Consider the following 57,671-nt stretch of genomic DNA (forward strand, 5'->3'; position numbering starts at 1 on the left):
CGGACGGGGAGGCCAAGGCAGGCATCACGGTGACCCTGACCTGGAACGGAGGAGGCCCACCGGACCCGGCGACCCCCGGGCCCGACCTGGACCCGTCGGCTCCCGGACCCGCCCCTGGCCCGTCGGCTCCCGGACCCGCCCCTGGCCCGTCGGCTCCCGGACCCGCCCCTGGCCCGTCGGCTCCCGGACCCGCCCCGGACCTGTCGGCTCGCCGACCCGTCCCGGACCCGGCGGCTCCGCGGCCCGTCCCGGACGCGGTGGCTCCCGGGCCTGCCCCCGACCTGTCGGCTCCGCGACCCGTCCCGGACGCGGTGGCCCCCGGGCCTGCCCCCGACCTGTCGGCTCGCCGACCCGTCCCCGACCTGGCGGCTCCGCGGCCCGCCCCGGACGCGGCGGCCTCCGGGCCTGCCCCCGACCTGTCGGCTCGCCGACCCGCCCCGGACCCGGCGGCTCCGCGACCCGCCCCGGACGCGGTGGCTCCCGGGCCTGCCCCCGACCTGTCGGCTCCGCGACCCGTCCCGGACGCGGTGGCTCCCGGGCCTGCCCCGGACCTGTCGACTCACCGACCCGTCCCGGACCCGGCGGCTCGCCGACCCGTCCCGGACCCGGCCGCCCGCGCAGGGGACGACCCGGGCGCCACCGCGCCCCCGGCCGCCCCCCGTGCGCCCCAAGACGGATCACCGCCCGGCGGCGGCGACACCCGCGCGGGCGTGTCCACCCGCGCGGGCGTGTCCGCCGGCGCCCAGGCGCACGGGGGTGCCCCGGACGCCCGCGGTGGGGGCGGGGCATGACGAACGGATACGACGGGGGCGCACCGGGCGGTTCCCATGCCGCCCACCATGCGCTGCGTGACCTCGTCATGGCGGCGACCGTGCGCATTCATCGCACGGGTGTCGGGTATGCCCTGGACGAACCCGGCAGCTTTCTCGGCAGTGGATTCTTCATCGCCCCGAACTGGGTTCTGACCTGCGCACACGTGGTGAACGCCGGGGAGGGGGGCGAAGTGGCGGTGGTCTACCAGACCGGCCCGGGCCAGGGCCCGTCCGCCGTCCCCGGTCAGGTGGCGGCCACCCTCCCGGAGCGCGTCGAACGTTCCGTGCCGGGCAGCTGGCCGGCTCCCGACCTGGCCCTCGTCCGGCTCCGCGAACCCGTCGACCACGACTGCGTGTACGTCTCCGAGCGGCCCGCCGCGCACTACGGCGAGGGCAGGGTGTTCTACGCGGGCTGGACGGTGATGGGAGGCCAGTTGCAGATCCTGGACGGGTTCCTCTCCGTGCAGGGGACCATCGGCGGCTGGTCGGCGGGGGCGCAGCTGCGACTGGGGCACAACGACCTGCCGCCGGGCGTCTCGGGCGGCCCCGTCGTCGACCCGGTGCGCGGCGAGGTCATCGGCCTGCTGAAATCGCGCGCCGACCACGGGACGGGGGGCACCTCCACCGGGATCGAGCGCCTGCGGACGTTACAGGTGCCGCCGGACGCCGTCAGGACCGAGCACGACGACGTCTACCAGGCGGTCTTCCACGCCCACGACCGCTACCACCGCGACCGGCAGCAGCCCTCGGACTCGCGGCGCCCCACCTGGGCCGACCTCCAGGCGGAGATCGGCGCCCGCCCGGGCCGGACACTCGGCCCCGACGAACGCGGCGAGCTGCTCGGCCGGCTCGCCGACCTGCCGCCGCCGGCCACCACCCGGGGCCTGCTCGACATCCTCGACTCGCTGCCGAACTTCCAGCTCCCCACGCTGGTACCGGCCCCCCGCGGCTGGCGGGACGGCCTGGGCGTGCTGTACGAGAACGCGCGGCAGGACGGGGCGCTGAAGCTCGTACTCGACTACGCGATGCAGGTGATGGCGGCCGAACGCCCGGCCACGCCCAGTCTGCTGGACGCCGAACAGGCGCTGTGGGAGTGGGTGAAGCAGGCGTCGACGGGCCTCGACAGCGGCTACCGCAACGGCCTGGCCCGGCGGCGCGCCCAGTGGCTGGGGCTGCGCCGCCGTTCCCCCGCCGTCCTCGTCGGCCCGCTGCCCGCCGCCCCGAGCACCCCGTCGCCGCTGGGGGAGCCGGTCCGGGAGCGGCTGGGTGGGCTGGGCGACGCCGGGCCGCGGTTGTCCGTGCTGCTCGAAGTGCTGCCGAGGGGCTGGGAGCCCGAGCGCTGCGACTGGTCGGTCTCCGTGGCCGCCCCGGAGGGCGACGTGATCCGGCTGCACGAGGCCGAGCGGACCTCGCTGGAGGAGCTGCCCGCCCGGGTGGCCGCCCCGCTCGCCGAGGCCTTCCGCCAGTGCGACGAGCCCGGACGGCCCGCGGTCCTGCACGCGGCCCTGCCGCACCTGCTGCTCGGCCTGGCCGTGGACGACTGGCGGCTGCGGCCCGACGGCCCCCCGCTGGGCGCCGAGCGGCCGGTCGTCGTGCGCTGTTCCGACCGCGACCAGCTGCCGGCCGACGGCGAGTACGGGACGCCCGGCGCCGAGTGGGGCGCCGGGGACGAGGACCCCGAACGGCGGGACCGCTGGCGCCGGCTGCACGCCCGCGACGCCCAGACCCAGGTGCTGGACTGCGACGACGGGGTGCGCGAGCCGGTGCCGACCGTCGCGGAGCTGCGCCGTCTGCCGCCCCGTACGGTCCCGGTGCTGTGCCGCTACGGTGACCAGCGCTACGAGGACGACGCCGCCGCGCTCGGCAGGATCCTCAACGCCGGCTTCGGCGTGGTCCTGTGGCGCCGCTGGCGGAGCCAACCGGACGCCGTGTGCGGGGAGTTCCACCGGGGAACCAAGCAGGTCGTCGACGACGGGGCGGGCGCCGTGTTCCTCCCCGACCTGGTGCACGGGCTGCGGGTGAAGCGGCACGCGGGTCTCACGGAGGCCTACTGGGCCGACGGAATCGCACTCTTGTACGACGATCCGCACCGACCCCTGCCCGGCGCCGGAGATCTCCTGGAGGCCCCCTGATGCGACGTGCCCCGAGCATCCCTCGGCCTCTTACCAGCTCTCCTGCGGATCGATACCGTGATGCACGTTCGACGGCTGCCCTGGCGGACGAGTGACGACGAGGACCGGACCATGACCGAATCCAGTGAGTGGCTCATCTACCGAGGCGCCGGAGAACCCCACGACGGAATGAGCCGGCTGCCCCCGCCGCCGCCCTGGCGGGACTTCACCGGCCGGGACACCGCGGGCGACGGCGACGGCTCCCGGGACCGCAGGCTGGGCGCGCACCGGCACCTGGCGGAACTCCACCGGCCCGGCGCGGAGGAACTGGAGATGATCAACGCGGCGCTCTATCTGCGCCGCCCCCTGCTCGTCACCGGCAGCCCCGGCGCGGGCAAGAGCACGCTGGCCCACTCGGTGGCGTACGAGCTGGGCCTGGGCGACGTACTGCGCTGGTCCATCGTCAGCCGCTCCACCCTCCAGGACGGCCTGTACCACTACGACGCCATCGCCCGGCTCCAGGACGTACAGATCGCCGCGCAAGGAGGCTACGGCACGGCGGCGGGCAGCCCCGGCGCCGTCGAGGCCATCGGCAGCTACATCCGCCTCGGCCCGCTCGGCACCGCCCTGCTGCCCTCCGACACACCGCGTGTGCTGCTCATCGACGAACTCGACAAGAGCGACATAGACCTGCCCAACGACCTGCTGAACGTCCTGGAGGAGGGCGAGTTCGAGATACCCGAGCTCCAGCGCATAGCCGACCGCCTGCCGGACGGCGAGGCCGAGGTGCTCACCGCCGACGGTACCAAGGTCCGCGTCCGCGACGGCCGGGTGCGCTGCCGGGCCTTCCCGTTCGTCGTCCTCACCAGCAACGGGGAACGGGACTTCCCCGCCCCGCTGATGCGCCGCTGCATCCACCTCGAACTCGGGCGCCCCGACCACAACCGGCTCGCCACCTTCGTACGCGCCCACCTCGGCGACGAGGCGGCCCGCGCGGGCGACGACCTGATCACCCGCTTCCTGGAGCGCTCCCGCAGCGAACTCCTCGCCACCGACCAGCTGCTGAACGCGATCTACCTCACCGACGCGGCCGCCCCGCCCAGCCGCGACCGACTCGCCGACCTGCTCATCCAGCGACTCGACCGTCCGAGGTGAGGCGCTGATGCCCGAGGCGCACCGCACCGGTGATCCGATCGCCGAACTCGTCGCAACGTTGCGGCAGATCGGGCTCGACCCGGATGCCGAGGCGCTGAGCGACGCCCTGTGGCTGGCCCGCTGGACGCGCCCGTCGGGGGTGCCGGACCCGGACGGGGAGCCGCCGGGCGGCGCGGACGGCCGGCCCGGTCGTCCGGGGAAGCCTTCCCCCACCCGTCCTCCGGCGCCGGAGGGCCAGGACACCCCGCGGCCCGAGCAGCCCGGGCCACCGGCGTACGGCGTCCGGGCCGACGGGAGCGTGCCCCTGTACCCGCCGACGCGCGGCGGGACCCGACGCGCGCGTGCGCCGGGCGTGGCGACGGCACTGCCGGTCGGGGTGCCCGTGGCCCCCGCCCTGCCCGCCCCGCTCGAACTCCAGCGCGCCTTACGGCCGTTGCAGGGCTACCGCAGCGCCGCACCGCCGCTGCGCAAGGAGCTGGACGAGACCGCCACGGCCGAACTGAGCGCCCGGGCAGGGGGCCTGGTGATGCCCGTGCACCGGGCCGTGACCCGCGGCGACACCCGGCTGCAACTGGTCCTCGACGCCTCCCCGTCGATGCGCGTGTGGGACCGCATGTTCGGCGAACTGGAGGAGGTCTTCGCCCAGTTGGGCGCCTTCGGGGACGTCCAGGTCAGCCATCTGCACGAGGGGCCGGACGGTGAGCCGGTGGTCAGCCGCAGCCCGGACGCGCACACGGCCCCGCTGCACGCGGCGGACCGGCTCAGCGACCCCACCGGCCGGCGGATCACGCTCCTGGTGAGCGACTGCGCGGGCCCCCTGTGGCGCAGCGGCCGGGCCCACCGCCTGCTGCACCAACTGGCCCGGCAGGCCCCGGCCGCGGTGCTCCAGCCGCTTCCGCAGCGCCTGTGGAGCCGCACCCGGCTGCCCGTGACGTACGGCGAACTCACCCGCGGCGCGATCCTGGGCGGCGCCACCGCGCTGCGGGTACGCACCCCGGCCGGCGCACCCGTGGAGCCTCGCGGCGGCCTGCCCGTCCCCGTGCTGCCCCCCGAACCGGTGGCCCTCGGCGCGTGGGCCCGGCTGCTGTCCGGGGCCGGCGCCGCACCGGTCGCCGGTGCCGTGGGCTGGGTGCGCCCCGACCAGCCGCCCGCCCCGGCCGCGGGCCCCGCCGGGCAGCGCTCCTGGGTGCAGCGCCTCGGCCGCTTCCGCTCCACCGCCTCCCCGGCCGCCGGACGGCTCGCCGTCTGCCTGGCCGCCGCCCCGCTCTGCCTGCCGGTGATGCAACTGGTCCAGCGGACCATGCTGCCCGACTCCGGCCCGTCCGAGCTGGCCGAGGTGCTGCTCAGCGGCCTCCTCACGCGCGCGGGCGACAGCCACGGCGACGACGGCGCCCAGTGGTACGAGATGGAGCCCGATGTGCAGGAGGCCCTGCTGTCGACGCTCAGCAGGGACGAGGCGGTGCTGGTCCTCAAGCACTGCTCGGAGTACATCGAGCAGCGTTACGGCAAGGGCGGCGCGAACTTCCCGGCGCTCGCCCTGGCCCAGCTCGGCAACGGCGGCGCGGGGCGGCCGTACGCGCCCGGCGGCTCCTACCCCGGTGACAACGGCGACGCGACGCTCGTGCCGCAGCCCTTCGCGGAGGTCGCCGTGCGCGTGCTGGAGAGGTTCATGCCGCTGCCCGAACAGTTCGCGGCCTACGGCGCCCGTACGGCGCCGGGTCCGGCCGGCTCCCGCTCGACGCACCAGGCGGTCACCCGGGCCCGTTCACTGGTCGCGCGGTTCGACGACGAGGGCATGGTGCAGGACCTCATCGACGCCGTACAGCTGCTGCGCGGCGCGACCGAGCACGAACGGCCCGCCGGCGCCGACCCGGAACTGTGGGCGGAGTGCGCGCAGGCCACGCTGCGGCTGTGGGAGGTGCAGGGCGGCGCCGACCTGCTGCGCGAGGCGGAGCGGGCCGCGGAGCGGGCCGTCGCGCATCCGCACGCCCTGCGCGAACGGGCCGTCCTCGCGCGCGTGCTGCACGCGGCCGCCGTCGACCGCAGGCGGCGCGGGGACCAGCACGGCGCGCTGGACCTGCTCAGCCGCGCCGACCGCGAGTACGCGGTGGCCTGCGCGGCGCCCGACCTGGGGCAGGCCGAGGCGCTGAAGCTCACCCTGGAGCGCGTCCGCGCCCTGGAGACACAGTGGCGCCTGGGCGGTGACGGCGCGCTGTTGCAGGGCGCCGTCGGCATGCTGGAGGCGTTCGCCGACGCCTGGCCGGACCGCCGCAGCCGCCCGCCCGAACTGCCGCTCGCCCACGGCCGGGTCCTGCTCCGGCTGGCCGACGCCACGACCGACCCCGAACAGGCCCGCGGCCACGCCGAGCAGGCCGCCCGGTCGCTGCGGGACGCGCTGGAGACCGCCGCCGAGGCCGGCACCGAACCGGCGCCACGGGAGCAGGTGCGCATCCGGCTCGACCTGGTCGACGCGCTGCTGACCTCGGGCGGCTCCCTGGACGAGGCACAGGACCGGGTCGACGAGGCCCTCCGGCTCACCCGCGAACGGGCGCTGCGGTCGGAACTGCTGGTGCGCTCGGGACGGATCGCCGTGGCACGGCACGGCGATTCCGGTGACCCGCGCGAACTGCGGGTGGCCGCCGAACGCTTCGAGCAGGCCGCCCTCGGGATGCCCCGGGACGCGCCCGCCCACCCTGAGGTCCTCGCCGAGTGGGGCGGGACGCTGCTGCGGCTCGCCGACCTGGAAACCGGCGCCCGGTCCCTCGACCCGCTGTCCCAGGCGATCCGGGTACTGCGCGAGTGCCGTACGGAGACACCACCCGGCGACCCACGGCTCGCGAGCCGCCTGCTGGCGCTCGGGCGCGCCCTGATGGCCCGCTACGGCACCCGCGGCGACCCGGTCGACCTGCGCGAGGCGGAGCACCTGTTCGGGCTGGCGGCGGCCGAGGCGGACGACGCGCTGTCCGCCGCGCGCTGTCTGCTGGCGCTCGGCCGGGCACACTTCGAGGCCTACCGGAGCCTTGGCCGGCCCACCCGGCTGGACGCGGCGGTGGACGTGTTCCGGGACGCCGCCCAGGCCGCGGGGGACGCCGAGGAGGAGGCCGAGACCGAGCGGCGACGGCTGGCGGCCGTGGAGTTGCACGCTCAGGCACACCACTGGCGGGGTATGACCTATGAGGCGGCCGCACGCCCGCGTGCCGCCCGCGAGGCCTACCGGACGGCACGGTCGCAGTGGCAGCGGATACCGCAGGACACCGTCGGCACGGGCGAGCCCACCGCCGAGGACACGGCGCGCAGGCTGGCGGAGCTGGAATGACGGCCAATGACAGCGAACGACAGCGAATGACGGCGAGTGACGGCGAACAGGGGGAGACCATGAGCGTGGAGCCCGCAGAGGCCGGCGAGCCCGGGCGGGGCGAGCCGCTGCCGGACGTACTGGCCATGGACCTGGCCGAGCTGCGCACGGTCCGGCACCCCGTGCTGTCCGAGGTGCTGGAGGACCTGCGGGAGCGGGCCGCTCAGCCCGGCGAGATGCTGTGGGGATACAACAGCTCGTTCTGAGCAGGGACAGGATCCGGTCAAATCCCCTTGCGCACATGCCAGTTCAGTTTGCCCGTGGTCCGGTCGGGAATGCGGCCAGTGGACGGCCGAAGGCATGGGGGTGGCGGAGTGTCGTACGGCGTTGCTCCCGTCGCCCCGTTCCCCTTCCGGCAGTTCATCGTCAAGATGCACGGCCGCTGCAACCTCGCCTGTCGCTACTGCTACCTGTACGAGGGGCCCGACCACTCCTGGCGCGACCGGCCCCGGGCCGCGTCCTCGGCCGTCCTGGACCGCACCGCGACCCGCATCGCCGAGCACGCGAACACACACGGACTGACGGCGCTCGCCCTCGTCCTGCACGGTGGCGAACCCCTCCTGGCCGGCGCCGGCACCCTGGCCCGCTTCACCACCCTGGTCCGCGACCGCGTCCGGCCCGGTACGGCCGTCCACCCGGTGCTCCAGACCAACGCCACCCTCCTCACCGAGCGGCGTCTCGCCGTGCTCGCCGCCGCCGGCCTGCGCGTCGGCATCAGCCTCGACGGCGGCCTGCCCGGCCACAACGCCCAGCGCGTCGACCACGCCGGACGCCCGTCCTGGACCGCCGCCTCGCGCGGCGCCCGCCTGCTGGCCGACTGCTTCCCCGGCTCGTACGCCGGCATCCTCACCGTCGTGGACCCCATGCTGGACCCGGTGGAGACCTACGAGTCACTGCTCGCCCTGCGTCCCCCGGCGCTCGACCTGCTGCTGCCGCACGGCAACTGGTCCGCCCCGCCGGCGCACCTCGGGGAGGAACGTTACGGCCGGTGGCTGTGCGCCGTGTTCGACCGCTGGTGGGACGCGGGACGGCGGGAGACCAGGGTCCGCCTCTTCGAGGCGTGCATAGCCCTGCTGCTCGGCCTGCCCGCCGCCACCGAGTCGCTGGGCCTCGCGCCGTTCGAAACGGTCGTCGTGGAGACCGACGGGTCGATCGAGCAGGTCGACTCCCTGAAGTCCTGCTACGAGGGCGCCGCCGAGACCGGTCTCGACGTCTTCCGGCACGGCTTCGACGACGTACTGCGCCACCCGGCGGTGGCGGCCCGGCAGGCGGGCGCGGACGCGCTGGCCGCCGGGTGCCGCGCCTGCCCGCTGCTCCGCGTGTGCGGCGGCGGCCAGTACGCGCACCGCTACCGGTCCGGACACGGCTTCGCCAACCCGTCCGTGTACTGCGCGGACCTGCAGCGCTTCATCCGCCACGTGGCGCGACGGCTCACCGAGGACACGGCACGCGTACCGGCCGCCTCCTCGGCCGAAGGAGGCACCCCGTGATACTTCCGCCGCTGCCCGACCACGCCCTCACCGAACTGGGCCGCACCGGAGGCAGCCACGAGACCCTCGCCCTCCTGGCCCGCGACCAGGACACCCGGCGGCTCCTCGTCCTGCGCGCGGTCCTCGACGGGACGAGCGAGGCCAGGACATGCTCGGCCGGAGCGCCGCGACGGCTGCGGGAGGACTGGGCCCTGCTGGAGGAGGCGGAGGGCGCGACGGCCAACCCCGGCGGACGGGCCGCGGCGACAGCGGGCCCCTCCGTCCGCACCGGCCTCCTGCATCCCCTGCTCGGCCCCTGGGCCCAGCGTGTGCTGCGCGGACTCGGCTCCACCGGTGCCGACGCCGCCGACCCGGGACGGCAGCGGGACCTGGCCGCCGACCTGGACCACTTCAGCGCCGTGGCCGCGGCGCTCGCCGCCCGCGCCGGCGTCCCCTTCGCCGTACGCCTCACCGCCCACGCCGGCATGCTCTTCCTGCCCTCCCTCGGCGCGCTGCGCACGGACGAGCGGGAGCCGACGCCGGTCGACGCCGTCCACCGCAGCGGCCGGCTGACGCTGCGCCGGCCGGGTGCCGCCGATGTCGTCGTCCACCTGGAGGACGGTGTCGGCGCCTGGGCCGACTCCAGGGCCTGGGCCCCGGCGTACGCCCTGCCCGGTCTGCTGCCCGACAGCCTCCCGATCCCGCTGGACGACCTGGACCCCTACCGCAGCGTGCACGGCGGGCCCCACTACTACGGACTCAGCGGCCCCGTCACCCTCGACGACACCGAACGCAAACGCTGGCTGCAAGCCTGGTCGGGCACGGCCACGGCGCTGCGGCTCGGCGGCGCGGGACGGCTCACCGAGGCGGCGGCCCTGCTGCGCTGCCTGGTGCCGCTCGCGGTGCCGCCGGGGGACTCGGCCGACGACCGCGCCCACGGCTCGTGCAGCGCCACCCGGCAGGAGGCCTTCGGGGCCGTACTCAGCAGCACCCCGCCGAACGCCATGGCCTTCGCGGCGACCCTGGTGCACGAACTGCACCACGCCAAACTGGCCGTGCTCAGCACCATGGTGACGCTGCACCACTCCAATGGCCGAGCACGGTACTTCGCTCCGTGGCGGCCCGAGCCGCGACCGTACGACGGCCTGCTCCAGGGCGCCTACGCGCACCTCGCGCTCGCGGACTACTTCCAGCACCGCGCACTCGGCGAAGGCGAGCCCGCGCGGCGCGACACGGCCTGGGGCCAGTTCGCCCGCTACCACGAGCAGGTGGCGGCCGCGCTGCCGGCGCTCGTCGGCTCGGGCGACCTGACCCCGCCCGGGCGGCGGTTCGTCGAGGTCATGGTCGACACGCACGAGCGCATGGGGGACATCGCGATCCCCCGGGCCCACGCCGTCCGGGCACGCGAGTACGTGCGGGCGGCCCGCCGGCTGTGGGTGCAGCGCCATGCGGCGGATGTGCGCCGCTCGCATGAGTGAGGCATCAGGAGCCGCGTCCACGACCTTTGCGCCCGGAGGTGGAGATCGTCGCGCCGGCGGGAAAGGATGTGCTCCACGAGCATCGGCGCAGGCGCGGTCACACGCCTTCCCGGGGCTGTGCACAGCTTCTAAAATCGCGAGCGGGAGGCCGCTGCATGTCTGGAAGTCGTAGGCCGTTCGGGTTAACCGAGAGAGGAACCGCGAAGCAGACCGTCACGATCAGCTTCGCCGGGTTCAACCGGGCCTGGGCGGCCTGGATCGGGGACCGTCTGGAGCGGCGCGGCCTGCGGGTGGTGTACCTGCGGTGGGACGCGCCTCCCGAGGTCCCGCTGGTGGAACTGCTGCGCGACCTGAGCCTGGCCGAGGGCCGCGTTCTCATCCTCATCAGCGACTGGTACTTCAAACTGGGCCCGCGCACCCACGATGAGTGGAACGTGGCGCTGCGCGAGGTCGTGGCGCCCGACCCGTCCCGCTTCGCGGCCGTCTCCGTGACCACCGCGTCGATCCCGACCGCCACCGCCGTCCTCGCGCCCGTCGACCTGGTGAACACCGGCCCGGACGAGGCCGAACGGCGCGTCGTCGAGCGGCTCGACCTGGAGTACGAACCGCTGCCCGAGCCCGCCGGCAACCGGCGCGGACTGCGCTTCCCGTCGGCCATGCCCGAGGTGTGGGGCGGCGTACCGCGCCGCAACACCCGCTTCACCGGCCGCGAGCCGCTGCTCAACGACGCCTACCACCTGCTGAACGGCAGCGAGCCCGGCGCGGGCGTGCTCACCCTCTACGGCATGTCCGGGGTGGGAAAGACACAGCTCGGCGCCGAATACGTGTACCGGTTCAGCTCCGAGTACGACGTCGTGTGGTGGATCAACGCCGAGAAACGGGTGACCTACCGCCGTCTGCTGGCCGAACTCGCCCCGAAGCTCGGCCTGTCGACCGGCGCCGAGTACGGCGAGCGGCTGCGCGCGGTGCGCGACGCGCTGCGCCGGGGCGAGCCGTCCACCCGGTGGCTGCTGGTCCTCGACGGCGCCGACGAACCCGACCAGATCTGGGACCTGGTCCCCACCGGTCCCGGACACGTGCTGATCACCTCCCGGAACCCGCAGTGGGGCGAACACAACAGCCGGCTGCTCCAGATCCCGGTCTACGCCCGCGACGAGTCGGTGGCCTTCATCCGGCGCCGCGCCCCGCGCCTGACCGAGGCCGACGCCGACCAGCTGGCCGAGGCCCTGGAGGACCTGCCGCTGCTGCTGGACCAGACGGCCGGCTGGCTCAACGACTCCGACCTCTCCGTCGAGGACTACATCGCCCTGCTGGAGGGCGGCATCGACCAGGACGTGGTCCGGGTCTCCGCCGACTTCCCCGTCGCCTTCCAGACCGCCTGGTCGATACTGCTGAACAAACTCCGCGAGACCGTCCCCGAGTCCGTCGACCTGCTGCGGCTGTGCACCTTCTTCGCGCCCGGCTTCATCCCCGTACGACTGCTTCGGGAGATGCCGCAGGACGATCTGCCCGAACAGCTCACCGGGCTGCTCGAGGACCCGCTGCTGTGGAACCGGGCGATCAACCAGCTGCGCCAGTACTCCGTGGTGCGCCTGGAGGCCCACGACCAGGGTGCCGACTCGGCCTCCTCGGGCGAGTCGCTGTACCTGCACCGCATGGTCCACCAGATCGTGCGGAGCGACATGCCGGAGGCGGACCGGCGGGAGTTCGTCGACGTCGTACGGCGCGCCCTCGCGGCGGCCGACCCCGGCCGCGCCACGGACACCCGGCTGTGGGACGCGTACGCGGAGATCGTGCCGCACCTGAAGTACGCCGACGTCCTGAACAGCAACGACCGCAGGGTGCAGACGCTGGTCCTGAACTGCCTGCGCTACATGTACTTCGCCGGCGAGTACACCTCGGGCGTCAAACTCGGCGCGCGTGCCCTGAGAGCCTGGCGGTCGTTGCTCGGCGAGTTCCACCCGAGGGTCTTCGACCTGATCTACCAGTACGCCAACCTGCTGCGCGCCACCGGCGACTACGAGCGCAGCGAGCCCCTCGAACGGGAGGCGATGGACCACCTGCGCGAGGAGCGCGGCGAACGGGACCTGGACCATCTGCGGGCCGCCAACGGCGTCGGCGCCAACCTGTGGGGACTGGGCCGCTACGAGGAGGCACTCGAGCACTACCAGTGGCTGTACCCGGCCTACCGCGACCTCCTGGGCGAGGAGGACTCCCGCACCCTCAACGCGCTGAACAACCTGGGCTTCTCCCACCGGCTGCTCGGCCACTACCAACAGGCCCTCGACATCGACAAGACGACCCTGGAGATGCGCCGCCGCCTGCTCAAGGCACGCCACCCGTGGGCGCTGTTCTCCGAGGGCTCCTACGCCACCTGCCTGAGGCTGCTGGGCCGCTACGCCGAGGCCGAGTCCGTCCAGACGAAGAACGTCCGCGAGTGCCGCCTCGTCATGGGCACGGACAACCCGCAGACGCTGCGGGCCGAGCACAACCTGGCGCTGTGCCGGCTGCGCGGCGGGGACCGGGCCGCCGCCGGGGCGATGCTGGCGCGGGTGCTGGAACGATACGAGCGCAAGGTCGGCGACCGGCACCCGGAGACCCTGGCCGCCGCCGTCAGCCAGAGCTGCTTCGCCCGCGAGCACGGCGACATCGACCAGGCCCGCGAGGCCAGCGAGTCCATCCTGGCCAGATACGGCCAACTGCTCATTGAGGGGCACCCCTTCATCGCGGGCGCACGGGCCAACCACGCCCTCATCCTGCGCAGCGTCGGCGAACGCGACCAGGCGCACGTGCTCGTCGACCAGGCGCTGGCCGACATGACCGCGGCGGTGGGCGAGAACCACCCCTACGCCCTGGGCTGCGCCATCAACGCCTCGGCCCTGCGCAACCTGGTGGGCGACACGGAGGGGGCCGCCGCGCTCAGCCGGGACACCATCACCCGGGCGACGGAGTCCCTCGGCCGCACCCATCCCCTCACCCTGTCCGCCCGGGTGGCCCACGCGGCCGACCTGCGCGGCCTGAGGGACGTCCAGCAGGCCGAGAAGGTCGAGCAGGAGGCCCTGTCCGACCTGGAGGCCACGCTCGGCAAGCAGCACATCCACACCATCTCGGCCCGCTCCCGCAACCGGCCTTACTGGGACTTCGAGCCCCAGACGACCTGACGGGAACAACCGGAAGGGCCCGGCCCCGGAGAACTTCCGGGGCCGGGCCCTTGGCGGTGGATCCGTCGGAGACCTACGCCTCGAACACCTCACGCACCAGCTGCTCCTGCTCCGCCTGGTGCCGCTTCGCGGAACCGACGGCGGGCGAGGAGGAGTGCGGGCGCGAGATCCGGCGCAGGCGCTCGCCCGGCGGGATGTCCGCGCCGACCGCCAGGTCCAGGTGGTCGATCAGGTTGAGGGCGATGAACGGCCAGGCACCCTGGTTCGCCGGCTCCTCCTGGGCCCACAGGTACTTCTCGGCGTTCGGGTACTTGGCGATCTCCGCCTGGAGCTCGGCACCCGGGAGCGGGTACAGGCGCTCGATGCGGATGATCGCCGTGTCCGTGTTGCCGCGCTTGGCGCGCTCGGCCTCGAGGTCGTAGTACAGCTTGCCGGCGCAGAAGACGACCTTGCGGACCGCGGCCGGGTCCACCGTCGTGTCACCGATGACCGGGCGGAACTGACCCGTCGTGAACTCCTCCGTCTTCGACGCGGCGGCCTTCAGGCGCAGCATCGACTTCGGGGTGAAGACCACCAGCGGCTTGTGGTGCGGGTTGTGCACCTGCCACCGCAGGAGGTGGAAGTAGTTCGACGGCAAGGTCGGCTGGGCGACCGTCATGTTGTTCTGCGCGCACAGCTGGAGGAAGCGCTCGATGCGGGCCGAGGAGTGGTCCGGGCCCTGGCCCTCGTAGCCGTGGGGGAGCAGCAGCGTCACGCCGCTCGTCTGGCCCCACTTCTGCTCGGCCGCCGAGATGTACTCGTCGACCACCGTCTGCGCGCCGTTGACGAAGTCGCCGAACTGCGCCTCCCACATCACGAGCGCGTCGGGGCGGGCCAGCGAGTAGCCGTACTCGAAGCCCATGACCGCGTACTCCGACAGGAGGGAGTTGTAGACGTTGTACCGCGCCTGCTCCTCGGCGAGGTACATCAGCGGCGTGAACTCCTCACCCGTCTCGCGGTCGATGAGGACCGCGTGGCGCTGACCGAAGGTGCCGCGCTGGGAGTCCTGGCCGGAGAGGCGGACCGGGGTGCCTTCCAGCAGGAGGGAGCCCACCGCGAGGGTCTCGCCCATGCCCCAGTCGATCGTGCCGTCCTCGACCATCGTCGCCCGGCGCTGGAGCTGCGGCAGGAGACGCGGGTGTACGTTGAAGGAGTCGGGGATGTTGACCTGGGACTCGGCGATCCGCTTCACGACCTCCGTGGAGATCGCGGTGCTCACGGCCACCGGGAAGTCCGCCTGCGGATCCGACACCGGGCCGGAGAGCGGCTGGGACGTGGCCTCGCGGACCTCCGTGAAGACCTTCTCCAGCTGGCCCTGGTAGTCCTGGAGGGCCTGCTCGGCCTCTTCCAGGGTGATGTCGCCGCGACCGATCAGGGACTCGGTGTACAGCTTGCGCACCGAGCGCTTCTTGTCGATGAGGTCGTACATCAGCGGCTGGGTGAAGGCCGGGTTGTCCGACTCGTTGTGACCGCGGCGGCGGTAGCAGATGAGGTCGATCACCACGTCCTTGTTGAACGCCTGGCGGAACTCGAAGGCGAGCCGCGCGACGCGGACGACGGCCTCGGGGTCGTCGCCGTTCACGTGGAAGATCGGGGCCTCGATCATGCGGGCCACGTCCGTCGCGTACATCGACGAGCGCGAGGACTCGGGGGCCGCGGTGAAGCCGACCTGGTTGTTGATGACGATGTGGACCGTGCCGCCGGTACGGTAGCCGCGGAGCTGCGACATGTTCAGGGTCTCGGCCACCACGCCCTGGCCCGCGAAGGCCGCGTCACCGTGCAGGGCCACCGGCAGGACCGTGAAGTCCGTGCCGCCCTTGTTGATGATGTCCTGCTTGGCGCGGGCGATGCCCTCGATGACCGGGTCGACCGTCTCCAGGTGGGACGGGTTGGCGGCCAGCGAGACCTTGATCTGCTCGCCGTCCAGGCCCGTGAAGGTGCCCTCGGCGCCCAGGTGGTACTTCACGTCGCCGGAGCCGTGCATCGACTTCGGGTCGAGGTTGCCCTCGAACTCACGGAAGATCTGCGCGTACGACTTGCCGACGATGTTGGCGAGGACGTTCAGCCGGCCGCGGTGGGCCATGCCGATGACGACCTCGTCCAGACGGGACTCGGCGGCCGAATCCAGCACCGCGTCGAGCAGCGGGATGACGGACTCGCCGCCCTCCAGGGAGAAGCGCTTCTGGCCGACGTACTTCGTCTGCAGGAAGGTCTCGAAGGCCTCCGCCGCGTTCAGCCGGCGCAGGATGCGCAGCTGTTCCTCGCGCTCCGGCTTGGAGTGCTGGCGCTCCACCCGGTCCTGGATCCACTTGCGCTGCTTGGGGTCCTGGATGTGCATGAACTCGATGCCGGTGGTGCGGCAGTACGAGTCGCGGAGCACGCCGAGGATGTCGCGCAGCTTCATCATCGACTTGCCGGCGAAGCCGCCGACGGCGAACTCGCGCTCCAGGTCCCACAGGGTGAGGCCGTGCTCGGTGATGTCCAGGTCGGGGTGCTTGCGCTGGCGGTACTCCAGCGGGTCGGTGTCGGCCATGACGTGGCCGCGGACCCGGTAGGAGTGGATCAGCTCGAAGACGCGGGCGGCCTTGGTGACGTCGTCGTCGTGGCTGGCGTCGATGTCCTTGAGCCAGCGGACCGGCTCGTAGGGGATGCGCAGCGCCTCGAAGATGTCGTCGTAGAAGCCGCTGTCGCCGAGCAGGAGGTTGGCGACGGCGCGCAGGAACTCGCCGGAGGCGGCGCCCTGGATCACCCGGTGGTCGTAGGTCGACGTGAGCGTCATGACCTTCGAGATACCGAGCTTGTTCAGGGTGTCCTGGCTGGTGCCCTGGAACTCCGCCGGGTAGTCCATGGAGCCGACGCCCATGATCACCGACTGGCCGGGCATCAGGCGCGGCACGGAGTGGACGGTGCCGAGACCGCCGGGGTTGGTCAGGGAGACCGTGACGCCGGTGAAGTCGTCCATCGTCAGCTTGTTGTCGCGGGCGCGACGGACGATGTCCTCGTAGGCCTGCCAGAACTCGAAGAAGTTCAGCGTCTCGGCCTTCTTGATGGCGGCCACGACGAGCTGGCGGTCGCCGTTGGGCTTCACCAGGTCGATGGCCAGGCCGAGGTTCACGTGCGGCGGCTTGACGAGGGTCGGCTTGCCGTCCTTCTCGCCGAACGACCAGTTCATCGACGGCATGGCCTTGATGGCCTGCACCATCGCGTAGCCGATGATGTGCGTGAAGGAGATCTTCCCGCCGCGGGCCCGCTTGAGGTGGTTGTTGATGACGATGCGGTTGTCGAACAGCAGCTTCACCGGGACCGCGCGGACCGAGGTGGCGGTCGGCAGCTCCAGCGAGGCGTTCATGTTCTTGGCGACCGCGGCGGACGGGCCGCGCAGCGTCACGAACTCCGGGCCGTCCGCGGCGGCGGGGGCCGCAGCGGCGGGCTGGGCCTTCGCCTTCGGCTGGGCGGGCGCCGCGGGCTGCGCGGGCTTCGCGGCCGGGGCGGCGGGCGCGGCCTGCGCCGGCTTGGCGGGGGCGGCGGCCTGCGCCGGCTTGGCGGGGGCGGCGGGCTGCGCGGGCGCCGGGGCGCTCGCCGCGGGCTTCGCAGCCGCGGGCGCCGGAGCGGGCGCGGCCGGGGCCGCGGGCTTGGCCGGAGTGGCAGCGGTGGGGGTCTCCGCGGCCCCCGCGGCCGCGGCGCCGGGCTTGTAATCAGCGAAGAAGTCCCACCAGGCCCGGTCTACCGAATTCGGGTCCTGGAGGTACTGCTGATAGATCTCGTCGACGAGCCACTCGTTCGGACCGAACGCGGCAGCGGGGTTCTTCCCGGCTTGGTCGTCGGTCGAGATGCTCGAGTTACTGGACTGTGGCGACACGGCGGCAACCGCCCTCTTCCGCTTCACAAGGTGATGGACAGCGGGAATAAAGGCTACGCCTCCAAGACCGTGAAGGTCAGGTCGGGCCCGTTCATCGTCGTGTAAGTCACATCGAAAAGTGTGTTTCGGGGGTTGATATGGCGGGAAACAAGCGTGGTTCACCCGCGGAAGGGATGCCTCGACCGGGGCCTGGGTACGACACGCCACAGGCCTCCCCCTGATCACACGTGTCCGTCAGCGGGGACAGCGGTGGATCATGTGGCTCCGGTTCGAACTTTACGTCAACTTGGCATGAATGGCTCTCCCGTACGGGTGATCAGCCCCCGGCAACCCCGCTCGATTCCGGCCACCGGGTTCCGGCCGCCGGGCGGATCCGCACCCGGGGGACAGCTCGGTGGGGGTGGCGGCCGGCCGGGTGGGGAGAGGGGGCGCTGGGTTCCGTGTGGGGTTTGTCGCGGTTCCGGTCGCGGGAGGTGGAGTCCGGCTCCCACCCGGGGCCGGTCGGCCGCGGGTCAGCCGTCCAGGGAGCGTTCTCCCGGGAGGGTGACCAGGATTCGGCAGCCCCGTTCGGACTCGGCCACGCCGATGCGGCCGCCGTGGAGGTCGACGGCCCAGCGGGCGATCGCCAGGCCGAGGCCTGTGCCGCCGTCGCTGCCCGGGCCGTGGGGGCGGCGTACCGCGCCCCGGTTGAAGCGCTCGAACACCCGGCGCCACTCCGACCTGGGGATTCCGGGCCCCTCGTCCAGGACCTCCAGCTCCAGCGACTCCGGCTGCGGCCCGCGCCGCGCCTTCACCGTCACCCGGCCGTGCGGCGGGCTGTGCTTGACCGCGTTGTCGATGAGGTTCGCCACGACCTGGTGGATCCGCTCCGGGTCCGCGTGCGCGGTCAGCTCCGGCGGGGACACGTCGAGGTGCAGATGGACGTCCGTACGGGTGTGGCTGCCGGAGCCGGAGGCGATGCCCGCGCGCGCGGAGGCGACCATGTTGGCCTCCTTCAGCACGCCCGAGAGATACGGCCACACCTCGAAGCGCCGCATGCGCAGCGGTACGACGCCGTTGTCCAGCCGGGACAGGTCCAGCAGGGTCTCCACCAGCCGCCCGAGCCGCTCGGTCTGCTTCAGGGCCGTCCGCATGGTCTCCGGGTCGGCCTCCGCGATGCCGTCGACGACGTTCTCCAGCACCGCCCGCAGTCCCGCGATCGGGGTGCGCAGCTCGTGCGAGACGTTCGCCACCAGCTCCTTGCGCTGGAGGTCCTGCGCCTCCAGCTCGTCGGCCATGACGTTGATCGTCTGGGCCAGGTCGCCCAGCTCGTCCCGGCGGCTCTCGCTCACCCGGCGCGTGTAGTCGCCGTGCGAGATGGACCGGGCCACCGTGTTCATCTCGTCCAGCGGCGCGGTGAGCGAATGCGCCACGAACTGCGTTATCAGCAGTGTGGCGATCATCGAGAAGACCGTGATGAAGCGGAGCTCCGTCTTGGTGTGCACCGCGATCATCGACAGCCCGGTCGTGATCAGCACCGAGATGACGACCAGCGCACCCAGCTTGGTCTTGATCGAGAACGGGCGTACGCCGCCCCAGGGATCCCCGGGGCTCCTCCGTGCGGCCGGCCCGTCGCTCATGGCGTCGGGGTCTCCAGGGCGTAGCCCACGCCGTGCACGGTACGGATCCGCTCGGCCCCGATCTTCCGGCGCAACGCCTTGATGTGGCTGTCGACGGTCCGGGTGCCGGAGGCGTCCGCCCAGTCCCAGACCTCGGCCAGCAGCTGCTCCCGGGAGAGCACCGCACGCGGGGTGTTCGCCAGGCAGACCAGCAGGTCGAACTCGGTCGGCGTCAGATGGACGTCCTCGGAGCGCACCCGCACGCGCCGCTGCGCGTGGTCGATCTCCAGCTCGCCCAGGCGCAGGATGCCCGAGCGCGGGGTGGACGCGGCGATCGCCGCCCGCTCCACCCGGCGCAGCAGCACGTGCACCCGTGCGGCCAGCTCCCGCATCGAGAACGGCTTGGTCATGTAGTCGTCGGCGCCGACGCCCAGCCCGACCAGCATGTCGGTCTCGTCGTCGCGCGCGGTCAGCATCAGCACCGGCACCGGACGGGCGGCCTGCACACGGCGGCAGACCTCCAGACCGTCGAAGCCGGGCAGCATGATGTCGAGGATCAGCAGATCGGGCTGCCAGGCCTCGGCGGTGTCGACGGCGGCCGGGCCGTCGCCGGCGGTTTGCACCAGGAATCCCTCGGCGCGCAGTCGGGCCGCGATGGCGTCGACGATCGTCGGGTCGTCCTCGACGACGAGAACCCGGCGCTGTGCGCCCTGGGTGGCCGCAGCCGCGCCGTTGTGGGAGGTGTGTGTCTGCTCCATCGCCCGCCCCTGAGTGTGCTTTCCGGAACCAGTGGGGTGGTTCCTCGGTCTGCGCATGGTTGCGATTGACGCTTGAATGATCCGCGTCAGGGAAGCACATTACGGGGAGCGGCGTCGCATTTGCTATCCAGGGCGTACGGCGAGGTGCACGGCGTCCGGAACGCCCCGGGCAACGGGGATCTCTTCGGTACGCACCTGACGGAACCCGGCATTCCGCAAGGTACCTTCAAATTCCGGGGAGGGCCGCGCAGACCACACCGCGAGCACCCCGCCGGGTCTCAAAGCCCTTGCACAGCCCGCCAGTCCGACCGACGAGTAGAGCCCCTCGTTGTCCTCCGTGACAGTCCAGCCGGGGCCGTTGTCGATGTCCAGGCACAGGGCGTCGTACGTGGCGGATGTCTCACCGAGGTGCTCCAGGAGATCGCCTTCCACGATCCGGGTGCGCGGATCGGCCAGGGCGGCGGCGGAGAGCGCGGACAGCGGGCCGCCGAGATGCCAGTCGACGACGGCCCGCTCGCGTTCCACCACGGTGATCCGGCCCCAGCGCGGATCGGCCGCCGCGTGCGCGAGCGAGAAACCGACGCCCAGCCCGCCGATCAGCAGGTCCGGCTCCGGCCGGCCGTCCAGCGCGCCGTACGCGGCGTCCACGAGCAGCCGCTCCGAACGGCCGTCGGAGGTGTCCATCAGGAAGCAGCCGTTGGCGATGATCTGGAGCAAGTCGCCGTGCCTGCGCAGGACCACCTCGCCGTACGGGCCCTCGCGACGGTCCAGGACCACGGGAATGTCGTAGGTGGCTGCCATGGCGCCATCCTGCCCCAACGGGGCTTGGCGGGCAGGCGAATTACGGGTGACCCGCGGGGCGCCGGCCGAGGGCGGCCCGACCGTGCGGACGCAGGAGGAGGATGAGAGGTTCCTGTGAATCCGGTCTCGCGTGGTGTCGGTCATAGACAGCGACAGGTGGGGCGCGAAAGGTGGGGCGGAACGGAAGGAGCGCCCACCTTGGAACCGACCGCGAGTGCCGCGTCGCCGGCCTCGTTCCCGCCCCTCTCCGAGGACGGCCGTCCGTCCGTCGAACTGCTGGACGGCGTGCCGCGCCAGCGTGGCCCGGCGACGGTGAGCGGCCCCGCTGCGGTCGCGGTCGCGCGCCCGGCCCCCGCCCCGGTCCCCGCCTTCCGCCCCTGGCGCCTGCTCCCCACCCCCACCGGAACGCCGTTCACCGTCGGCTACGCGGCCGTGCTCGCCCTGACCTCGCTGTTCACCGAGTACGCCGACCCGTCCCTCGTCCACGCCCTCCACCAGGCCTCCAGCACGGACGTCGCGCATCTGCTGCGCTCGCCCGTACTGGTACTGCTGGCGAGCGCGCTGTGGATCGCCGGCGGGCTCCTTTCGCCGTACGCGCTCGCCTTCGTGCTCGTGCTGACCGCGCTGGAGCGGCGCATAGGGGGGCCGCGCGCGGCCGGGATCTTCCTGCTCGGGCACGTACTGGCGACCCTCGCCACCGAAGTGCCCGTCGGCCTCGCCGTCCTCGCCGGGCACCTGCCGCACAGCTCCCTGCACCGGCTGGACTACGGGATCAGCTTCGGCGTGGCGGCCGGCGTCGGCTCACTGGCCGGCCTGCTCACCCCGTGGCTGCGCTGGCCGCTGCTAGCCCTGGCCGGCTGGATCATCGTCCAGGACCTGATCGCCTTCACCGACCCGATGACCAACTGGGGCCACCTGATCTCCCTGGCCATAGGCGTCACCACCTGGCCCCTGGTCAGACACTGGCAGCGGACCCGCACCGCCTGACGGACGAGCGGCCCCATCGCCAGGGCACGCGCGCGTGGGCGTACTTCGGCCCAGCCCATGCACCGGCCCCCGAGCCGCCGTGAATCCACCGGAAGTTTCAGCGGGCTCCCTGTGAACTCCCTTGCGGTGGTGTAGCGATGACCTACTGCCCGGCTTCGGGGCCCCTGACGTCCCGGCGCCCCCGAATGTCCCCGCCCACGCCCGCCAACCTTCCTGGGCCGCACGGTCTCCCAGCCCGCCGGCCCAGGTGACCCCTAGGCCTGCCCCTCCGGCGACCACACGTACGGCGTGGTCGTCGTCACCGCGTGGAAGCCCAGGCGGCGCAGGATAGGGGCGCTGTCGGCGGAGGCGTCGACGTTGAGGTATCCGACGCCGCGCGCGGCGGCGAGGGCGGCGCGGGTGGCGACCATGGCGCGGTAGATGCCCTTGCCGCGCCACTCGGCGAGCGTGGACCCGCCCAGCAGGCCGGCGAACTCGGTACCGGGGCGGAAGAGCAGCCAGGCCGCGCAGACGATCTCGCCGCCGGCCTCGGCGACGTGCACGGAGATGTTGTCGGGGGCGACCGAGATCCGCCCGATCAGGTGCTCGGCGAGCCAGCTCATGTCCTGGCCCCAGACGGCCGTCTGGAGGGCGGCGATCCGGTGCATGTCCGCGTCGGCGGTGACCCGGCGCAGCGTGACGCCGTCGGGAAGCGCGGGCTGCCGGACGGTCAGTTCCGCCACGGGCGCCACCAGTACCGTCTCCTGCTCCTCGGGCACGAACCCCGCCGCGCGCAGCCGGTCGGTCAGGTCGGCGGGCGCGTCGTGGCCGCGGACCTTCCACTCCACCGCCTCCCCGCGCGCCGCGAAGAAGTCCCGCTGCCGGGCGATCAGCTCGTCCAGCTCCCGCCCGCGCAGGCCCAGGTCGCGCGGCGCGTTGAGGAAGCCGCGGAAATCGCCGACGACCCGCAGCAGCCCGCCTTCGTACTCGTGCGTGATCCCGGGCGGCGGGGCGGGCGGGACGGCGCGTATCTGAGCGTCGTAGGCGGCGAGCAGGGCCGCGGTGTCGGTCGTCACCGGGGGCACGGTACGGGGAATGCCGGGGCGGGCGGCAAGTGCTTTTCAGAGTGGCGTCCCGCCGTCTTCCGATGATCGCTCACAGCGAACACCCCTTGGGGAACAATCGAAGACTCACAAGCATTGAGTCGACATAGCTCAAGTTGACTGCCCAAGGGGAGATCATGACTGCTGAGTCCACGGCGTCCACACCACTCACCCTGCCCGTTCTGCCGCTCGACGACGAGGTCGTGCTGCCGGGGATGGTGGTCCCGCTGGACCTGAGCGACTCCGAGGTGCGCGCCGCGGTGGAGGCCGCACAGGCCGCCGCCCGGTCGGCGCCGGGGAAGCCCAAGGTGCTGCTGGTGCCACGCGTCGACGGGACGTACGCCAAGACCGGTGTGCTGGGCACGGTCGAGCAGGTCGGCCGGCTCGCCGACGGCGACCCGGGCGCCCTGATCCGCGGCCGCGGCCGGGTGAGGATCGGCGCCGGGACCACCGGGCCGGGCGCGGCCCTGTGGGTCGAGGGCACGAGGATCGACGAGAGCGTGCCGGACCCGCTGCCGGGTCAGGTCGCCGAACTCGTCAAGGAGTACAAGGCCCTCGCCAGCAGCTGGCTGAAGAAGCGGGGCGCATGGCAGGTCGTGGACCGCGTCCAGGCCATCGACGACGTATCCGCCCTCGCCGACAACTCCGGCTACTCGCCGTTCCTGACCACCGAACAGAAGGTCGAGCTGCTGGAGACCGCCGACCCGGTCGCCCGCCTCAAGCTCGCCACCCAGCAGCTGCGCGACCACCTCGCCGAGCAGGACGTGGCCGAGACCATCGCCAAGGACGTCCAGGAGGGCGTCGACAAGCAGCAGCGCGAGTTCCTGCTGCGCCGCCAGCTGGAGGCCGTCCGCAAGGAACTGCGCGAACTCAACGGCGACTCCAAGGACTCGGCCGAGGAGTCCGACGACTACCGCGCCCGCGTCGAGGCCGCCGACCTGCCCGAGAAGGTCCGCGAGGCGGCCCTCAAAGAAGTCGACAAGCTGGAGCGGGCCAGCGACCAGTCGCCCGAGGGCAGCTGGATCCGCACCTGGCTCGACACGATCCTCGAACTGCCGTGGAACGACCGGACCGAGGACGCGTACGACATCCAGGGCGCCAAGGCGGTCCTGGACGCCGAGCACGCGGGCCTGGAGGACGTCAAGGAGCGGATCACCGAATACCTGGCGGTGCGCAAGCGGCGCGCCGACCGCGGACTCGGCGTGATCGGCGGCCGGCGCGGCGGCGCCGTACTGGCCCTGGTCGGCCCGCCCGGCGTCGGCAAGACGTCGCTCGGTGAATCCGTGGCGCACGCCATGGGCCGCAAGTTCGTCCGCGTCGCCCTAGGCGGTGTCCGGGACGAGGCCGAGATCCGCGGCCACCGGCGTACGTACGTCGGCGCGCTGCCCGGCCGGATCGTCCGCGCGATCAAGGAGGCCGGCTCGATGAACCCGGTCGTCCTGCTCGACGAGATCGACAAGGTGGGCTCGGACTTCCGCGGCGACCCCGCGGCCGCCCTCCTCGAAGTCCTCGACCCGGCCCAGAACCACACCTTCCGGGACCACTACCTGGAGGTCGAGCTGGATCTGTCGGACGTGGTCTTCCTGGCCACCGCCAACGTCCTGGAGGCCATCCCCGAGGCCCTGCTCGACCGCATGGAGCTGGTCCGCCTGGACGGCTACACCGAGGACGAGAAGGTCGTCATCGCCCGCGACCACCTGCTCCCGCGCCAGCTGGACCGGGCCGGCCTGGACAAGGACGAGGTCACCCTCGACGAGAGCGCGCTGCGCAAGCTCGCCGGCGAGTACACGCGCGAGGCGGGCGTGCGCACCCTGGAGCGGTCGATCGCCCGGCTGCTGCGCAAGGTCGCGGCCCAGCACGAACTGGGCGAGCGGGAGCTCCCGTTCACCGTCACCGACGGCGACCTGCGCGGCCTGATCGGCCGGCCGCACCACGTCCCCGAGTCCGCCCAGGACCCGGCGGAGCGCCGCACGGCGGTCCCGGGTGTGGCGACCGGCCTGGCGGTGACCGGCGCGGGCGGCGACGTCCTGTACGTCGAGGCGTCCCTCGCCGACCCCGAGACGGGCGCGGCGGGCCTGACCCTCACCGGTCAGCTGGGCGACGTGATGAAGGAGTCGGCGCAGATCGCGCTGAGCTTCCTGCGCAGTCACGGCGCCGAGCTGGAGCTGCCCGTCGCCGACCTGAAGGACCGGGGCGTGCACATCCACTTCCCGGCGGGCGCGGTCCCGAAGGACGGCCCGAGCGCCGGCATCACGATGACCACGGCGCTCGCGTCGCTCCTGTCCGGCCGGCTGGTCCGTACGGACGTGGCGATGACCGGCGAGGTCTCGCTGACCGGCCGGGTCCTGCCCATCGGCGGCGTGAAGCAGAAGCTGCTCGCCGCGCACCGCGCCGGGGTGACCACCGTGATCATCCCCAAGCGCAACGAGCCCGACCTGGACGACGTCCCGGCCGAGGTGCTGGACAAGCTCGACGTCCACGCCGTGACCGACGTCCGCCAGGTCCTGGAGCTGGCGCTCGCGCCCGCCACGAGCGATGCGGCGCCGGAGGTTCCGGTCGCGGCGTGACGGACGCGATCGGAGAGGCAAGGCCCGGGTCCCGTGAGGGAGGCCCGGGCCTTCGCCGTGCGGCAGCCGTCGCGTCAGCCTTTCGCGAGGGCGACCACCCGGTCCAGCGCCCCGTTGAACTTGTCGTGGTCCCCGACCGTCGGTCCGGACGAGGTGTACTGCCACATGGTGTAGAACGCCCACCCCGCCGGCAGCGTCCCCGCGTCCGACGCGTACCGCGCGATCCACAGGGGGTTGTCCGACGCGAAACCGCCGTAGTTGCCCGTGCACTGGCTCCACCAGCTGGTGGCCGTGTAGATCACCGCGTCCCGTCCCGTACGCGCCTTGTACGTGTCGAGGAAGTCGGCGATCCAGCTGACCAGCGCGCTGGTGGACTTGCCGTAGCAGGCGGCGCCGTAGGGGTTCCACTCGATGTCGAGGGTGCCGGGCAGGGTCTTGCCGTCCTTGGACCAGCCGCCGCCGTGATCGACGAAGTAGTTGGCCTGGGTCGCGCCGCTCGTGGTGTCCGGGGTGGCGAAGTGGTAGGCGGCGCGGATCATGCCGACGTTGTAGGAGCCGTTGTACTGCTGGGCGAAGTACGGGTTCGTGTAGTACGTGCCTTCCGTCGCCTTCGTGTACGCCCACTTGACCCCGCTGCTCCACAGGGTCGACCAGGCGACGTTGCCCTGGTACGCGGAGACGTCGACGCCCTCGGTCTGGGTGACGGCGGTGGGTGCGGGGCTGCCGTCCTGGCCGTCGTGGGCCAGGACGCCCATGCCCATGTGGGCGGAGCCTCGGCTCGGGACGCTCGCGGCGTGCGCGGGCGACAGGGGCAGGGTGAGGGAGAGGGCCGCGAGCAGGGCGGCGGCGAGCGCGGTCGGCGGGCGTGGGAGGAAACGGGATCTGAGCACGGGCATGACATGCCTCCGGGACGAGGAGGGGGGAGGTGGGGGGAGTGGGGGGCCCACGGTGACCCACGCCGAAGTGCTGGCGCGGGCATGCCATTGATTGCCTGCCAATGAAGCTACGCACGTAGAAGACGGCGTGGAAGGGGGTCCGGATGCCGCCGTTGGTCTACGCCTGCGAAATACTTACGTAGCTGCGGCGATGACGAGATTTGGCAGAAACTTTCAGGACCGGGAAACCGAGCAGGAGTGCTGACGTGCACGAGGACGCGAACGGTGGCGGGCAACCCGTAGCCGCCGAGGTGACGCCGAGCGGTGCGGACCAGGAGTTCCTGGCGCTGGAACGCGAGTTGACGGTGCTCCTGCGGCGCGCCCGCGCCAACCAGGGAGAGATGGCCCGGGAGGTCCACCCGGACCTGGAGTCGGCCGCGTACGGCCTGCTCGTCCGCCTCGACGAGCACGGCCCCCAGCGAGCCACGGCGCTCGCCGCCTACATCGGCGTCGGCAAGGCCACCATGTCCCGCCAGCTGCGCGCCCTGGAGGAGCTCGGCCTCATCGCCCGCGAGCCGGACCCGGCGGACGGACGGGCCTGGCTGGTCGCCCTCACCGACGAGGGCCGCGGCCGCGTCGGCAAGGTCCGCGAGGCCCGCCGCGCCCGCTACGTCAGCCAGCTCGCCCACTGGGACCGACGCGAGGTGGCAGAGCTGGCGCGACTGCTGCGTGAGCTGAACGGGGTCATGGAGAAGTAGCCGCACCGGCTGCGCCCCACCGACGGGACGGCTGCTTCACCGCTGCCGCTGCCGGAGCCGGAGCCGGAGCAGACCCGCAGCCTGAGTCGCAGTCGCAGTCGCAGTCGCAGTCGCAGTCGCAGTCGCAGTCGCAGTCGCAGCCGCAGCTGGAGCCGGAGTCGCGGCGGCAGCCTGAGTCATAGCCGCAGCCGGAGCCGGAGCCGCGGCCGGAGCCTGAGTTGCGGCCGGGAGCCGCAGTCGCGGCCTGGGCCGCGGCCGGGCCGGAGTCTGGGTGCCGGCCGGAGCCGCCGTGCCCATCCGTGAGCACATGCCCGGGGCGGTGGCCGCCGGGCCGGCCACCGCGATGGCCGTGGTCCGGGCCGGGCCGGGAGCCGCGCGGGACCAGCTGTCGGTCGGCTGCAGCCGCACGCCGGGGCCGGGAGCCGCGCGGGACCAGCCGTCGGTCGGCGGCAGCCGCGCGGCCGGCCATCGGTCGGTGGCAGCCGCGCGCCGGGGCCCTGGCGGGGCTCACAGCTCCACGTACGCCACCGTCGCGTCGTCGTGCGTCTTGCTGCGCCCGAGGAACGCGCGCTCGTCCCGGTCCGCCGCCTCCAGGCCGCGTACGCGGTCGATCAGGGACCGGGCGCCCTCCTCGCGGACGACGTCGAACAGGGCCGCCCAGTCGCCCTGGCGGAACTTCTCCACCCAGCGGGTCGCGCCGTCCGTCAGCGCGGCCAGGGCGCCGACCTCGTGGCGGGGGAGGGTGCCGGTGACCGCGCGGGCGGCGACGTCCGGGTCCGCGGCGGCCGTGAAGAAGCCGCCCTCCTTGTTCCGGGCGCGGGCGTCGCACACGGCGTCGCTGACCAGCCAGGCGCGGGGGATGCGGTCGAGGCGGTCGTCCAGGACAGGGATGACGGTGCCCTCCGGGGACCGCAGGAGGAGGGCGGAGTCGGAGAGGACCAGGTGGTCGACGGCGTCCGGGGTCCAGCGGGCCAGGACCACCGTCGCCTGAGGGGTACGCGGGTGAGAAAGGTCACAGGTGGGCCCGTGTGCCTCGGTCGTTCGGCGGATCGCGCGGGCGAGTATCTCCGTGAGCGTGACATCCGGCAGCGAAACGGCCAGTTCGGTCAGCGCGCCGCCCAGCCGGGCGGTGAACCAGGCGACGGAATGCAGACACCCCGTTCCACTCTTCGGTGGGGTGACACCGTCCAGGACGACCACGCAACCGCCCTGCCCGGAGGCCGGTAGCCCGACTGCGGCGAAGTCCTCGTTGGGGCGAGTGGCATCACTGGGTTCCGAAACCAGTTCAGTACGCATTCGGCCAGTCTGCACGACCCCTTCACAAGGTCCGCCAAAGGCAGGCAACGATCACGGAATTCCCGCCACCCCGCAGGTCAGGCGCCTGTTTTGGGGTGGAATGGCGCCCTCCGGGAAGGCGTGGTGGCGAATACTGTCAAAGCCTGCCGCTGGCGTCCAACCGGCCCACCGCACAAGGCGCCTGTACGCGTCACAGGAACTTGCCCGCCAACTCCCTGCCGATGTTCACTCCTTTGGGTGGCGAGCCAGGTGATGCGCGACCACTGACCACCGGCACTGGGAGGGTCGGAGGACGGACCGTACCGGGTGTAGGCACCACTTGGCACCGATGTGACGGGGCGCCACCCGGGCCCATGGGTAGACGAGTTCAGGAATGCGAGCACCGGTGCAGAACAAGCGGCCTCGGCGCACAGGCAAGCAGACGGCCTCCGAAGAGGGCGCCGAGCGCACCCCCGTCGGCACCGGCCGTCCGACCCACGTACGCAATCGGCTGATAGTCGCCGTCGCCGTGGTGGCCGCGGCGATAGCCGGGGCGGGAGCGCCGTCCCTGCTCACCGCATCCGGGCAGCTGAGCGACTCCCAGGACCTGGTGACCCTCGCCCAGCGCACCCAGGACGCCCTCTCCCTCGCCCACTCGCTCGCCGACGAGCGCGACGAGGTCACCTCCTACATCGCGGCCGGCCGCCCCAAGTCCAAGGCGCCCACGGAGCAGCGCAGCGCCCGCGTAGACCGCCAGGTCGAGGACCTGCGCGCCGAGAGCGACACACCCGGCTCCCTGCGCACCGACCTCGACGGCATCGCCGCCGTACGCCGGGCCGCGCTCACCGGCAAGAGCACCGCCCTCGAAGCGCACCAGGCCTACTCCGCCGCCATCACCGAACTCCACGGGCTCGCGGACCAGCTGGCCGAGCAGATGCCCCCGCGGGCCGGTTCCGGCGCGTACGCGCTCGCCGAGCTGGACTCCGCCGTCGAGCAGTCCGCCGCCGCCCGCGGCCTGCTCCTGGCGGCCCTGAACGTGCCGAGCACCGAGCAGACGGTCATCAGCCCCACCACCGGCCTGCCCACCAGGACCACCACCACCTCGGCGGCCGACAGGAAGCAGCGCGACGCCCTCACCGCCGCCGCCCAGCAGGCCAGACTGCGCTCGGACGCGGCCCTCGCCGACTTCCGCGAGACCGCGCCCAAGATGTCCGTCTCCTCCTACGACTCGACGGTCACCGGCCCCGAGGTCAACTCCGCCGAGAAGTACCTCGCCTCCCTCACCGACCAGCCGACGCTCAGCGGCAGCGACCTCGGCACCAGCACCAAGAAGCTGGACGCGGCCCTGTCCGCGCGCGTCGACCTGATGCGGGGCGCCGAGTCCGCCCTCTACGACCACCGCACCAAGGACCTCGCCAAGCTGCGCGACGACGACGTCACCGCGCTGGAGATCCGGATCGCCGTCCTCGGCGCCCTGCTGCTGGTCGCCGTCGGCACCGCCACCGCCATGGCCCGCACCCTCACCCGCCCGCTGTCGGTCCTGCGCCGGGGCTCGGCCCGGCTGGCCGAGACCGAGGACCCGACGACCGCGGAACCGATCAAGTTCACCGGGCGCAACGACGAGTTCGCCCAGGTCGTCCGCTCCGTCAACGCCCTGCACGCGCACGCCGCCGCCCTCCACGAGCGCATCACCACCCTGGAGACCGACCGCAAGCACCTGGTCGGCCAGCGCCAGAAGATGGCCGACGCGCGCGAGGAACTGCGTGCCGAACTCGCCGGCTCCGCCGCCCAGCTGGAGCGGCTGCGCACCAGCATCGGCGGCACCTTCGTCAACCTCGCCCTGCGTACGCTCGGGCTCGTCGAACGCCAGCTCGCCGTCATCGAGGGCCTGGAGGAACGCGAGCACGACCCCGAGCGGCTGTCCACCCTCTTCAAGCTGGACCACTTCGCCACGGTGATGCGCCGCCACAGCGAGAACCTGCTGGTCCTCGCCGGCACCGAGCACGTCCAGCAGCACCCGGGCCCGGTCCCGCTGGTCGACGTCGTCCGGGCGGCGGTCAGTGAGATCGAGCGCTACGAACGGGTCCGCATCGCCGCCCTGCCCCCGCACGCGCACGTGGCGGGCTTCGCCGCGGATGACCTCTCCCACCTCCTCGCCGAACTGATGGAGAACGCCACCTCGTTCTCCCCGCCGGACATGCCCGTCGAGGTCTCCGGCTGGCTGCTGGAGAGCGGCGAGGTCATGCTCTCGGTGCAGGACGAGGGCATCGGCATGGCCACCGAGCGCCTGGAGCGCCTCAACTCCCGCCTCGCCGCGTTCGACCCCGAGTCGCCCTACGACGAGGAGGGCGAGGAGGGCCTCGGCCTCGGCCTGTACGTCGTGGCCCGCCTCGCCCACCGCCACGGCGCACGCGTCCACCTCCGCGAACAGAAGCAGGGCGGCGTGGCGGCGGTGGTGGTCCTCCCCGCGCCCCTGCTGACCGCCCCCCCGACGGCAGCCGTACCCGCCCCCGCCACCACGTCGGGCGGCCCCCACACCTTCTCCCTCCCGGGCGCGAACGCCGAGGCCAACTCCAACGTCCTGCCCGGCCGCTCCGCGAACGGGGACCCCCTGGTCACCCTGGCGGAGCGGGCGGTACGCAACGCGCCGGACCCGGAGGAGCCCGTACACGAGCCCGCGGAACCCCGTCCCGGACAGCCCCCGGAGACCCCCGCGGAATCCACGATGGAACTCCTACTCCCAGACCTGGACCCCACCCCCGAGCCCACCGACGCCGCAAAGCCCCCCCACCGCCCACGCACCCCCACCCACGAACCCACGCTCGCCGAAGGCGCCGAGCCCCCACAGGACCCACCCGCCCGCACCCACGCTCCCGCACCCGCCGACGGCGCAGAGCTCTCCCACCACCCACGCACCCCCACCCACGCTCCCGCACCCGCCGACGGCGTCCAGCCCCCACAAGGGCCACCCGCACCCGTCCACGATTCCCGCACGGGTGGTGCGGGTGGGAACACATCCGCCGAAGGCGAAGCCGAGGCGGCAACGGCCCAAGAACACACCCGCACAGACGACGAAGACCGGCTCACCGCCAAGGGCCTGCCCAAGCGCACCCCCAAGATCACCGCCCCCGCCCAGGCCCCACGCCAGCGCAGCGGCTCCGTGGACGCCGAAGCCCTGCGCCGCAGGCTCGGCGGCTTCCGCCAGGGGGCCCAGGCCGGCTACCGCCGAGCGGAAGCGGAAACGGCGGAGACGGCGGAGATCGCCACAACCGAAGAAGCCACGGGGGGCACAGTCGAGGAGGCAAGCAGTTGACCGCGCCCAGTACCTTCGGACTGAGCAGGGAGGCCCGCAACCTGCACTGGCTGCTGACCAACCTGGTCGAGGAAGTCCCCGGCATCCAGTCCGTCGCCGTGGTCTCCTCAGACGGCCTGCTCCTCCTGTCCTCCGACCCCACCGCGGCGGCGGAATCCCGCCAGGCCCGCCCCGGCAGGGGCGCGGGCAGGGGCCCCCGCGGCTCCTCCGCCGACCTCGCCACCATCGTCTCCGGCATCGGCAGCCTCACCGTCGGCGCCGCGAAGCTGATGAAGTTCGGCGGGGTCAAGCACACGATGGTCGCGATGGACGAGGGCAGCCTGTTCGTGATGTCGATCAGCGACGGCTCGCTGCTCGGCGTGCACGGCTCCGCGGAGTGTGACATGAGCGTGGTGGCGTACCACATGGCGCTCTTCGTCGGCCGCGCCGGCCACGTCCTGACGCCCGAACTGCGCAGCGAGCTCCGCAAGTCCATGGAGTCCGACTCGACGGGGAGCGTTCGATGAGCAGCGGCACGCCGAACAGGCTCCCCGTACGCGGCGGCGACCGCAGGCCCGCCCGCGTCCGCCCCTACTCGCTCACCGGCGGCCGTACCCGGTTCGGCCACGTCCTGCTCGTGGAGACGTTCGTGGCCAGCACGGCGGCGATCGAGGCCCCCGAGCAGCGCAGGGAACTGACAAGTGCGCCGCTCTCCGCGGTCATGCCGGAGATGCGGGCCATCGTCGAACTGTGCCGCCGTATGCGCACGGTGGCCGAGATCGCCGCGCTGCTGAAGATGCCGCTCGGCGTGGTCCGCGTACTCCTGAGCGACCTCGCGGACCAGGGAAAGATCCGTGTGTACGGAACCGGAACCAACCACGGCGTCGGCCGGCCGGACCGCGCACTGCTGGAAAGGGTGCTGAATGGACTCCGCCGTCTCTGACGCCGTCGCCCCCTTCGGGGAGACCCCGGGGACCCCCTTCGTCGAACCCGACGAGGACCTGAAGTCCTGGCAGACGGACCACACCCGGGCCCCCGTCGCGACGAAGATCGTCGTGGCGGGCGGCTTCGGCGTCGGCAAGACCACGCTGGTCACGTCCGTCTCGGAGATCACGCCTCTCCAGACCGAGGCGCTGATGACCGAGGCGAGCGAGGACACCGACGACCTCACCGCCACGCCGGGCAAGCTGACCACCACCGTGGCCATGGACTTCGGCCGCATCACGCTCGACGACGACCTGGTGCTCTACCTGTTCGGCACGCCGGGCCAGCAGCGGTTCTGGTTCATGTGGGACGACCTGGTGCGCGGCGCGATCGGCGCGGTCGTCCTCGCGGACACGAGGCGGCTCAAGGACTGCTTCCCCGCGCTGGACTACTTCGAGAGCTGCGGGTTGCCGTACGTCGTGGCGGTCAACCACTTCGACGGCAGCGAGCGCTTCGAACCGGAGGACGTGCGGGAGGCGTTGACGATCCCCGCGCACATCCCTGTCATGATCATGGATGCGCGGCGCAGAATCTCGGTGATCGAAACCCTTCTGTCCCTCGTCGGGCACGCGCTCGACGAAACCCCCGAGTAGCCCCCAAAGCAGCGATTTAGGAGCACCACCCGCATGCGGAAGATACTCGTCGTGGGGGCCGGCCAGTCCGGCCTCCAGCTCGCCCTCGGCCTCCAGTCGCACGGGTACGAGGTCACCCTGATGTCCAACCGGACCGCGGACGAGATCCGCGCCGGCCGGGTCATGTCCACCCAGTGCATGTTCGACACGGCACTCCAGCACGAGCGCGACCTCCAGCTGAACTTCTGGGAGTCCCAGGCCCCGAAGATCGAAGGACTCGGCGTCTCGGTGGCCGCCCCCGGCTCGCACGACCCGGGGCCGACGCAGCGCGCGATCGACTGGGTGGGCAAGCTCGACGGGTACGCCCAGTCGGTGGACCAGCGGGTGAAGATGGCCGGCTGGATGGAGACGTTCGCCCAGCGCGGCGGCCAGCTCGTCATCCACGGCGCGGCGGTCTCCGACCTCGACTACTTCTCCCGTACGTACGACCTCGTGCTGGTCTCGGCGGGCAAGGGCGAGCTGGTGTCCATGTTCGCCCGTGACCCCGAGCGGTCCCCGTACACCGAGCCGCAGCGCGCGCTGGCGGTCGCGTACGTGCACGGGCTCGGCCCGCACCCGGAGCACCCGGAGTACGACGCGGTCCGCTGCAACCTGGTCCCCGGAGTCGGCGAACTGTTCGTCATGCCGACGCTCACCACCTCCGGCCGCGCCGACATCCTGTTCTGGGAGGGCATACCCGGCGGCCCGCTCGACGTCTTCCACGGCGTCAAGGACCCGGCGGAACACCTCTCCCTGACCCTGGGACTCATGGAGAAGTTCACGCCCTGGGAGTACGCGCGGGCCACCAGGGTCGAACTGACCGACGCCGGCGGCACCCTCGCCGGCCGCTACGCCCCGACCGTCCGCAACCCCATCGGCCGCCTCCCCGGCGGCGGTCTGGTGCTCGGCGTGGCCGACGTGGTCGTCGCCAACGACCCGATCACCGGCCAGGGCTCCAACTCGGCCTCCAAGTGCGCCGCCGCGTACCTCGCCTCCATCCTGGAGCAGGGCGACAAGCCCTTCGACGAGGAGTGGATGCAGGCGACCTTCGACCGGTACTGGGACACGGCCCAGCACGTGACCAAGTGGACGAACGCGATGCTGGCTCCGCCGCCGGAGCACATCCTCAACCTGATCGGTGCCGCCGGTCAGCTCCAGCCGGTGGCTGATCGATTCGCCAACGGGTTCAATGATCCGGCGGACTTCGAGAACTTCTTCTATGAGCCGGAGAAGACGGGGGCGTACCTGGCGTCTGTGGCGGGAGCCTAGACGCCGTAGGGGGCGTGGGGAGCGGGCGGCTGCGGGTTGAGTGTGGTTTCTCGCGCCCACGCGGCGGAGCCGCACAATGTCTCAGCCCCGCGCCCCTGGGTGGGGCAGCCTCGGCGGGGTGTAACCGCTGAGCGGCTCCGCCTTCGGATCCGGGCGTACCGCTCCCAGTACCGGATACGTGGCGATCGGAGAGATCATGATCCGGTCGCCGGGTCTCAGGGCCTGGACCACCATTCCGTCGCCGAGGTAGAGGGCGACGTGGGTGGCCTCGGGGAAGTAGACGACGAGGTCTCCGGGGCGGATTTCGCCCAGGGGGATGTGCTGGAGCTCGGTCCACTGCTGCCGGGTGGTGCGGGGGATCGGGGCTCCGGCCTGCCGCCAGGCGCTCGAGGTCAGGCCCGGGCTGTCGTACGACGCCGGGCCCTGGGCGCCCGGCTGGTACGGCTTGCCGAGCTGTCCCACGGCGTAGCGCACCGCGCGGTCGCCCTCGGGGGACGGGGCCCGCTCGCCGCTGAGCGCGCCGGACGCCACGAACTTCCGCTGTGCGTCGGCGATTCCGTCCTGCTCGAACTCGGCGAGCGCGGCGAGCTGTTCGGCGGTGAGGGAGGCGAGCAGCTTCTCGACCTCGGCGAGCTTGCCGCGTACGTCGTCGCGTGCCTTCTTCTTCTGCTCGGCGAGGGTGAGCTGTGCGTCGAGTGCCTTGCGGGAGCGGTGGGCCAGCCGGTCGATCCGCTGCTCGCTGCTCGTCAGCCGTCCCACGGTCCTGACCCGCTCCCGTGCCAGCTGCCCGATGACGTGGCCTTCGTCGAGCGCGTGCTGTGGATCGCGGGCGAGGAGGAGGCGCAGGTACGGGGAGACGCCGGTGCTGCCCTGGTACTGCTGCCGGGCCAGCCGGCCGACGGCGCCTTGGCTGTCGTGCAGCGAGCGGCGGGCGAGGGCGAGTTCGCCCTCCAGCCGGTCCACCTCGGCGCGCTGCGCCTTCAGCTTCTCCTCGGCGGTGTCGTAGGTCTCGGTGGCCTGCTCGGCCTGCCGGTACAGCCGCTGAAGGTCCGTCAGCAGTTCGGCCACGGTCCGTGGGGGCTGTGGAGCGGCGGCCGCGGTGGCCGCGGCGGGCACGGATGCCGCGGGTGCGAGGACGGCCTGGGCCGCCACCGTGGCCGTACACACCAGGCGCAGGAGCCTTCCTGACACGACATCACCTCCGGTGCGGCAGGCGGACCATCCGCCTTTCGTATTTCCGCACCGCGAGCATGAGGGGGGAGGGCGTGCGCCGGTGGGGAGGTCTGCGCCGTTCGGCGCAACGATGTCACCCGTCCGCGTCTTCCGGGTTGCCGGCCGGCCCGCTGTGTGGCTTGGACCAGGGCCAGGTGAGCCTGCCGCCCGGCCCGGCCTCCGGGTCGTACTCGTACTTCCATCCCCGCACCATCCCCGTGCGCTTGCTCTGCGCCCGGGGCACACGGCGGTAGACGAGGACCGTGGGCGGGCCGCCGTGCGGGTCCGGGACCGGGATGCGGTAGGTCTTCGGGGGGTGGCCGGTCATGCCCAGCAGCACGGGGAGCACGCGCCCGTCCATGGGGCCGCCCTCGAAGGGGGTGTCCTGACTCTTCACACGACCAGTGTCAGCCATCCTCGGCGAGGCCGGTGACCAGCGCCGCCGTCTGCGGATCGCGGCCCGCGGTCACCGTCAGCACGGCCACGAACTGCTCCACCAGCCAGTCCCGGAGCTCGTCGGCGGGGGGCTGCTTGTCCTCGTCGAGCCAGATGAGGGAGGCCGCCTCCACGGCCGTGATCCACATCCGGACGGTCATGCGCAGCCGCGGGCCCGGGTCCGTGACGCCGAGGTGGCTGAGGATGTGCTCGGCGGCGGCCCGGCGCACACCGTCGACGATGGCGGTGGTGCGGGAGGTCTCGACGACGCTGCCGCCCTGGAGGAGGGCGCTGAAACCGGCGTCGTGCTCGTCGACGAAGGTGAGGTAGCGGTCGAGGGCACGGGCCAGGCGGGGGAGCGGGGGGCCGTCGTGGGGCTCGTCGAAGCACTGTTCGAGCTCGTCGGCGGCGGAGCGCAGGGCGGCCTCGTACAGCTGCTGCTTGCCGCCCGGGAAGTACCGGTACACCAGCGGGCGCGAGACTCCCGCCGCCTCCGCCACGTCGTCCAGGGAGACGTCCTCGGGGACGCGGTGCGCGAAGAGGCCCAGCGCGGCGTCGAGGAGCTGACTGCGGCGCTCCTCGACGCTGAGCCGGCGGTAGGCGGGGGTTGGGGCCTGCGGGGTCATGCTCCGCAGCGTAATCGGGGCGGCACTACGGTGGCGGGCGGAGGTGATGGATGAGCGACACATGGCTGATCGTGATCCCGGAGGATCCGTATCGGCGTCCGGACCGCACGGCCGCGGACCGCGCCGCCGCCGCGCCGGCCGGGATGCTGTCCGAGCGGCGCGGCGGGGCCTGGGCAGGTCCCTCGTCGAGCAGCCCCGATCCGCAGAGCCGTCGGCCGGCGCCGCGGGCCGCCCCGATGCGGTCCAGGCCGTGTCGATGCGCGGCTCCGCCGCGTTCGCGTGGCTGTCAGCCGCTTCGGGGTGGGGAGCGGCCGGGGTGGGGGGCGTCGGGCCGACGGCCGGTCGCGGCTTGAGGCGAGCAGCCCTGACGACCGCCACAGCCCTCGGCCGACCCGGGCCCCTGGGCGAGCAGTCCTGGCGACCGTCACAGCCGTCGGCCGACACGCGCCCCTAGGCGAGCAGCCCCGACGACCGCCACAGCCGTCGGCCGACACCCCGCAGCACCCCGATGTCGTCCAGGAAGTCCGTCAACCGCTTGGCCCCGGTCTGCATGACCTCCCGGCGATGGCCGCTGGCCTTCACCTGGGCCATCGCCTCGCGCTTGTCCAGGCCGACGTTGGTGTACACGTCCGGGTTCACGAAGGCGACCGAGAAGACGCGGGCGAACTCGCCGGAGGTGACCCGGGTGAACTCCTGGGACCAGCGCGGCGCGGTCACCATCTGGCGGCGGAGCTCCTCGCGGGCGTAGCGGACGTGGCGGGCCTCCTCCACGACGTGGATGCGCGTCACGCCCCGTATCAGGGGCTGCACCCGCTCGTCGGGGAACGTCAGCCGCTGCATCCAGTCCAGGACCTCCTCGCCGAGCAGCGTCGCCGTGAACGAGCCGGGGGTGGTGGAGATCGTCTTGAACAGGCGGCCCAGGTTCTGGTGGGCCCGGCTCACCGGGTACCAGGGCGCGTCCCCGCGCGCTATCAGCCGGGCGAACATCTTCGAGTGCCGGCACTCGTCCTCGATCTCCGTGAGCGCGTACCGGACGTGCGCGCTCGTCGCCGCCTTGTCGTAGATGTGCCGGACCAGCAGCTGCATCAGGATGATCTCGAACCAGATGCCCAGCGAGGCCAGCGCCGCCGCCTCGTGCTGCGACAGCAGGATCCGCTGCTCCTCGCTCATCCGCCGCCACATCGGCGTGTCGTACAGCGACACCAGCTCCGGCGGCCAGAACCACTTGCCCTCCTCGAAGGGCGCGTCCCAGTCCAGCTCCTCGTCCGGGTCGAAGGAGTGCTTGGCGGAAGAGACGAGCAGCCGCTCGGCCACCTGCTCCCGGTCCTTGAGCAGGCCGAGCGCGTCGCGCAGTCCCGCGAGCGCGTCGGCTTCCGTCACGGTCGTCATGGCTTGTCCCACCTCGTTGCCCAAACTCATCTGCGTCGTCCGCCCTGGCGCTCTTATGAGACTGCTTGTCAGCAAGGACGTCAATCCCCTGCACGCCACTTGTTGACTCGGCGTCTACGTGTGAGCCTGCGAGGTATGCCGACCTACGACCTGTACGCCATGGACCCGGGCGACCCGCACTGGCAGGTGCCGGCGAGCGGCTCGGCCCGCTTCAGCTGGGAGTACGACGACGGCCGCGACCGGCTGCTCGCCCTGTACCAGAAGGGCAAGGACAAGCAGTGGGACGGCCAGAAGCGCATCGACTGGGACCTGGAGGTCGATCCGTACGACCCGCTCGGCACCCCCGACGAGATGATGACCCTGTACGGCACCCCGCACTGGGCGAAGATGACCGACCGCGACAAGGGCGACCTGCGGCAGCACTACGCCTCCTGGCAGTTCAGCCAGTTCCTGCACGGCGAGCAGGGCGCGATGATCTGCGCGGCACGGATCGTGGAGTCCGTCCCCGACCTGGACGCCAAGTTCTACTCGGCGACCCAGACCATGGACGAGGCCCGGCACGCCGAGATCTACGGCCGCTTCCTGCACGAGAAGATCGGGATGGTCTACCCGATCAACGACAACCTCCAGTCGCTGCTCGGCGACACCCTGCGCGACAGCCGCTGGGACATGCCCTACCTCGGCATGCAGGTACTCATCGAGGGCCTGGCCCTCGCCGCCTTCGGCATGATCCGCGACACCACCGACAAGCCGCTGCCCAAGCAGATCCTCGCCTACGTCATGCAGGACGAGGCCCGGCACGTCGCCTTCGGACGGATGGCCCTGCGCGACTACTACAAGCAGCTCACGGACGCGGAACTGCGTGAGCGCGAGGAGTTCGTCATCGAGGGCTGCTATCTGATGCGGGACCGCCTCCGGGGCGTGGAGGTGCTGGAGAACTTCGGCATCCCGAAGGCGGAGGCGGAGGAACTGAGCGAACGCTCCGAATTCCTCCAGCTCTTCCGCAAGCTCCTCTTCAGCCGCATCGTCCCCTGCGTCAAGGACATAGGCCTGTGGGGCAAACGCCTCCAGGAGGCCTACGTCGACATGGGCGTGTTCGAGATGGGCGACTCGAACCTGGACCTGCTGATGGCCCAGGACGAGGAGATAGCCGAGAAGCTGGACGCGGAGCGCTTCGCGGCGGAGGAGCGGGAGCGGGTGGCGGAGGTCGAGGAGGCGATCGAGGAGGGGCAACGCCTGGGCGGTTGATCACTCGATCGACGGGCGAATCGGCATATTCCCCTGGGTAGGCTGGCTGTGTCAGGCAGACTCCGGCGCATGGGAGCGATCATGAGTGCCGCACGCGACTTCGGGCTGGACGAGGACTACGAGTGGGCTCGCCCGCCGGAGGGCGGCTGGACGGCTGATGACCTGGACCGGCTCCCGAACCTTCCTCCGCACACGGAGCTGATCGACGGGAGCCTCGTTTTCGTGAGTCCGCAGACCAATTTCCACTCACGTGCCATTCGGCTGCTGGACAATACCCTGCTGGATCAGGTACCCGATGAGCTGGACGTCATCCGGGAGATGACCATCAAGCTCAACAAGCGCAATAGGCCGGAGCCGGATGTCCTGGTGTTCCGTGCGGACGCCGACACCGGTCCTCAACAGACCTGGTATCGGCCGGAGGACGTCGTGATCGCTGTAGAGGTCGTCTCCGAGGATTCAGAGGACCGGGACCGAGAGGTGAAGCCACGGAAGTACGCCCTGGCGGGCATTCCTCACTACTGGCGCGTCGAAGAGAACCAAGGCCTTCCGGTCGTATACGTCTACGAACTCGACCCCGCAACCCAGGCCTACGGCCTGGCCGGCATCTACCACGACAAGCTTGAGCTGACGGTTCCGTTCCCCATCGACATCGACCTCACCGCGATCAATCGCCGCCGCTAGATCGCCGACTCACAAACCCAGAACCGCCTCCATCACCGCCCTCGCGATCGGCGCCGCGTCCCCGCCGCCGCTGATGTCCCCGCGGTCGGCCGACGCGTCCTCCACGACCACCGCGACCGCGACCTTCGCCTCGGGGTCGTCGTCGGCCTGCGCCCAGGAGACGAACCAGGCGTACGGCACACCGGCGTTGCCGATGCCGTGCTGGGCGGTGCCGGTCTTGCCGCCGACCGTGGCACCGCGGATCGCGGCCTTGCGGCCGGTGCCCTCCCGCACCACGTCCGTCATCAGCTCCCGCATGCGCACGGCCGTGGACGGCCGCATCACCTGGCGGGCTGGACGGGGACCGTACTCCGCCACCGTCTCGCCGCCCCCGCGGGTGGTCCGGTCCACCAGGTACGGCGGCCGCAGCTGCCCGCGGTTCGCGACCGCCGCCGCGACCATCGCCATCTGCAACGGCGTCGCCCGGGTGTTGAACTGCCCGATCGAGGACAGCGCCAACTGTGCCCGGTCCGCGCCCGCGTCGAAGGTGCTCGGCGCGACCGGGAAGGGCACCTTCAGGCGCCGATCGTTGAAGCCGAAGGCCTGCGCCGTGGCCAGCATGTGCTCGGCGCCCGTGTCCACGCCCAGCTTGGCGAACACCGTGTTGCACGACCACTCGAAGGCCATCCGCACCGGTGCGTCCGCACAGCCGCCGGCCTCGTTCGTCAGCCTCGTCCTGGTGCCGGGCAGGGTGTACGGGTCGGGGGAGCGGGTCCGCCGGTCCAGGTTCCGGACCACGCCCGCGTCCAGTGCCGCCGCCGCGGTCACCACCTTGAAGGTGGAACCCGGCGGATACGTCTGCCCCACCGCCCGGTTGAGCATCGGTTTCTCCGGGTCGTCGTTGAGCCGCGCCCAGGCCGAGGTCACCGCCTCGCCGTTCCCGGACAGCTCGGACGGGTCGTACGACGGGGTGGACACCAGGGCCAGGATCCGGCCGGTCGTCGGCTCGATCGCGGCGACCGCGCCCTTGCGGGCGCCCAGGCCCTCGAACGCCGCCTCCTGCGCGTCCCGGTCCAGGGTCGTCACCACGTTCCCGCCGGGGTTCCGGGCCCGCGTGCCGTTCCACAGCGGCAGCGGCGACAGCATCGGGTCCGTGCCGGACAGTACGGAGTCCTCGCTGTGCTCCAGCAGCGTCGTCCCGTACTTCTGCGACGAGAATCCGGTGACCGGGGCGTACAACGGGCCGTAAGGATAGGCGCGTTCGTAGCGCAGTTGCTCACCGCTGTCCGACGAGCCGGTGACCGGCTCGTCGCCGACCAGGATGTTCCCGCGTGGCTGGTGGTAACGGGCGATCGAGGGGCGGCGGTTGGCCGGGTTGTGGTCGTAGGAACCGGCCTGGACGACCTGGACGCGGGCCGCGTTCACCAGCAGGGCCGCCAGCAGCAGCACGCAGAAGAAGGCGGCGTACCGGATGTACTTCGTCACGGGGTCTCCCGCCCGTCGCACTGCCCGGCGTATTGCCCGTCGTGCCGCCTTTCGTGCTGCCCGTCGTGCTGCCTGTCGTGCTGCCGGCGGGCCGAGTCGCTCAGCCGGATCAGCAGGGCGACGATCGCCCAGTTGGTGACGACGGACGAGCCGCCCTGCGCCAGGAACGGCATCGCCATGCCGGTCAGCGGGATCAGACCGGTCACCCCGCCCGCGATCACGAACACCTGGAGCGCGAGGATCGAGGCGAGCCCCACCGCGAGGAGACTGCCGAAGGGGTCGCGCAGCGCCAGGCCCGCCCGGTAGCCGCGCTCCACGAGGAGGGCGTACACCAGGATGATCGCCGACAGACCGGCGAGCCCCAGCTCCTCGCCGGCCGTCGCCAGGATGAAGTCCGACTTGACGGCGAAGCCGATCAGAATGGAGTGGCCGAGCCCCAGCCCGGTGCCGAGGACACCGCCCGCCGCGAACGCGAACAGGGACTGCGCGAGCTGGTTGGGGCCCTGGCCGGCGTCGATCGTGGCGAACGGGTGCAGCCAGTCCTCCACGCGTCCGTGCACATGCGGCTCCAGCCAGCCGACCGCGACCGCGCCGAGCACCGCGAGCAGCAGCCCGACCGCGATCCAGCCGGTGCGGCCGGTGGAGACGTACAGCAGCACCACGAACAGCCCGAAGAACAGCAGCGAGGTCCCGAGGTCGCGCTCCAGCACCAGCACACCGACGCTCAGCAGCCAGATCGCGACGATCGGTCCGAGGACCCGACCGGTGGGCAGCAGGATCCACCAGACCCGGCGGCCGCTGTAGGCGAGCGCGGTGCGGTTGGCCGCCAGGTACGCGGCGAAGAACACCGCCAGCAGCACCTTCGCGAACTCGCCCGGCTGGATGGAGAATCCGGCGATCCGGATCCAGATCCGGGCGCCGTTGACGGCCGGGAACAGGATCGGCAGCGTGAGCAGGACGAGGGCCGCGGCCACGCACACGTAGGCGTAGCGCTGGAGCACCCGGTGGTCGCGCAGCAGCAGGACGACCACGATGAACAGCCCCACCCCCAGCGTCGACCACACGAGCTGGGCGGGCGCCGCCCGGTCGCCCGGCGTCTCCAGGTCGAGCCGGTAGATCAGGACCAGGCCGAGGCCGTTGAGCAGCACGCCGATCGGTAACGGCAGCGGATCGGCGCCGGGGGCGCGCACCCGGACGGCGATATGAGCGACCAGGGCGAGCACACCGAGCCCGGCACCGTACCCGGCGGCACCGGGCGGGACGGCACCGTACCTGGCCAGGCCGACGGCGCAGTAGCCGTACACGGAGAGCAGGACGGCCAGCACGATCAGGGCGAGTTCGATGCCACGGCGCCGGTTGAGGCGTACGGCGGGTGCGGGGGTCTGCGCCGCTGCCACGGTGGTTCCGGCCTTGGTCATGCCCGGAACCTACCTAAATATGGTGTCATGTGTGCCGTGTTTGTCCCTCGTCTGTCGAGGTGTCAGCTTGCGCGTGTGCTTGCGGGTCGGCTTGCGCTTCGGCTTGCGGGGGCTGGGCATGGGGCGGGGTGTGGATCGGGGCCAGGGTCAGGGTCGCCACCGCCCCGCCGTCCAGCGCGTTGGCGAAGGTCAGCCGGGCGCCCAGCACCTCCGCCTGGCCCACCGCGATGGTCAGCCCGAGCCCGTGCCCCTTCGCCCCGCCTTCGGTGCGGAAGCGCTGCGGACCGTGCTGTACCAGGTACTCCGGATAGCCGTCCCCGTGGTCCCGTACGGTGACGACCGGCCCGTCCGCCGCCGGCTCCACCGTCAGCTCCACCGGCGCCCGCCCGTGCTTGTGCGCGTTGGCGACGAGATTGCCCAGCACCCGCTCCAGCCGCCGCCGGTCGGTCTCCACCCGCACCTCCCGCACGGCCCGCACCTCGGTGTCCGTGCCCGACGCCCGCACCACGCGTTCGGCCAGCGCGCCCAGCTCCTCGGTGTCCAGCTCCAGCCGCTCCCGGCCGGCGTCCAGCCGGGAGATCTCCAGCAGGTCCTCGGTCAGGGTGCGCAGCGCCGCCACCCGGTCGCGCACCAGCTCCGTGGGCCGCCCCGGCGGCAGCAGCTCGGCCGCCGCGTGCAGCCCAGTCAGCGGGGTGCGCAGCTCGTGCGCCACGTCCGCGGTGAACCGCTGCTCGCTCAGCAGCTTGCCCTGCAACGACGACGCCATGGAGTCCAGCGCCGCCGCGACCACGGCCACCTCGTCCTGCGGGCGGCCCGGCTCCCGCGTGCGGGGGTCGTTCACGCGCGCGTCCAGATCGCCCGCGCTGATCCGCCGGGCCACCCGCGCCGTGCCGTGCAGCCGCCGCGTCACCCGGGTCACCGCGAACGCCCCGACCAGCAGCGTCGCCCCGATGGCCAGCACCGACGACCACAGGATCGCCCGGTCGAGACCCGCTATGGTGCCCGCCTGCTGCGAGTAGTCGACCTCCACCGCGAGCGCCCGGCCCCCGTCTGCGGGGCCCGCCGCCCACATCGTGGGGTGCCCGCGGTGCGTCGCGACCATCGTGCCGCGCTCCCCGGTCACCGCCAGCGCCCGCAGCGGCGCCGGCAGCCCCTCGGGATCCACCCCGGCGCCCGGCAGCAGGCCGTCACCCGCCTGGAAGGCCCTGGTCGCGTCGGTCAGCCGCCCCAACGCCTGGTCGCGGGCCTGGCCCACGGTCTGGTCGGTGACGGAGACGTGCACCAGGACACCGAGCAGCGCGGCCAGCGCACAGCACATCACCGTGATGAAGGCGGCGGCCTTCACCGCGAGCGCGCCGGCCCACTGGGGGAGCGCGAGCCTCATCGGGTGCTCGCCGAGGGGGAGAGGGCGGGGGTGGGGGCGGGCGACGGCGTGCGCGTGGTGTGCTCGTGCTTGCCGGTGCGCTTCCCGGTGCGCAGGAACTCGTCGCGGGAGAAGACCATCGCTCGCTGCTGCGGGTCCCAGGCCCAGGTGGTGCGGTACTCGTAGCCGGTGATCCCGGCCGGCGAACGCACGATCACGGCCCGCCCGGCCAGCTCCACCCCGGTGATCGCGTCGTTGTCGGCCAGTACCTGCACCAGCTTGTGGTGCTCGACGGTGTACACCCGCACGGCCGTCTGGTTGGTCGGATACAGCCGGAACCCGAGCGTCATGTCGTCGCGCCCGTCCCCGGTCAGGTCGCGGTAGTAAGCCTTCAGCAGGGGACACCGAGCGCCGCTCCCAGCCCCACCAGCCCCACCAGCTGTCTCCCCAGCCCGGCAGTCGTCCATCCGGGCCACGGTGGCGTGGTACGCGCCCTTGCCGCCGTAGTCGTCCGGGTGCGTCGCTATCTCCGCGCGGACGACGGCGACCGGATCCGCCTCGTGGATGTCGTCGCCGGGCACGTTGACGCCCTTCACGGTCTCCGTACTCGCCTCGTCGTACGGCCAGGCCGGGCTGGACGCCGGGCGCAGGTCGGGCCAGAGCTTGGCGGGGCTGATCGCGGTCGGCGTCGACCCGGCCCCACGCAGACCGCCCGTGTCACCGCACCCGGCCGCCGTCACCGCCACGAGGACGACGGCCCCGGCGACGAGGACGCTGCGGGTCGGGCGGGTGCGGGGCACGATGCTCCTGTGGCTGGGTTCGTTCGCTTGTGTGGGCTTCACTGGCAGGGAGTACGTTCGGTGGCTGAAATCAATCGGTGGTACGACCGCGCGGCGGCGCAGTACACCCTATTCGCCCGGAGAAACGATCACTCCGCCACTCGGCCCGCCACCCCCGGACCCCCGCCCTTCGGCCAATTCCCTCGCCACCCACCGCCGCCCCACCGCCGTCGAAGACCACCTCGAAGACCACGGAGCGCTTGCCCCTGGACCACCCTCCCTGTTCCCATGGTCGAGGGGTGATGGCGCATGAGCGGACTGCGCGTCGTGCCGACCTGGCGGCACGGTCAGGAGCGGCTGTACGTCTGCGGAAGGGACGGCGGCAACGTCGCCTGGTACGACCGTGAGTCGGCCCGGGTCAACCTGCTGAGCGAGGACCGCAGGGAGGACGTGCTCCAAGCCCTCGGCCCCTTCCTCACCGGCCCGGTGACGGTGGGCCCGCCCCCCGTCCCCACCCCCGCCGAACTGGTCCGCCTCGCCCTCCACCCGGACGACGACCTGGCCCCCAACCGCCCCGGCGAGGCCCTCCTCGTAGCCCTCGAACGCGAACCGTCCCCACCCCACCGCCTCCGCCCCGACCCGCGCCGCCGGGCCCTCACCGCCGAGCAGGCCGTAGGCGAGGCCCTGGACCGGCTGGACGGCGCGGGCTGGCACACCCTGCACTCCGTACCGCTCCCCGGCGGCGACCGCATCCACCACCTGGCCATCGGCCCCGGCGGCCTCTTCGCAGTGCACAGCCTGTACGCCCGCCGGCACCGGGTCACCGTGACCGACCCGCTGGTCACCCTCGGCCGCCGCGAGCCCCAGCCGCTGCTACGCCGGCTCCGCGCGGACGCCGACCGCGCGTCCCACGCCCTCACCGCGGAGGTCCGCCCCGTCCTGGCGCTCGTCGAGCCGACGGAGGTATCGATACCGGTGCCGCCGCGCGAGGTCCGTGTGCTGCGGGGGGAGACGGAGATCGAGGAGCTGGCCCGGCTGGGTGGCGTGCTGAAGCCGGCGGATGTGGAGGCGCTGCACGCGATGGCGCGGGATCGGGGGACGTGGGGGAAGGCGTGAGCCTTCGTAAGCGCCGGCCGGCTGTACTCAGCCCGTCCGGCGCTTGAGGACGAGGCCCCTTCAGGGCCGAAGCGGGGGTCTGGGGGCGGCAGCCCCCAGGGGTCGGGAATGGGAAGGGGCGGCGGGGGCGAAAACCCCCAAGGCCTCCAGGGCCCCCAGCCCCCCGTCACGGCAGCGGCAGCACACCCGCCCGCCCGGGCTCAAGCAGCGGCGCCAGCAGATCCCCGAAATCCTGCACCCGCGGCGCAATATCCCCGGCCCGAAACACGAGCTGCTCGGCAACCCGACACGCCCCGACCTCCTCCCAAGTAACCGGCGCCGAAACGAACGGCTCCACCTTCGCCCGCACGGTATAAGGCGTGGCGGTCGTCTTCCGCGCCGCGTTCTGACTCCAGTCCACGAACACCTTCCCCGGCCGCAGACTCCGAGTCATCCGGTGCACCACCAGCCGAGGCATGGCCCGCTCGGCCTCCACCGCCAGCCCCTTGGCATACTCCGACACCCGCTCCGACGAGGCCCCCCGCACAGCGGCCAGCAAGTGCAGCCCCTTCGACCCGGAGGTCTTCACGAACACCTCGACCCCATCAACCGCCAGCCGCTCCCGCAGCCAAAGCGCGACCTCGCAGCACTGCACCACCCCCGCGGGCGGCCCAGGATCGAGATCGAAAACCAGCCGATCGGCTTCACCCGGATCCTGAATCAGCCACTGATGGGTGTGGAACTCCGCGACGAGGTTCGCCGCCCACATCAGCGAGGCCAGATCCTGCACCAGCACCATCCGCGCAGGCCCCTCCGACCGCGGCACTTCACCGGTCGTGACCCAGTCGGGCGTACCCGGCGGCACGTTCTTGGTGAAGAAGACCTGCCCGTCCGGCCCGTCCGGATAGCGCAGGAAGGAGACCGGCCGGTCACGGAGATGAGGCAGCAGCACCTCGGCCGCGGTCGCGTAGTAGTGCAGCAGTTCGGCCTTGGTGAAGCCGACCGCCGGATACAGCACCTTCTCCAGGTTGCTGAGCGCGACTCTCCGCCCCTCCACCTCCGTGATAGGCGTCATAAGATGACAATCTCACGCACAACGGTCCAAGCCATGGCGAAACGGCGGAAAGGTGCTGCACGTGCGATCCATCTGGAACGGCGCCATCTCCTTCGGTCTCGTCAGCATCCCGATCAAGCTGGTGAACGCCACCGAGAGCCACTCCATCTCCTTCCGCCAGATCCACACCGAGGACGGCGGCCGCATCCGCTACCGCAAGGTGTGCGAGCTGGAGGAGCGTGAGGTCAGCCAGGCCGAGATCGGCAAGGGCTACGAGGACGCGGACGGCACGATCATCCCGATCAGCGACGAGGACCTCTCCCACCTGCCCATCCCGACCGCGAAGACGATCGAGATCGTCGCCTTCGTCCCGGCCGAGAACATCGACCCGCTCCAGATGGACGCCGCGTACTACCTCGCCGCGAGCGGCGCCCCGGCGGCCAAGCCGTACACCCTCCTCCGTGAGGCCCTCAAGCGCAGCAACAAGGTAGCCATCGCCAAGTACGCCCTGCGCGGCCGCGAGCGCCTGGGCATGCTGCGCGTAGTGGGCGAGGCCATCGCCATGCACGGCCTCCTCTGGCCGGACGAGGTCCGCGCCCCCGAGGGCGTAGCCCCCGACGTGGACGTCAAGGTCCGCGACAAGGAACTCGACCTGGCAGACGCCCTCATGGACACCCTGGGCGAGGTGGATCTCCAGGACCTCCACGACGAGTACCGCGAGGCCCTGGAAGAGGTGATCGCGGCCAAGGCGGCAGGCGAGACCCCACCGGAAGCCCCCTCCGCGCCGACGGGCGGCAAGGTACTCGACCTGATGGCCGCCCTGGAGAACAGCGTCCGCGCCGCCAAGGAGTCCAGAGGCGAGGAAGTGGGACGGGCCGGCCGCGCCCAGCCCAAGGAAACGGGCGGCAAGAAGTCGACATCCACCGCCAAAAAGACCGCTGCGAAGAAGACGACGGAGCCCGCACGCAAGTCGACAGCGAAATCCACGACGAAGTCCACGGCGAAGTCGACGACGGCCGAAAAAAAGACCGCGGCCAAGAAAACCCCAGCCAAGAAGACCGCCTCCCGCAAGCGCAGCGCGTAGCACCGGCGCTCCCTACACAGCTCGTGAGCGCGCCTTCCGGGCCTGGAAGAAGTCGAGGTACGACAGCGCGATGACCAGCAGCGGGATGATGATCCAAAGCAGTACGACGCGCAGTCGCCCACCTGTCAGGGCGGCGACCAGAACAACAGCGACGGCGCTGCCGACGAAGCCGAAGAACTGCCGGTAGGACCGGAAGCCACCCCGCAGCGCCGCACTCGACGCATCAGGATCATCCTCCTCGGCGAACGCGGCCCGCACGGGGTGCCTGTCGCCCTCGCGCCGCGCCTGCATCCAGGCGAAGAACAACCGCCCGAGTGCATAGAGAACGAACGTGCCCAGGTAGATCCACCACCCGGTGGCATCGTCGGGTAAGGAGCGAGCCAGCATCATGACGCCCGCGTGCCCCCGCCCCAGGGGAGTAGACGGTTCCGCATATGCGGGACTCCAAGGAGCCGAGCGGCGCCCAACTTGCCTTCCCGCAGCAGAGCCAGGCTGCGTCTACACGGTAGGCGACGCGGTGAACTGGATCAAGCCAAAACCGCAGCAGCGCTGGCTCAGCCCGATCACTGGACCTTCACGAACTCCCGTAACCAAGCAGGGACTTGGACTCATAGACGAGCAGCCCCCGCACCGGTCGTTACAGCGTCGCGTCGCCTTGCCGCGCCACTCACACGTCAACGCCAAGCTCCACCGGATCCTCCCTGTGGAGCGCTGCCCTGGCCCCACGACTGGAACTGACCAGGGCTGCCGCGGAAACGGCAACGGTCACGGCGAGCATGGGCATAGTGACCAGCTGGGCTGCGTCACCGGTATTCATGACCACCCCCGAGACGACCGCGACGCAGGCGACGCCGGTCATCGTCACGGCGAGCGCCACGGCCACCCCGGACAGGGCAAGAAGCCGCAGGACCTTGGCAGATGATTGGCACCGCGTAACGACAACGGCGGGCGTCACCGCCACGGTAACAAGGGAAGCTGCCGGCCCAAGGACGGCCAGGGCCCCGACCCAATAGGAGAAGGGGTCGATGGAGGCGAACATCAGCAGCAACGGCGCGATCACCCATGTGGGCAGCGTCGGGATGAGAACCACCAGCGGGCGCCAAGCGTCCCAGCTGCCGGTCCGGGAGGTGTCCGCGAGGAGCGCGAGGACGCCGACCAGCAGGACGAGCCCAGCGCCGTACATGGCGTACTGCGCAACGTCGACCAGTCCACCCACCAGGCCCGGAGTCGGCCAGGGCTCCTCGGACAGGATGAAGTGCAGTACCGGCAGGGTGTACAGCGCGGCGCACCAGGTGACCCAGGTGGTGGCGACGCTCGCCTGCATGCGGCGACGGCGCCGTTCGGCAGACTCATCGGGCATCACCGGGCGAAGCCACGCCTTCAGCGCGCCGACAAAGAGGTCTGCGACGACGCTCGGACCGGCGCCGGTGTCCTCGACGAGTGCCTCGAGTTCGCCACCGTAGCGCTCCCGGAACGAGGGAGGATATGCCCGCAAGGCCAACCGGCCCGCCATGTTGATCACGCGCTTGCCACCCCCAACCGGGTCAACCCGGTGCGTGCGAACCGGGCCATCGCCCGGAGCTTGTCGTCGAGCACGGTCTGACCTTCCGCCGTGAGGCAGTAGGGCCGCCGCCGCTCGTCCTCGTCCAACGGCGCGACCAGACCACGCTCCTCCAGCCGCGCGATGGCGGCATACAGCGTGCCCGGCCCCAACTTGATGGATGTCTGTTCCTCGACGTCCTTGGTGATCGCGTAGCCGTGCTTGGGCCCGCCGGCCAGACTGGCCAGGATCAACAGCGCGGGTTCGGCCCATCCGACACGGTCCCGTTGACGCGGCATCAGACACCTCCTTCTTCCCTTGCGGCTACTACGTTATACGATACTGCGTACTACGTAGTACTTGTGATCGGGGTCTTTGGGCGCCTCATAAATGGTGCTCCGGCGAGGGACGCGGGGCACGGCGACAGGAAGAACCGGCGGTCGGGGGCGGGCTGCTGGTGATCCAGGCCGTCGTCCGGCTGAACCGGTAGAGAGTGGGCAGAGGTCGAAGGTGCGAGTCCCCGGCAGGGCACGGACAGATGGGAACGGCGGAGGGCGTCAGTTTCTGGGACCGTGGGTGCTGCTACGTTGTGGCTCGGCTGGTGTGCGAGGGGCGGTGTGGGATGGACGTCCTCGGGGTCGACGCCTGCGGTAAGCAGGGATGGGTCGGGATCAGGCTCACGGGCGGCGCCTACGCGGGCAGCCTGGTGGATCCCCGGCTCGAGAGACTGATCGAGCGCGCCGCCGAGGTGAATACGATCGCGGTGGACATGCCGTTGGGTCTGGCCGAGAAGGGCTGGCGTGCCGCGGATCTCGCGGCCAGGGCGCTGCTCGGGGTGCGGCGCAGCAGCGTTTTCCCCATAGCGCCGAGGATGGCGTGGCAGGAACAGGACTATAGGGCGGCCGCCGCCCGATGCCAGGAGCTCACCGGTAATCGGCTGAGCCAGCAGGCGTGGGCGCTGAGGCCGAAGCTGCTTGAGGCGCGGACCTGTTGGCTCACCGATGAGCGGATCCACGAGGTGCACCCCGAGGTGTCCTTCAACGCCTTGGCCGACGGAGTGCCGCTGGCTTACGCCAAGAAGACCTGGCGCGGCCAGAACCTGCGCCGCTCCCTGCTGGCCGAGGCCGGCCTCGTGCTCCCGGACGAGCTTGGTGAGGCGGACCGCATTCCCGTGGACGACGTGCTCGACGCGGCTGTCGCGGCCTGGTCGGCACACCGCATCGCACTCGGGACAGCGAACCGGGTTCCTGAGGTGCCCGAGCGGGATGCGGAAGGGCGCCTCATCGAGATTCGATACTGATCAATCCACCAAGTATCGAAAGTGTTCGCGGGGTACTGAGGAGGCAAGGTGTTGGACGACTCGTTCGCCCGGCTCGCGACGTTGGTGGAGTCGCTGACCGGCGATGTTGTGTTCGCGATGTACGTTGTTGCGCGAACACGAGCGGTCATGCACTTACGCCGTTGGCCCCGAGCCCGATCGGCCGGGGTTTCGGCATGTCTGAGCCGCGTGCCGGCGGCCGCTGGCTGCTAGTTGCGCCTGCCGCGTCGCGTCCAGCTTCACCGACGAACAGCCGCCGCAGGCGTCCCGTCCGGTTCGCGGTCTATGCATATGCGGCTGAGCTGTCGACTCTCACGGTGTGGGAGTTCTCGAACAGGAGCCGCGTCGAGCATCGGCTGGCCTGCTCGGCGCAACCGCTGCCGGATCTTTGGCCGTGGTTGACGACACTGCGAGTCGAGAACGCGCGGCGAGCGGAGAGGCAAGCGGCTACGGAGCAGTCAGAGCCGCCGGGGGAGTGGCCGGATGCCGGGTAACGGTCACTTGAGGCGGACATGAAGGTGGGGCCATCGACTTCCAGGTGCCCACCAGCTTCTTCATCATCCGACCACCGGAGGTCATGACCGTCCGCGGCGCCTCTCGCATGAGCTCACCGAGCGGGGAAGGTGAGTCGCAGAACGATCTCGCCGTCGTCGACCTCCCCGGTGGGCTCGAACCCGAACTTCTGGTAGAAGGGCCATGGTTCGCCGTCGCCGGGCTCGTAGCTGGTCAGCAGTTCGGTGGCACCGTCCGCGCGAACCAGGGCGGCGATTTGCGTGAGCGCCTCTCGGCCGATCCCTCGCCCCTGGTACCGCTTGTCGACGAGGAGGCGCCAGATGAAGTGCCGCCCTTTGTAAGGACCAGCCGGCGGTTTCCACGACAGCATCACGAAGCCCACTGGCTCGTCGTCGCGGTACACCGCGCGGTACCAGGGATTGGCCTCCGGTTTCTTTGCCGCCTCCTTGAGTGACCTGGACACGGAGGCGACGAACTGTTTCTGGTCATGTCGGACGTGGAGGGCACGAACTGCATCCCGGTTGTCGTCGGTGATCTCCCGTAGGTGCACGCCTGGGGACCTCATGCCACACCCCTTCCTGCATCCGGAAGCTGCGCGTCCGGGCCGACGTGAAGAGCCGCCGACGGGCGGCATTCCCTTGTGCCTACGCGTTACCGCGGACGCCGGATTGGACGTCTTCGCAGCGTAATCGGCACAGGCGATCTGGAGCGGAACTGGCACGCCGGTCTGTGACCGCGTCCGGGGCTGTTCCTGGACGAGGGCAAATGGGCCTGACGTGGCGATGCTCATGCCGAAGGCCCAGGGCCAGAGCCAGGAACGTCGGACGCCTGATCATCCGAGCTGAGGCGCGGATCGGAGCCTGAGATCCTTTCCATGAACAGTCCACAGGTCCCGTCCTAGGGCCGCCCAGCGCTGCATACGGCCGCACATGCACGAAGACCCCGGCCTCAGCGTTTCCGCTGGTGACGGGGTCTTTGGGCACCTCATGCTAGGTGCCCCCGGCAGGATTCGAACCTGCGCACACGGCTCCGGAGGCCGCTGACGTACCTCACATATGTGCAGCTCACACCCCTGCACTTGCTCGGGCTCGGGCCACCAGTCCACGGATGGTCCACGTTCCGCTTCACAGCACAACCTGCGACCCGCCAGACGTTCAGTCTTGCTGGTTGGCACTGTTCTCCGACCCCATCGGCGACGTCTTTACCCGCCTCCGGATGCAGACGCAGCCTCGAGTTCATCCGGATTCCTCGACTCGTGCGGCCGTCCTGCCCCTGCAGAGGCGCGGGGGCCCGTGGAAGCGCGGCGGCCCCACCCAGGGGCTCCCTGCTCGTCCCATCTTGCGCAACGCACAGGGCCGGTCCATGCCAGGTGCCGTGACTGATGCGCCGAACGTCGCCGGACGATGCGCCGACTTGCAGCGAGAGTGCCGCCGAGTGTAGAAATTGCTGCGCAGGCGGTCCGCAGGGGAGCGCCGCAGAGGGAGGGGAAGCCCGTGGCTGTTGTGCGCAAGTCGTCTCTGGTCCAGGTCGCCGAGTTCGTGGCGGGCAAGGGAGAGGGCGGCAAGTTCGGCAAGCTCGAGCTCTTCGAGGCTGTGCCGGAGGTGTCGCAGGCTGACCGCCGCATGCGGGACCTGCGTCAGATGGGCTGGCAGATCGACAACTACAAGGTCAACCCGAACCTCCGGCCCGACGAGTACCTCGTGCGGAAGCTGGGAACCCGCGTTGACCTGGGCGAACCGAGGCCTAAGAACACGCGGATGAACATCACCGGCCCCAAGCGGCGGCGCATCCTGGAGCGCGACGGCCACACCTGCCAGGTATGCGGGGTGCGCGCCGGCCAGGAGTTCCCCGACGCTCCCGGCCGCACCGCAGTGATGACCATCGGTCACCTTGTGCCGGTGAATCGCGGTGGCCAGAACACTGACGCCAACCTGCGGGCTGAGTGCCAGCGCTGCGGCGACGAGTCCCGCGATGTCACGGTTGACCCGCCCTCCTATGAGCAGGTGCTTGCCCATGTGTCCCAGGGCAGCCTGAAGGGCAAGCGGCTCCTCTACTCCTGGATGCAGGCCGGGCGCCGCATGCCCTGCGACACCGAGAAGCTGTTCCTGGAGTGGTCGCGGCTCTCCCCCACCGACCGCCTGAACGTCACGGCGGCGCTCGCGAGTCAGGTCGGGAAGGAGCTCTGACACCGGCAGCGGCCTACGGGCAGGTGCTACTGCCGTAGGCCGCTGCGCCGAACGCTGCCGCAGGATGCGCCAGCTTTGACAGCGGATTCCTCACTAGCAATAGTGGAGCTGGCGCTCCGCCCTGGAGCATGGTGCGGAGAAGGGAACCCTGATGACCGGAGAATCCGGAGTGCGGAAGTCGTCCCTAGCCAAGGTCGCCGAATTCCTCGCGGCAAAGGGGCCGGGCGGCACGTTCAGCAAGCTTGAGCTCTTCGAAGCCGTGCCGGACGTATCACAGGCTGACCGCCGCATGCGGGACCTGCGTCAGATGGGCTGGCAGATCGACAACTACAAGCTCAACCCCAACCTCCGGCCCGACGAGTACCTCGTGCGGAAGCTGGGAACCCGCGTCGATCTCGGCGAGCGTGCGCCAAAGCTTGAGCGGAAGAACATCACCGGCCCCAAACGGCGGCGTATCCTGGAGCGCGACGGTCACACCTGCCAGGCATGTGGGGTGCGCGCCGGCCAGGAGTTCCCCGACGCTCCCGGCCGCACCGCAGTACTGACCATCAGCCACATCGTGCCGGTAAGCCAAGGCGGGCAGAACACCGACGACAACCTCCGCACCGAATGCCAGCGCTGCAGCAGTCCCTCAAACGACCCGGCCCCCGCTCCCCCCAGCACCCGCCAAGTACTGGACCGAGCCTCCCAAAGGCCCTTCGCAGACAAGCAGCTGCTCTACTCCTGGATGAAGGCCGGACAGCGCACGACCAGCGAGACTGAAGAGCTCTTCTACGCATGGTCACGCCTCGCCCCGGCTGATCGCACGGAGGTTATGGCTGCCCTCGCTGACGAAATAATCAATGAACTAACCGGTCAGTAGCCCGACAGCGATTGCCCTAGGTCTTGGCGGCCGATACTCGGCCCGGGCAACGGGCAGACTGCACCGCCTAGTTGTCGTAGCCCGGCAACGCCAGGTGGACCCGTGACGAACTTGTCCTGGCGTGCGACGTCGTCGCGCGCGGAACGGCTGGAAGGAACTCGATGCGGAAGCCCCCCGCATTGCCGAGCTATTCTGACTACCTGCAGCTGCTACGCGCGTACCCGGTCGAAGACCGAGCTTCGACCTACCGCAACCACAATGGCTGCGCACGCAAGACGGCTGACATCGTTACGAACCGCCGCGGCTACGAGGGCAAGCGCACTAACGGAGGGCAGTTGGACCGGGAAGTCGCGGGTGAGTTTCATGGACCGGCCCGCGGAGATGGCGCAGGCAGCGGAACTTCTCCGGGAGGGCCTCAGGAACGGCACTCCGGAGACAGTGGCCGCGGACGACTCAGAGGACGACGCCGAAGATGAGGCGAGCGCACCCGAAGGCAGGATCCTGTACCGCCGCCACCGGGCGCGGGAGCGCAACAAGGCTCTGCGAATGAAGAAGATCGCTGCCGTGCAAAAGGCAGGCGGCACCCTTGCATGCGAGGCGCGCGGGTTCGACTTCGAGGCGGTCTACGGGCACCGTGGCAAGGGCTACATCGAGTGTCATCACATAGGTCCGCTGCACGAGGCTGGCGAGAGCACAACGAAGCTATCTGACCTAGCGCTGATCTGCTCAAACTGCCACCCCTGATGCCCGCGGTCGACAGCCGCGCTCTCGGCCTGTGCTATCGCCCGCTTGATTTACTCAGCATCATCACGGGCAACCAGGACGGTCGGCCTGCGCAGCCGTGGCCGTGACAGCCTTCGCGCCCGCTTCTTCGCCCTGCGCGCAGCAGCGATATGTCCTCTGAGCACCTTCCGGTAGACGAGGGATTTTGCTCTTCTGGCCGGCTCCAGAGCTGTCCGCCGCGCTTGGCTGCGCGTCATCATGTGCATTGTTGGGGCGGGCCTTGATCCCGCAGGGCGAGGTCGAGCCAGTGACCATCGGCTGTCTGATCACCAGGTGGTCTGGCGCGTGCCGACCCAGGGGCCGGAACGCGCATAGGCAACGACGGTTTAGTCCAGGACTGCCCTCACATCTGCTGGCTTTGCGAACGGAGCCTGAAGTCGCTCCACCTTTCCGTTGCGATAGAAGAGCAGGTCGCCATCTCCGAGGAGATTTTCTGCTCCGCCCTGATCCAGGACGGTCATTGAGTCGCGATGGCTGGGCAGAGAGAAGGCCATCCGCGCGCTGAGGTTCGCCTTGATGCTTCCGGTAATGACGTCGACGCTGGGCCGCTGGGTGGCGAGCACAAGGAAGATCCCGTATGCACGCGTGAGCTGGGCATAGCGCTGGATGAGCTCGCTGAAAGCCTTGCGGTCGCTGCCGGACAGGATGAGATCCGCGAACTCGTCGACGAGGATCACTAGCTGGGGCAGCTCTTCTAGCGTTCCTCCGGATTCGTAGAACTCAGATGCTGAGCTGACGCCCGCTTCCTCAAGGATGGGCTGCCGGCGCTCGAGTTCGCTTTCCAAGACGTTCCGCAGTGTTTCCAGAGCGATGTCGGCATCGCTGATGATCTGGGAGTTGCGCAAATGCGGGGCCTTGGCGAACGGTGCGAAGTCGAGCCTCTTGGGGTCGATGATGATCAGCTCGAGCTGTTCCGGGGTACGTGACCGGAGTAGCTCAACCAGCAATCCTCTGAGGAATACTGATTTGCCCGAGCCAGTGGCGCCGGCGACGAGCAGGTGGGGAAGCCGGGACAGATCGGCAATGTGCGCGGTTCCGCTCGGGGCGATGCCGGCGATGAAGGACAGAGCTCCGGGCTTTGCGGGCTTGTCGAGTTCGTGAAGCACCTCCCCCAGAAGTACTGGCTGGCGGTGCTGTCGTGGGACGTCGATCGTTACGTAGCCCGGTTCATGGCCGACGGCGATCTCACCTGTGGTGGCGACCTCGCGGCTGATGTCCCTGGCACGCCGTTCGATGTCGCTGATGGACAGTTTGCCCAGGGTGCGGGTACGGAAGCGAATCACGCTCGGGCCTTGGTGGGCGAGTTCCGGATCGAACGGTTCGACAGCCAGCCCGTATTTAGCGAATGCGCTGTCCAAACGCTGAGCCACGGACATTACTTCTTCCCTGTCCTCCTCGGTCACGGTTGGATCTGCTTTCTTCCCAGGCTTGGCCTGGCTGTCATGCCCGTTCGGCAGTAGATCCAGGCCGGAGGGCGCTACCGGTTTCGGATCGAAGCCGGCTGGCGTGCCAGTGTCCTGTGGGGGAACCGGTGTGAGTCGGTGCCAGCTCGCAGGGGCCGCAACCGGGTCTCCACGCAGTGCGCTTCGCACAGCCGTACCGCGCATGCTGACTACGTCGACCGGTCCTTCCGGGCCGTTGAGCTGGTGCAGTTCAACGGTGCCGGGGACGTTCCGTTCGACGGACACCACCATGCCCCGTCGATAGGAGCCGCTGCGCCAGTGGCCGAAGGCCAGTTCATAGTTGCCTTGTGCTACTTGCTGTAGAAGGTCTTCAGCGTCTTCCCGTGTTGCTTCGGTGAGTCCGAAGGCGGTATTGCGGGCAGTAGCGGAGCGGATGAGCTCGGCAAGTTCCCGGCCCCGGAGGTCCTTCAGCGGGCCGGGGGTTTGGAACCGGTCGGCCAGCCACTTGATGCTCTCTTCGACCTGCCCGGCGGCGTCACTGTAGTTGGGCGCTTCGCTCCAGAACTTGATCTCAGCGACGCTCATCTGTACCAGCGGCGGCCTGTTATCACGGGGAAGCACGCTGACCAGGAGCAGGTCGTCACACATCGCGCCGTGCTTTTTGCGGGTCGCAGCCAGCCTGCGTGGGACTCCGGCCTGTGGAAAAGAGGGGACGAGTTCTTCAAGTGAGACGATGGCCCGCAGCCCGGGTGCAGGGTCGAGTGCGCCCTCCACTCCCTCGGCGTAGCGGATGGCACACGCTGTTCCGGCGCGCTCGAGTACCTTGTTCTGGGGGCGCTGGACGATCTGCAGGGCCCACCTGCCAGAGACGCTTTCCAGCAGTGCCATCAGCGACTGGGCCTGCTGTGGATCAGGCGCAGCA

The 57,671-nt window shown here is 71.3% G+C and carries 45 protein-coding genes (2 of these 45 cut by a window edge); 24 read left to right on the forward strand and 21 right to left on the reverse strand.

Annotation, left to right across the window (positions count from 1 at the left end; all coding sequences use genetic code 11):
• From ACFY01_RS27555 to fxsT, 8 genes are all read left to right on the forward strand, one after another.
• Window positions 1-791 carry the 3' portion of a CU044_2847 family protein gene (locus tag ACFY01_RS27555; protein WP_390738416.1) on the forward strand. 289 nt of this gene lie to the left of the window's left edge, so only the last 791 of its 1,080 coding nucleotides appear in the window; its start codon lies off the left edge, out of view; the stop codon is at window positions 789-791.
• Window positions 788-2,944, forward strand: a complete 2,157-nt coding sequence (locus tag ACFY01_RS27560; RefSeq protein WP_390738417.1) for a trypsin-like peptidase domain-containing protein — start codon at window positions 788-790, stop codon at window positions 2,942-2,944. Before ACFY01_RS27555 ends, ACFY01_RS27560 begins: the two co-directional genes overlap by 4 nt.
• 111 nt (window positions 2,945-3,055) lie before the next feature.
• Window positions 3,056-4,078, forward strand: a complete 1,023-nt coding sequence (locus tag ACFY01_RS27565; protein WP_390738418.1) for an AAA family ATPase — start codon at window positions 3,056-3,058, stop codon at window positions 4,076-4,078.
• Between the two features lie 7 nt (window positions 4,079-4,085).
• Complete coding sequence (locus tag ACFY01_RS27570) at window positions 4,086-7,394, forward strand: SAV_2336 N-terminal domain-related protein (protein WP_390738419.1); 3,309 nt, start codon at window positions 4,086-4,088, stop codon at window positions 7,392-7,394.
• A gap of 59 nt (window positions 7,395-7,453) precedes the next feature.
• Complete coding sequence (gene fxsA, locus ACFY01_RS27575; protein WP_390738420.1) at window positions 7,454-7,639, forward strand: FxSxx-COOH cyclophane-containing RiPP peptide; 186 nt, start codon at window positions 7,454-7,456, stop codon at window positions 7,637-7,639.
• Between the two features lie 69 nt (window positions 7,640-7,708).
• Window positions 7,709-8,923 (forward strand): FxsB family cyclophane-forming radical SAM/SPASM peptide maturase, encoded by a 1,215-nt coding sequence (locus tag ACFY01_RS27580; RefSeq protein WP_390738421.1) that lies wholly within the window; start codon window positions 7,709-7,711, stop codon window positions 8,921-8,923.
• Window positions 8,923-10,380 (forward strand): aKG-HExxH-type peptide beta-hydroxylase, encoded by a 1,458-nt coding sequence (locus ACFY01_RS27585; protein WP_390738572.1) that lies wholly within the window; start codon window positions 8,923-8,925, stop codon window positions 10,378-10,380. The genes ACFY01_RS27580 and ACFY01_RS27585 overlap by 1 nt, the downstream gene beginning before the upstream one ends.
• Window positions 10,381-10,535: 155 nt before the next feature.
• Window positions 10,536-13,541 carry an FxSxx-COOH system tetratricopeptide repeat protein gene (gene fxsT, locus ACFY01_RS27590; RefSeq protein ID WP_390738422.1) on the forward strand — a complete coding sequence of 1,002 codons (3,006 nt, stop codon included), beginning with the start codon at window positions 10,536-10,538 and terminating at the stop codon, window positions 13,539-13,541.
• Window positions 13,542-13,614: 73 nt separating this feature from the next.
• Here fxsT and ACFY01_RS27595 read toward each other — a convergent pair whose 3' ends face one another.
• From ACFY01_RS27595 to ACFY01_RS27610, 4 genes are all read right to left on the reverse strand, one after another.
• A complete protein-coding gene (locus ACFY01_RS27595) occupies window positions 13,615-17,439 on the reverse strand; it encodes a multifunctional oxoglutarate decarboxylase/oxoglutarate dehydrogenase thiamine pyrophosphate-binding subunit/dihydrolipoyllysine-residue succinyltransferase subunit (RefSeq protein ID WP_390738423.1) in 3,825 nt (1,274 codons plus the stop codon).
• Window positions 17,440-17,951: 512 nt separating this feature from the next.
• Window positions 17,952-19,058, reverse strand: a complete 1,107-nt coding sequence (locus ACFY01_RS27600; RefSeq protein ID WP_390738424.1) for an ATP-binding protein — start codon at window positions 19,056-19,058, stop codon at window positions 17,952-17,954.
• A complete protein-coding gene (locus ACFY01_RS27605; protein WP_361809921.1) occupies window positions 19,055-19,795 on the reverse strand; it encodes a response regulator transcription factor in 741 nt (246 codons plus the stop codon). The genes ACFY01_RS27600 and ACFY01_RS27605 overlap by 4 nt, the downstream gene beginning before the upstream one ends.
• Window positions 19,796-19,918: 123 nt before the next feature.
• The gene (locus ACFY01_RS27610; RefSeq protein ID WP_390738425.1) at window positions 19,919-20,596 is read right to left on the reverse strand and encodes a spermidine synthase; all 678 of its coding nucleotides are present in this window, start codon (window positions 20,594-20,596) and stop codon (window positions 19,919-19,921) included.
• A 198-nt stretch (window positions 20,597-20,794) separates the two neighbouring features.
• Here ACFY01_RS27610 and ACFY01_RS27615 point away from each other — a divergent pair, with 198 nt between their 5' ends.
• Window positions 20,795-21,583, forward strand: a complete 789-nt coding sequence (locus tag ACFY01_RS27615) for a rhomboid-like protein (protein WP_390738426.1) — start codon at window positions 20,795-20,797, stop codon at window positions 21,581-21,583.
• 254 nt (window positions 21,584-21,837) lie between these two features.
• Here ACFY01_RS27615 and ACFY01_RS27620 read toward each other — a convergent pair whose 3' ends face one another.
• Window positions 21,838-22,638 carry a GNAT family N-acetyltransferase gene (locus ACFY01_RS27620; RefSeq protein ID WP_390738427.1) on the reverse strand — a complete coding sequence of 267 codons (801 nt, stop codon included), beginning with the start codon at window positions 22,636-22,638 and terminating at the stop codon, window positions 21,838-21,840.
• 164 nt (window positions 22,639-22,802) lie between these two features.
• Here ACFY01_RS27620 and lon point away from each other — a divergent pair, with 164 nt between their 5' ends.
• Window positions 22,803-25,232 carry an endopeptidase La gene (gene lon, locus ACFY01_RS27625; protein ID WP_390738428.1) on the forward strand — a complete coding sequence of 810 codons (2,430 nt, stop codon included), beginning with the start codon at window positions 22,803-22,805 and terminating at the stop codon, window positions 25,230-25,232.
• A 74-nt stretch (window positions 25,233-25,306) separates the two neighbouring features.
• Here the strand turns inward: lon and ACFY01_RS27630 are convergent, their stop codons facing one another.
• Entirely contained in the window at window positions 25,307-26,128 is an 822-nt protein-coding gene (locus ACFY01_RS27630) for a lysozyme (protein WP_390738429.1), read from the reverse strand.
• Window positions 26,129-26,373: 245 nt separating this feature from the next.
• Between ACFY01_RS27630 and ACFY01_RS27635 the strand changes: the two genes are divergently transcribed.
• Window positions 26,374-26,865, forward strand: a complete 492-nt coding sequence (locus ACFY01_RS27635; protein WP_390738430.1) for a MarR family winged helix-turn-helix transcriptional regulator — start codon at window positions 26,374-26,376, stop codon at window positions 26,863-26,865.
• Between the two features lie 507 nt (window positions 26,866-27,372).
• Here the strand turns inward: ACFY01_RS27635 and ACFY01_RS27640 are convergent.
• The gene (locus ACFY01_RS27640; protein ID WP_390738431.1) at window positions 27,373-28,161 is read right to left on the reverse strand and encodes a protein phosphatase 2C domain-containing protein; all 789 of its coding nucleotides are present in this window, start codon (window positions 28,159-28,161) and stop codon (window positions 27,373-27,375) included.
• A 385-nt stretch (window positions 28,162-28,546) separates the two neighbouring features.
• On the opposite strand from ACFY01_RS27640, the gene ACFY01_RS27645 reads away from it, so the two are divergent.
• Genes ACFY01_RS27645 through ACFY01_RS27665 form a run of 5 tightly spaced genes read left to right on the forward strand, consistent with a single transcriptional unit; the run spans window position 28,547 to window position 34,296 of the window.
• Window positions 28,547-31,453, forward strand: coding sequence for a nitrate- and nitrite sensing domain-containing protein (locus ACFY01_RS27645; protein WP_390738432.1), 2,907 nt, complete (start codon window positions 28,547-28,549; stop codon window positions 31,451-31,453).
• On the forward strand, window positions 31,450-31,959 hold the full coding sequence (locus ACFY01_RS27650) for a roadblock/LC7 domain-containing protein (RefSeq protein ID WP_390738433.1): 510 nt from the start codon (window positions 31,450-31,452) through the stop codon (window positions 31,957-31,959). Before ACFY01_RS27645 ends, ACFY01_RS27650 begins: the two co-directional genes overlap by 4 nt.
• Window positions 31,956-32,375, forward strand: a complete 420-nt coding sequence (locus tag ACFY01_RS27655; protein ID WP_390738434.1) for a DUF742 domain-containing protein — start codon at window positions 31,956-31,958, stop codon at window positions 32,373-32,375. The genes ACFY01_RS27650 and ACFY01_RS27655 overlap by 4 nt, the downstream gene beginning before the upstream one ends.
• Entirely contained in the window at window positions 32,356-33,009 is a 654-nt protein-coding gene (locus ACFY01_RS27660; RefSeq protein WP_390738435.1) for an ATP/GTP-binding protein, read from the forward strand. Before ACFY01_RS27655 ends, ACFY01_RS27660 begins: the two co-directional genes overlap by 20 nt.
• 33 nt (window positions 33,010-33,042) lie before the next feature.
• Window positions 33,043-34,296 (forward strand): styrene monooxygenase/indole monooxygenase family protein, encoded by a 1,254-nt coding sequence (locus ACFY01_RS27665; protein ID WP_390738436.1) that lies wholly within the window; start codon window positions 33,043-33,045, stop codon window positions 34,294-34,296.
• 81 nt (window positions 34,297-34,377) lie between these two features.
• Here the strand turns inward: ACFY01_RS27665 and ACFY01_RS27670 are convergent, their stop codons facing one another.
• The 4 genes from ACFY01_RS27670 to ACFY01_RS27685 all read right to left on the reverse strand — a co-directional run bounded on the left by ACFY01_RS27670 (window position 34,378) and on the right by ACFY01_RS27685 (window position 37,958).
• Window positions 34,378-35,487, reverse strand: a complete 1,110-nt coding sequence (locus ACFY01_RS27670; RefSeq protein WP_390738437.1) for an NlpC/P60 family protein — start codon at window positions 35,485-35,487, stop codon at window positions 34,378-34,380.
• A 115-nt stretch (window positions 35,488-35,602) separates the two neighbouring features.
• Window positions 35,603-35,923 (reverse strand): hypothetical protein, encoded by a 321-nt coding sequence (locus tag ACFY01_RS27675; RefSeq protein WP_390738438.1) that lies wholly within the window; start codon window positions 35,921-35,923, stop codon window positions 35,603-35,605.
• Window positions 35,916-36,569 carry a TetR/AcrR family transcriptional regulator gene (locus ACFY01_RS27680; RefSeq protein WP_390738439.1) on the reverse strand — a complete coding sequence of 218 codons (654 nt, stop codon included), beginning with the start codon at window positions 36,567-36,569 and terminating at the stop codon, window positions 35,916-35,918. The genes ACFY01_RS27675 and ACFY01_RS27680 overlap by 8 nt, the downstream gene beginning before the upstream one ends.
• 450 nt (window positions 36,570-37,019) lie before the next feature.
• Window positions 37,020-37,958, reverse strand: a complete 939-nt coding sequence (locus ACFY01_RS27685; RefSeq protein WP_390738440.1) for a diiron oxygenase — start codon at window positions 37,956-37,958, stop codon at window positions 37,020-37,022.
• Between the two features lie 135 nt (window positions 37,959-38,093).
• On the opposite strand from ACFY01_RS27685, the gene ACFY01_RS27690 reads away from it, so the two are divergent.
• Both ACFY01_RS27690 and ACFY01_RS27695 read left to right on the forward strand, forming a co-directional pair.
• A complete protein-coding gene (locus ACFY01_RS27690) occupies window positions 38,094-39,206 on the forward strand; it encodes a ferritin-like domain-containing protein (protein ID WP_390738441.1) in 1,113 nt (370 codons plus the stop codon).
• An 81-nt stretch (window positions 39,207-39,287) separates the two neighbouring features.
• Entirely contained in the window at window positions 39,288-39,887 is a 600-nt protein-coding gene (locus ACFY01_RS27695; RefSeq protein WP_390738573.1) for a Uma2 family endonuclease, read from the forward strand.
• 9 nt (window positions 39,888-39,896) lie between these two features.
• On the opposite strand, the gene ACFY01_RS27700 is transcribed toward ACFY01_RS27695, so the two are convergent.
• Genes ACFY01_RS27700 through ACFY01_RS27715 form a run of 4 tightly spaced genes read right to left on the reverse strand, consistent with a single transcriptional unit; the run spans window position 39,897 to window position 44,935 of the window.
• On the reverse strand, window positions 39,897-41,351 hold the full coding sequence (locus ACFY01_RS27700) for a penicillin-binding transpeptidase domain-containing protein (protein WP_390738442.1): 1,455 nt from the start codon (window positions 41,349-41,351) through the stop codon (window positions 39,897-39,899).
• Window positions 41,348-42,769, reverse strand: coding sequence for an FtsW/RodA/SpoVE family cell cycle protein (locus ACFY01_RS27705; protein ID WP_390738443.1), 1,422 nt, complete (start codon window positions 42,767-42,769; stop codon window positions 41,348-41,350). The genes ACFY01_RS27700 and ACFY01_RS27705 overlap by 4 nt, the downstream gene beginning before the upstream one ends.
• A gap of 25 nt (window positions 42,770-42,794) precedes the next feature.
• A complete protein-coding gene (locus tag ACFY01_RS27710; protein ID WP_390738444.1) occupies window positions 42,795-44,153 on the reverse strand; it encodes an ATP-binding protein in 1,359 nt (452 codons plus the stop codon).
• On the reverse strand, window positions 44,150-44,935 hold the full coding sequence (locus ACFY01_RS27715) for a hypothetical protein (protein ID WP_390738574.1): 786 nt from the start codon (window positions 44,933-44,935) through the stop codon (window positions 44,150-44,152). The genes ACFY01_RS27710 and ACFY01_RS27715 overlap by 4 nt, the downstream gene beginning before the upstream one ends.
• Window positions 44,936-45,220: 285 nt before the next feature.
• Here ACFY01_RS27715 and ACFY01_RS27720 point away from each other — a divergent pair, with 285 nt between their 5' ends.
• Window positions 45,221-46,027: a nuclease-related domain-containing protein gene (locus ACFY01_RS27720; RefSeq protein ID WP_390738445.1), complete on the forward strand. Its 807-nt coding sequence runs from the start codon at window positions 45,221-45,223 to the stop codon at window positions 46,025-46,027.
• A gap of 166 nt (window positions 46,028-46,193) precedes the next feature.
• On the opposite strand, the gene ligD is transcribed toward ACFY01_RS27720, so the two are convergent.
• Entirely contained in the window at window positions 46,194-47,081 is an 888-nt protein-coding gene (gene ligD, locus ACFY01_RS27725) for a non-homologous end-joining DNA ligase (protein ID WP_390738446.1), read from the reverse strand.
• Between the two features lie 52 nt (window positions 47,082-47,133).
• Here ligD and ACFY01_RS27730 point away from each other — a divergent pair, with 52 nt between their 5' ends.
• Window positions 47,134-48,144, forward strand: a complete 1,011-nt coding sequence (locus ACFY01_RS27730; RefSeq protein ID WP_390738447.1) for a Ku protein — start codon at window positions 47,134-47,136, stop codon at window positions 48,142-48,144.
• Window positions 48,145-48,156: 12 nt separating this feature from the next.
• Here the strand turns inward: ACFY01_RS27730 and ACFY01_RS27735 are convergent, their stop codons facing one another.
• The 3 genes from ACFY01_RS27735 to ACFY01_RS27745 all read right to left on the reverse strand — a co-directional run bounded on the left by ACFY01_RS27735 (window position 48,157) and on the right by ACFY01_RS27745 (window position 49,983).
• Window positions 48,157-48,534 (reverse strand): hypothetical protein, encoded by a 378-nt coding sequence (locus ACFY01_RS27735; RefSeq protein WP_390738448.1) that lies wholly within the window; start codon window positions 48,532-48,534, stop codon window positions 48,157-48,159.
• A gap of 277 nt (window positions 48,535-48,811) precedes the next feature.
• Complete coding sequence (locus tag ACFY01_RS27740) at window positions 48,812-49,666, reverse strand: hypothetical protein (protein ID WP_390738449.1); 855 nt, start codon at window positions 49,664-49,666, stop codon at window positions 48,812-48,814.
• Entirely contained in the window at window positions 49,663-49,983 is a 321-nt protein-coding gene (locus tag ACFY01_RS27745) for a PadR family transcriptional regulator (protein WP_390738450.1), read from the reverse strand. The genes ACFY01_RS27740 and ACFY01_RS27745 overlap by 4 nt, the downstream gene beginning before the upstream one ends.
• 323 nt (window positions 49,984-50,306) lie before the next feature.
• On the opposite strand from ACFY01_RS27745, the gene ACFY01_RS27750 reads away from it, so the two are divergent.
• Window positions 50,307-50,984 carry a DUF429 domain-containing protein gene (locus ACFY01_RS27750; protein WP_390738451.1) on the forward strand — a complete coding sequence of 226 codons (678 nt, stop codon included), beginning with the start codon at window positions 50,307-50,309 and terminating at the stop codon, window positions 50,982-50,984.
• Window positions 50,985-51,609: 625 nt separating this feature from the next.
• Here the strand turns inward: ACFY01_RS27750 and ACFY01_RS27755 are convergent.
• Window positions 51,610-52,080, reverse strand: a complete 471-nt coding sequence (locus ACFY01_RS27755) for a GNAT family N-acetyltransferase (protein ID WP_390738452.1) — start codon at window positions 52,078-52,080, stop codon at window positions 51,610-51,612.
• A gap of 928 nt (window positions 52,081-53,008) precedes the next feature.
• Here ACFY01_RS27755 and ACFY01_RS27760 point away from each other — a divergent pair.
• The 3 genes from ACFY01_RS27760 to ACFY01_RS27770 all read left to right on the forward strand — a co-directional run bounded on the left by ACFY01_RS27760 (window position 53,009) and on the right by ACFY01_RS27770 (window position 55,307).
• The gene (locus ACFY01_RS27760) at window positions 53,009-53,701 is read left to right on the forward strand and encodes an HNH endonuclease (protein WP_390738453.1); all 693 of its coding nucleotides are present in this window, start codon (window positions 53,009-53,011) and stop codon (window positions 53,699-53,701) included.
• A 151-nt stretch (window positions 53,702-53,852) separates the two neighbouring features.
• Entirely contained in the window at window positions 53,853-54,563 is a 711-nt protein-coding gene (locus tag ACFY01_RS27765) for an HNH endonuclease (RefSeq protein ID WP_390738454.1), read from the forward strand.
• Window positions 54,564-54,926: 363 nt separating this feature from the next.
• Window positions 54,927-55,307, forward strand: a complete 381-nt coding sequence (locus tag ACFY01_RS27770) for an HNH endonuclease (protein ID WP_390738455.1) — start codon at window positions 54,927-54,929, stop codon at window positions 55,305-55,307.
• 365 nt (window positions 55,308-55,672) lie between these two features.
• Here ACFY01_RS27770 and ACFY01_RS27775 read toward each other — a convergent pair whose 3' ends face one another.
• Window positions 55,673-57,671 carry the final stretch of an FtsK/SpoIIIE domain-containing protein gene (locus ACFY01_RS27775; RefSeq protein WP_390738456.1) on the reverse strand. Its footprint extends 3,188 nt past the window's final position, so 1,999 of the gene's 5,187 nt are visible here — the last part of the coding sequence; the start codon falls outside the window, past its right edge — the gene reads right to left on this strand; the stop codon is at window positions 55,673-55,675.

This window comes from Streptomyces sp. NPDC001480, assembly GCF_042894725.1.
Classification (GTDB): domain Bacteria; phylum Actinomycetota; class Actinomycetes; order Streptomycetales; family Streptomycetaceae; genus Streptomyces.

Excerpts from the sequence above, each read along its gene's own strand:
- ACFY01_RS27560 (WP_390738417.1), top strand. The coding sequence starts at position 788 with ATGACGAACGGATACGACGGGGGCGCACCGGGCGGTTCCCATGCCGCC.
- ACFY01_RS27565 (WP_390738418.1), top strand. The coding sequence starts at position 3,056 with ATGACCGAATCCAGTGAGTGGCTCATCTACCGAGGCGCCGGAGAACCC.
- ACFY01_RS27570 (WP_390738419.1), top strand. The coding sequence starts at position 4,086 with ATGCCCGAGGCGCACCGCACCGGTGATCCGATCGCCGAACTCGTCGCA.
- fxsA (WP_390738420.1), top strand. The coding sequence starts at position 7,454 with ATGAGCGTGGAGCCCGCAGAGGCCGGCGAGCCCGGGCGGGGCGAGCCG.
- ACFY01_RS27580 (WP_390738421.1), top strand. The coding sequence starts at position 7,709 with ATGCGGCCAGTGGACGGCCGAAGGCATGGGGGTGGCGGAGTGTCGTAC.
- fxsT (WP_390738422.1), top strand. The coding sequence starts at position 10,536 with ATGTCTGGAAGTCGTAGGCCGTTCGGGTTAACCGAGAGAGGAACCGCG.
- ACFY01_RS27600 (WP_390738424.1), bottom strand. The coding sequence starts at position 19,058 with ATGAGCGACGGGCCGGCCGCACGGAGGAGCCCCGGGGATCCCTGGGGC.
- ACFY01_RS27605 (WP_361809921.1), bottom strand. The coding sequence starts at position 19,795 with ATGGAGCAGACACACACCTCCCACAACGGCGCGGCTGCGGCCACCCAG.
- ACFY01_RS27610 (WP_390738425.1), bottom strand. The coding sequence starts at position 20,596 with ATGGCAGCCACCTACGACATTCCCGTGGTCCTGGACCGTCGCGAGGGC.
- lon (WP_390738428.1), top strand. The coding sequence starts at position 22,803 with ATGACTGCTGAGTCCACGGCGTCCACACCACTCACCCTGCCCGTTCTG.
- ACFY01_RS27630 (WP_390738429.1), bottom strand. The coding sequence starts at position 26,128 with ATGCCCGTGCTCAGATCCCGTTTCCTCCCACGCCCGCCGACCGCGCTC.
- ACFY01_RS27640 (WP_390738431.1), bottom strand. The coding sequence starts at position 28,161 with ATGCGTACTGAACTGGTTTCGGAACCCAGTGATGCCACTCGCCCCAAC.
- ACFY01_RS27655 (WP_390738434.1), top strand. The coding sequence starts at position 31,956 with ATGAGCAGCGGCACGCCGAACAGGCTCCCCGTACGCGGCGGCGACCGC.
- ACFY01_RS27660 (WP_390738435.1), top strand. The coding sequence starts at position 32,356 with ATGGACTCCGCCGTCTCTGACGCCGTCGCCCCCTTCGGGGAGACCCCG.
- ACFY01_RS27665 (WP_390738436.1), top strand. The coding sequence starts at position 33,043 with ATGCGGAAGATACTCGTCGTGGGGGCCGGCCAGTCCGGCCTCCAGCTC.
- ACFY01_RS27675 (WP_390738438.1), bottom strand. The coding sequence starts at position 35,923 with ATGGCTGACACTGGTCGTGTGAAGAGTCAGGACACCCCCTTCGAGGGC.
- ACFY01_RS27680 (WP_390738439.1), bottom strand. The coding sequence starts at position 36,569 with ATGACCCCGCAGGCCCCAACCCCCGCCTACCGCCGGCTCAGCGTCGAG.
- ACFY01_RS27685 (WP_390738440.1), bottom strand. The coding sequence starts at position 37,958 with ATGACGACCGTGACGGAAGCCGACGCGCTCGCGGGACTGCGCGACGCG.
- ACFY01_RS27690 (WP_390738441.1), top strand. The coding sequence starts at position 38,094 with ATGCCGACCTACGACCTGTACGCCATGGACCCGGGCGACCCGCACTGG.
- ACFY01_RS27695 (WP_390738573.1), top strand. The coding sequence starts at position 39,288 with ATGAGTGCCGCACGCGACTTCGGGCTGGACGAGGACTACGAGTGGGCT.
- ACFY01_RS27705 (WP_390738443.1), bottom strand. The coding sequence starts at position 42,769 with ATGACCAAGGCCGGAACCACCGTGGCAGCGGCGCAGACCCCCGCACCC.
- ACFY01_RS27710 (WP_390738444.1), bottom strand. The coding sequence starts at position 44,153 with ATGAGGCTCGCGCTCCCCCAGTGGGCCGGCGCGCTCGCGGTGAAGGCC.
- ACFY01_RS27720 (WP_390738445.1), top strand. The coding sequence starts at position 45,221 with ATGAGCGGACTGCGCGTCGTGCCGACCTGGCGGCACGGTCAGGAGCGG.
- ligD (WP_390738446.1), bottom strand. The coding sequence starts at position 47,081 with ATGACGCCTATCACGGAGGTGGAGGGGCGGAGAGTCGCGCTCAGCAAC.
- ACFY01_RS27735 (WP_390738448.1), bottom strand. The coding sequence starts at position 48,534 with ATGATGCTGGCTCGCTCCTTACCCGACGATGCCACCGGGTGGTGGATC.
- ACFY01_RS27745 (WP_390738450.1), bottom strand. The coding sequence starts at position 49,983 with ATGCCGCGTCAACGGGACCGTGTCGGATGGGCCGAACCCGCGCTGTTG.
- ACFY01_RS27750 (WP_390738451.1), top strand. The coding sequence starts at position 50,307 with ATGGACGTCCTCGGGGTCGACGCCTGCGGTAAGCAGGGATGGGTCGGG.
- ACFY01_RS27755 (WP_390738452.1), bottom strand. The coding sequence starts at position 52,080 with ATGAGGTCCCCAGGCGTGCACCTACGGGAGATCACCGACGACAACCGG.
- ACFY01_RS27765 (WP_390738454.1), top strand. The coding sequence starts at position 53,853 with ATGACCGGAGAATCCGGAGTGCGGAAGTCGTCCCTAGCCAAGGTCGCC.
- ACFY01_RS27770 (WP_390738455.1), top strand. The coding sequence starts at position 54,927 with ATGGACCGGCCCGCGGAGATGGCGCAGGCAGCGGAACTTCTCCGGGAG.